The following is a 54471-nucleotide window of genomic DNA, read 5'->3' on the forward strand; positions in this document are numbered from 1 at the left end:
GCGGTCGAAGGGCGCGAACGGCGTGTTCAGCGTGAAGGTGACCTCGTCCTCGCCGGTCGCCACGACCGACTCGACCGCCGAGAGGTAGCCGCCGAGGTTCGACGCCGGATCGCTCATGGCCGTCTCGTAGGTGAAGACCACGTCCTCGGCCGTGACGTCGGTGCCGTCCTGCCAGGCGGCGTCGTCGCGCAGGGTGAAGACCCAGCTGGTCAGCGAGTCGTCGTGGGTCCAGCCCGAGGCGAGCCGCGGCGAGACGCTGCCGTCGGCGTCCACCTGGGCGAGCTGGTCGAAGACGTTGTAGAAGATGTTCAGCGCCGGCAGCTGGGTGTCGTAGAGCGGATCGAGCGAGGACGGCTCGCCGGTCAGCGCGACGGTGATGCTCGTCGTGTCGGCGGCCGAGGCGGAGCCGTCGTCGAAGCTCGCGCAGCCGCCGAGGGCGAGCGTCGCGGCGCCGACGAGCGCGACGGCGCCGACTGCGCGACGGCCGCGGCGGGATAGGCAGAGGCGGCGGGAGGAGGAAGGGGTCACGGGGAGGCCTTTCGGGAGGGGGAAGCGGGGGAAGCGGGGGAAGAGGGGGAGCGAGCGCTCAGCGGCGCGGGCGCGCGCCCTGGGAGACGAACTGGATCCCGCCGATGACGAAGAGGATCATCAGCGCGGGCAGGAGGGTGAGCGCGGCGTCGGTCTGCAGGTACTTCTGGCCCTCGTTGATCATCAGACCGAGGCTCGGCGTGGGCGGCTGGATGCCCAGGCCGAGGAAGCTCAGCGACGACTCGATGGTGATCACGACGCCGATCTCGAACGCCGCGAGGATCAGCACCTGCGGCAGCACGTTCGGCAGCAGGTGCTTGCGCACGATCCACCAGCCGCTGCCGCCCGCGGCCGTCACCGACGAGACGAACTCCCGCTCGCGCAGCGACACCGTGAGCGAGCGGGTCACCCGTCCGTAGCCGACCCAGTTGGTCAGGCCCAGGAGGGTCACCAGCAGCAGCGGGCTCGAGCCGAGCGCCGCGACGAGCACGATCAGCAGCAGCACGACGGGGATCGCCAGCTGCACGTCGCCGACGGCCATCAGGAAACCGTCGAGGCGGCCGCGCCGCCAGCCGGCCAGCAGCCCGACCGAGAGACCGACGGCCGCGCTGATCGCGACGGCCCCGAGCGCGACCAGCAGCGAGACACGCGTCGCGACGGCCAGGCGGCTGAGGGTGTCGCGGCCGAGCGCGTCGGTCCCGAGCAGGTGCGCCGGGTCGGCGAACGGGGCGGCGAGGCTGCCCGCGAGGTCCTGCGAGTACGGGTCGAAGGCGGGGAGGAAGGGCACCACGATCACGACGAGCGCCACGACGGCGAGCATCACGACGGCGACGGCGACCGAGGGCCCCGGCAGGCGGGCGGCGGCGAGCTGCCACCGGGTGCGGGTGCGGATGATCTCGGTGGTCACGACAGTGCTCCCTTCACGACGGCGCGGTTCGCGACGACGCCGCTGACGGCGGCGCCGTTCACGACAGCCGCACTCTCGGGTCGAGCACGGCGTAGAGCAGATCGACGACCAGATTGATCACGATGAAGAGCAGGGCGATGACGACGACCCCCGCCTGGACGATCGGATAGTCGCGCTGGGTGACCCCCTGCACGATCAGGCGGCCGAGGCCCGGCCAGTTGAAGACCGTCTCGAGCACGACCAGCCCGCCGACGAGCACGCCGAGGTTGATGCCGGCGACCGTGATGATCGGCAGCATCGCGTTCGGGAGCATGTGCCGCAGCACGATCCGAGACCGGGGCACCCCCTTCGCCCTCGCCGTGCGGACGAAGTCGAGCGAGCGGCTCTCGTCGAAGGAGGCGTTGAAGAGGCGGAGGTAGAGCGCCACCTCGAAGGTCGCGATGGTGATCACCGGAATGACGTAGCTGGCGTAGGAGGTGCGGCCGAGGGCGGGCAGCAGCCCGAGCCCGACCGAGAAGACCAGGATCATCAGGATCCCGAACAGGTACGGCGGGATCGCCTGCCGCAGCGTCGCCGCCCAGAGCATCACCGTGCGCAGTCGGCGGTCGCCCGTGACCTCGGCGAGCACGGCGAGCCCGGTCGCCAGCACGATCCCGATCACGAACGAGGAGATCGCGAGCTCGAGCGTCGCCGGCAGCCGGTCGAGCACCAGGGCGAGGGCGGGCTGCCCCTGCCGGATCGACTCGCCCAGATCACCGCGCACCACGTCGCCGAGGAAGCCGAGGTACTGCGCGAGCAGCGGCCGGTCGAGTCCGAGGGCCCGCCGCACGTCCGCGACGTCCTCGGCGGTCGCCTGGTCGGGCAGCATCAGCCGCACCGGGTCGCCGGTCATCCGGGCCAGGACGAACGCGAACGTCAGCACCGCGAGCACCGTCACGACCGCCCGGAGCGCGCGCCGGCCGAGGAAGCGCACCATGCCGTCACCCCCTGTCCTCCTGCTCAGCCCGGACGGATCGCCGGTGAGTCAGGAGCGTAGGAGCCGCTCCGGTCCGCGCTGATTGCGGGGGCGTGAAGCTTGGATTGCGCGACCGCCGCCCGCGCCACTGCAAGGATCGGCGCCCTGTCCGCCACTCGCCGGTCCCCACCCGCGAGATGCCACTTGTGCACGCGACACGCCGGTGGAAGCGAGCACAAGTGGCATCTCACGGAGGGGGAGGAGTGGCGGAATGCGGGGCGGATCGGCGTCGGTGCGCGGATCGGGATCGGGTCGACCGGCGCAATCGGGATTCAACAATCGGCTGTCAGGATCGTGCCTCGACGGCGGGTCTCCGCCCTGCCCGCTCCCTCCGGAAGGACACCCGCGCCATGACCCTCGAGACCTACTCGCCGGACCCGCAGCTGCTCCGGCAGGCCTTCTCGCACTTCCCCTCCGGCGTCGCCGCCTTCGCCGCGGAGGTGGACGGCACGCTCGAGGGCATGGTCGCCTCCTCGTTCAGCGTCGGCGTCTCGATGGACCCGCCGCTGGTGATGTTCGCCATCCAGAACTCGTCGACCACCTGGCCGGTGCTGCGCGGGGCGGGCCGCATCGGCGTCTCGGTGATGGGAGCCGGCCACAGTGTCGCCGCGCGCCAGCTCGCCTCCCGCAACAAGGCCGGCCGCTTCGAGGGCCTCGAGATCGAGCGGAGCGAGGCCGGTGCCGTCTTCGTGCACGGCTCACCGCTCTGGCTCGAGTGCTCGATCCACGGCGAGATCCCCGCCGGCGACCACCACGTGGTCCTCCTCGAGGTGACGGCGCTGCACAACGACGCGACGATCGAGCCGCTGGTCTTCCACGGCTCCGCCTTCCGGCACCTGCGCTCGGTCGCCTGACCAGGGCCGGGAGCGGTCGGGCTCAGACGCCCCAGTTCGGGAAGGGTGCGCGCAGGCTCGAGACGGTGACGGAGTCCTCCGCGATCGCACCCACCGTGTTCGTCAGCTCGTAGTCCCCGTCGGCGCCGACGACCGTGGTGTCGAGGAGGAAGCTGCTGAGCGAGCCGTCGGTCGTGCTCTCCGGGTGCTCGGCAGCCACCTCGGCCGCGGCGTCGCCGACCGCGACTCCGCCCAGCGTGCTGATCGCGACGCCGTCGACGGCGGGCGCGGTCGCCTCGACCAGGACGTCCGGCTCGGGGTAGGTGAGCTCCGGCCCGCCCGCGTCGTAGACCTCGGTGTCCCGGAGGACGAAGCCCGGCCAGGTGTAGGCGCGGCTGCGGTAGCCCTCGTACGGGACGTCGTCGGACTCGGTCGGCTCGCTGCCGAACGCCTCGGTGAGCGCCGCGACCGCGCCGGTGCCGTCGCGGTACGCCCAGCTGCCCAGCTGCGTTCCGGAGGCGTCCACCAGCGAGAACGAGGTCGGCCCGATCAGCAGGCTCGCGGCGGCCGCGGGCGTCGCGGTCGGCGCGGGGGTCGCGGTGGGGGCCGGCGTTGCGGTGACGGTCGCGGTGGCGGTCACCGTCGCGGCCGGCTGCGCGACGGGCTCGTCGGAGGAGACGCAGCCGCTCAAGACCGTCCCGACGCCGAGGGCGAGGGCGGTGCCGGCGACGGCGGTGCGCAGGAGCGAGCGGGACGGGATGGGCATGGCGTACCCCCGGAGAAGCGGACGACGGGGGTCGCGGATCGTCCCCCACCGCCCATCCTTCCGCGCGGGAGCCGGCGACCGGGTAACGATCTGCTCTCCTGCGCCGGAGCTAGCAGGCGACGGTGTCCGAGAGCGGCTGCGCGTCCGCGTCGACACGCTCGAACTCGACGCGCTGGATGCGGTTCACCGCGACCACGCTGTACTGCTCGGGCCCGCGCGCGACCGGCAGGAACTGCCGCGTCTCCAGGTCGTGGGCGAGCTTGTGGCGATCACCGTGGAACGTGCAGGCGTGCGCCCTCTGCTCGGGATCGTCGACCAGGTAGAGCACCAGCTGGAGAACGGGCATCGCTTCCCTTCGGGATGACGTGAACGGAGCCTGCGCCCAGCGTGCCAGGACCGGTCACACCCCTGCGCCCGTTCTCAGCGATCCGCGGACCCCCCTTCTGCGGGAACCGTCCCTTCTGCGGGAACCGTCGGGACGGTCGCCCGCCTGGGTCGGCTCGTCAACGGCGGCCGAGGATCTCAGGGTCGAGCGGAGAGGGCGGACGGCACCCTGCTCCGCTCATGGATCCAGTTGCGCAGCTCGGGATCGATGAAGCCGGTCACGTCGATGAGATCGTCGTACCGCGCCGGAAGGTCCAGCGACCAGATCCGGTGGTGGTGCCCGATGCGATTGCGGAGCCCGCGCAGTCGAGCGACCGGTTCGCGAACTGTCGCTTGACTCCGATTCGGCGCGGAGGGGAAGGCAGCAGCGAGGTCGGGCCACAGCGCGATGCGAGCCTTCGACACCATCTGGTGCCAGAACCCGAAGGACACCTCGGAGATGACCTGGCCTGGGTCGATGGGCTTGCCATTGCGTCGAACGCGACCGATGGCGATGCTGACATCGGTGTAGGGCTGGCGGTGGAGTCCGGGTCCGCGTGCGTCTCGCCCGAGCTCCCGCGCATCGTCGAAGATCCAGTGGCCGATGCGATCTCTTCGGCGGTGAAGGAGGGCCATCCGTGCATCGATCGCGTTGCGCAGCGCGACCTCGAGGTGCCCCAGCGATTCCCAGAACGCGGCCGAGGTGGTCACGTTCCACTCGTACAGTGCACGAGCCCGATCGAGATCCCCCTCGGTCTCGGCCAGGTAGTGCCGGAGTCTGGCGGAGGAGAAGTGCTGCTCGTAGAAGGGCCACTCGCTCGCGTTGACCGGGATCACCTCGCCCTCTAAACTCCTACCGAACACCCCGGAGCCGTCCCTGTAGCTCTCGTCCGAGAGCCGATCACACGACCGGGGTTCTGCCGTTAACGGGGCCGTGTCGTTAACGGGGCCGTGTCGTCGACGAGGCCGTGTCGTCGACGAGGCCGTGTCGTCGACGGGACTCCCGTCGAGAGATCCTGCCAGCGGGGTGGTGGGCTCCTCGGCGCAGGCGCGCGACGTCGGGCTCACGCCGTCGCACGGAGCCGCACCGTGGGCAGCGCGGCCAGTGCGCCGACCGCCGCCGCGCAGGCCGCCGCCGAGAGGGCGAAGACCAGCGGCAGGGCGAGCGCGTACGCTTCCGCCTCGGCCGCGCCGGCCGAGACGAGCGCCGTGAGTCGAGCGGACAGCGCCGCGCCGTAGCCCACCAGCCCGACGGTGCCGCCGAGGGTGAAGAAGAAGACGATCGCGGCGCTCAGCGAGCCGGTCCGGCCGGCGGGCGCGACGGTCTGCGCCGCGAGCACGAGGTTCTGCAGCGTGATGCCGAGGCCGGCCGAGAGCAGCAGTGCCCCGGTGAGCGCGAGCGGCAGCGGGGCGAGCGGCGCGAGCGCGAGGGCGACGTTGCCGAGCAGCATCGCGCCCGCGGCCAGCAGCAGCACGCCCTTCACCCGGCCGCTGCGCGTGACGGCGCGGCCGGCGGTGAACGACGCGATCACGGCGCCGACCGCCATCGGAGCGAGCAGCAGACCGGCGGGCGCGGGATCCATCCCGAGCCCGAGCTGCAGGTACTGGGTGATGAAGACCGAGCCGCCGAAGAGCGTCGAGCCGAGCAGGAAGGCGGCGACCGCGCAGACCAGGGGGACCCGCGCCACGAGCAGTCGCAGCGGGATGATCGGAGCGGCCACCCGCAGCTCGACGAGCACGAGCGCGACCAGCGCGAGCGCGCCGAAGCCGCCGAAGCCCAGCAGCGCGACCGCCCTCGAGCCCCCGCCGCCCGCTCCCTCGCCCAGCAGCGTCAGCGCGATCAGCGCCGCGGGAACTCCGGTCGCGATCAGCAGCGCACCCGCGTAGTCCGTGCGTCCGCCGCGCGGCGCGACCGGCAGCCGCACGTGCAGCGAGGCGGTCAGCACCACGAACGAGGCGACGGCCAGGGGCAGGGCCACCACGAAGCACCAGCGCCAGCCGAGCGCTTGCACGACGACCCCGCCGACGATCGGGCCGAGGATGGTCGCCGAGGTCTGCAGGGCCTGGAGCGACCCGTTCACCCGGCCGCGCTCGCGCAGCGGCACCAGCAGGGCGACGGCGGCCATCGACACCGCGGCGGTCCCGCCCAGGCCGACGCCCTGCAGCGCCCGCGCGGCGAGCAGCACCGCCGTCGAGGGGGCGAGCGCGGCGAGGACCGAGCCGGCGACGAAGACGCCGATCGCGGCCTGGAGGATCCGCTTCGGCGCGACGAGATCCGCGAGCCGGCCCCAGAGCGGAGTGGTCGCGGTGTTGCCGAGGATCGTCGCCGCGACCAGCCACGTGGAGAGCCCGGCCGCGCCCTCCAGCGAGCGCATCACGGTGGGGACGCTCGTGGCGACGATGGTCGCGGAGAGCCCGGCGACGAACTGCGAGAGCATCAGGCCGGTCAGCGGCCAGCGGACGCCGCCCGTCACGACCTCACGCCGTCACGCCGGCACCGGAGCGCCCACCGCGGCGAGCACGGCCGCGGTGAACTCCCGCGGCGCCCGCGCCGGGAACTGCCCGCTCACCGGCATCTCGACGACCCTGGTCCCGGGCATCCGGCTGAACTCGATCGGCACGTCGAGCGTCATCCGCGCCCACGGCGGCTGCAGCACGGTGAGCTCGACGCCCGCCTCGACCAGCGCCAGGTTGTCCGCCCAGGTCTTCGCGCGGCCGCGGAACACCGCCGGGTAGATCGAGTTGTAGCGCTCGAGGTTGCCGAGGGTGTCCGCGACGCAGCCGGCCAGCGCGCGCGGGTCGTCGGTGCCGTAGAGGCCGACGTTCTTGTCCCAGAGGTAGCGCAGCACGGCGCCGTCGGCCGTGACCGGCAGCTCGGGCGCCCAGTTCTGCGCCCAGTGCTCCATCGCCGCGGGCTCCGGCTCCTCGAGGGCGTAGAGCACAGCCCGCCGCACCCGGCCGGTGCCGAGCAGCGCGATCGCGATCGCCGTCGCGAGCGAGCTGCCCGTCTTCATCCCGACGGGGACGAACTCGCCGACCCCCAGCGCGTCCAGGCCCTGCACCAGGATCCGGGCGTACTCGGCGAGCGGCTGGTCGGCGGGCGCCGAGTCGCTCTGGCCGAAGCCGGGGGTGTCGAAGGCGATCGTCGTCGCGTGCGCGCCGAGTGCGTCCAGCACCGGCTCGTAGACGGCGGAGGTGCGCGGCGACTCGTGCAGCAGCACGATCGCCGGTCCGCCCGAGCCGCTCCTGCGGTAGTGCAGCTGACCCCAGTCGGTGTCGACGTATCCGCGCATGGTGGTTCTCCTCGGAACAGAAATGGGAAGCAAGGACGGGGGCTTCAGAACTCGAGCAGGTTGTCGCGCAGCTGGTCGAACGAGTACTCGCGCCGGGTCAGCCCGCGGCGCTGCAGCTCGGGCACCAGGCCGTCGCAGATCTCGGCGATGAAGCGCCGGGTGACGCCGCTGGTCGAGATCAGGAAGCCGTCGCCGCCGGCGACGCGCATCATCTCCTCGAGCTGGTCGGCGACCGATTCGGGGGTGCCGGCGATCACCGGGCCATTGCCGACCCCGCGCGAGACGACCGCCTCGCGGAGCGTCCGCGTCGCGTTGCGGGTGACGAAGTCGGTGAGCTGCTGCGTGCCGTTGGTGCGCAGATCGAGCGAGCCGAGCGGCACGTCCAGCGGCACCTGCGCGAAGTCGATGTCGGTGGACTTCGCCATCGCGGCCAGGTGCACCTCGATGTTCTCGGCGATGTCGTCGCGGCGCAGGCGCACCCGCTCCTGCGCCTCCGCCTCGGTCGACCCGACGATCGGCCCGACCCCGAAGAGCACCTTGATGTCGTCCGGGTCGCGCCCGAAGGAGAGCGCCGCGGCGCGCACCTTGTCGCGGTAGGACTTCATGCCCTCGGCCGTCGCGTGGATCGCGACGATGGTGTCGGCGTACTTCGCCGCGAAGGCGATGCCGCGGGGCGAGCCGCCGGCCTGCGAGATCACCGGACGGCCCTGCGGCAGCGGGCCGGTGTTCAGCGGTCCGCGGGTCGAGTAGTGGCTGCCGCGGTAGTCCGCCCGGCGGACCTTGGTGTGGTCGGCCCAGTAGCCGGTGGCGGGATCGGCGACCACGGCGTCCGGCTCCCAGGTGTCCCAGAGTGCGATCGCGGCCTTCAGGAAGTCCTCGGCGACGTCGTAGCGCGAGTCGTGCTCGCCCATGCCGTCGAAGCCGTAGTTCTGCAGCGCGCGGTCGGAGGTGCCGGTCACCACGTTCACGCCCATCCGCCCGCCCGAGATCTGGTCGATCGAGGCCGACAGCCGGGCCAGCATGTAGGGGTGGTAGGCGAAGGTGCCGGCCGTCGCGATGATCCCGAGCTTCTCGGTGGCCTGCGCGAGCAGGGTCGCGGTGACCATCGGATCCTGCCGCGGGGTCTGGAAGGCGTGCTTGAGGTAGAGCTCCATCGAGTCGCCGTAGCGGTCGCCGACGAAGGTGTTGTCCTCGATCAGCACGTAGTCGAAGCGCGCCCGCTCCATCGCCCGCGCGAGGTCGACGAAGATCTCGGCCTGCTGCCACTGCGTGCCGATCGCGCCGGAGAACTCCTGCCCCCAGGCGGGGACCGAGGTGCCGTTGAGGAACCAGCCGAGGTGGAACGGCGCGACCATCAGAACGCCGCCAGGTTCGCCTTGAAGGTGGGCTCGTCGTACGAGGTGCGGATCAAGCCGCGGCGGCGCAGGGCCGGCGCGAGTCCGCTCGCGATCTCGTCGATGTAGCGGCGCGAGTGCGTGCGCACCGGCTCGCCGCGCACCAGGAACCCGTCGCCGCCGACCGCGTCGACGACCTCCTCCATCTGCTCGGCGACCGAGTCGGGTGTGCCGACGAGCTTCACCGACTCCGAGGACTGGCCGGTGAGCGCCTCGCGGATCGTCTTGCCCGCCGCGCGCTTCTTGAACGCCGCGAGCCCCGACTGGTGGCCGTTGGTCGACACGTCGTCGGGCAGCGGCTGGTCGAGGTCGAACTGCTTGAAGTCGACCTCGGTGGTGATCGACATGATGCCCAGCAGGGTCTCGATCTGGTCCTGGCTCAGCTCGTAGCGGCGGCGGGCGAGCTCCTCGGCGTCCGCCTGCGTCTCGCCGAGGACCGGCTGGATGATGTACATCACCTTCACGTCGTCCGGGTTCCGGCCGTGCCCGGCGGCGCGGGCGCGGATGTCGTCGCGGTACTCCTTCATCCCGTCCACACCGCTGGGCTGCGAGAGCAGCACGTTGGAGTGCTTGGCGGCGAAGTCGCGGCCGGCGGGGGAGCCGCCCGCCTGGCAGAGCACCGGGTGGCCCTGCGGGCCGGCCGGCAGGTTGAGCGGGCCGCGGACCTTGAAGTACTTGCCCTCGTGGTGGATGGGGTGGACCTTGGTGTGGTCCGCGAGCACGCCGGTCTCGCGGTCGGCGACGATCGCGCCGGGCTCCCACGAGTCCCAGAGCGCCTTGACGACCGTGACGTACTCCTCGGCCATCGCGTAGCGCTCGTCGTGCGGCAGCAGGTGGTCGAGGCCGTAGTTCTGCCCGGCGAGGTCCTCGGAGGAGGTGACCACGTTCCAGCCGACGCGGCCGCGGGTGAGGTGGTCCATCGTCGCCATCGTGCGGGCGAGGATGAAGGGCGGGTAGAAGCTGGTCGACATCGTCGCGATGAAGCCCATCTTCGAGGTGTGCTGCGCGAGCACCGGCAGCAGCGGCACCGGGTCGCCCTTGGGCGAGTGCAGGCCGTGCTTGAGGTCGTTCTCGGTCGAGCCGCCGTAGGTGTCCGAGACGAGCGTCGAGTCCTCGAACATCATGAAGTCGAAGCCGGCCCGCTCGAGCTGGCGCGCCATGTCGATGTAGTAGTCGCCGTTCAGCCACGTCATCGGGGTGTCGGCGGCCCACGGGCTCTTCCACGCGGGCGTCTTGAACGGGGTGAACCAGGCGAGGTGGAACGGTGTGACCATCGGGCGGTCTCCTTCGAGGTCGTGCGGAGCGGGAGGCGTGCAGCCATTCCAGCGGTCGCGCATTTCGCCGGGAGCGCGGCGCGGTGCCGATCTGATTGCGCAGGGGCGCCGCGGACGGATCGGGCGCTGACCGGGGTTTCTCCTCCCGTGATCAGATCAATTCGCCGGGCGTGTGACGCCTGCCGTGCTCGGCTGGTCGTGCCCCGCAGCGCTATCCGCCGCCGCTATCGCCTCGTCAGCTGCGCGATCCGGAAATCAGCGCGGACGGCGTCCGCCGTCTCCTCGGGCAGCCCCGACTCCTCCGCGTATTCGTGCCAGTTCCGAAGGGCCGCCGCGACGTCGGCGATGATGCCGCTCGCGTCGCGGACCGAGTGCGCCGTGGCGAAGTCGGTCAGGGCTCGCCTGTCGACCGCGTGGAACTCGCCGTGGACTCCCATGAGGTGGGCACTGGTCCACTTCGAATCGACAGCGTGCGCGTGGGTGATGTCGTAGGCAGGACTCAACGACCATCGTCCGTCCGGGGACATCAGGAAGGAGTGGTTCTTGGTGTGATCGTCGTAGTTCGCGGCCATCCAGTTGAAGACCAGACGCCGGAATGCCTGGCCGCGCGCGCCGTCTCCGAGTCGGAGCGCGTCGATCGCCTGGAACAGCTGGGCGTAGTCGTGAGTGCCGATCTGGTTGTAATCGAGGATGCCGAGGGCGCAGAGCGTCTGTGTGTGCAGCCTGCTCCCGTCGAGCGGACGATCGAAGCGCCGCGTCATGAAGTGCGCCCGACCGTTCTCCTCGAGCAGCCGTGTCTGCGTCATGTCGATCCCCGAGGCCCGGGCCATCAGCGAGTAGGCGTACTCGATCCGCCCGTAGTCCCCGCTCGTACCGAGGGCGCTGTCGACGCCGACGCCGTCGAACTTCAGCAGCCAGCCCTCGCAGCCTGCCATCGGCCTCTGCCCGGGCCGGAGTTCGCCTGTCCCCGGGTGGACGTTGACGACGGCCTTGGCTCGTGCGCCACCTGCGCTCGTTCCGACCAGCAGGATCTGCTGGAGAGCAGTCGCTGTCTCGATGTCGTCGCCGAGTGTGCCCGCGACGACGTCCCGGGCGACACCGACGAGATCGCTGACCACGAGCGCCGTCGGCGAGGGTTCGGCAGGGCCGCGGTCGGGGCGGAATTCGAGCGCGCCCATGGCTCGAGATCCGGTGTACACGAGCCGGTCGAGCGGCGTCGCCTCGTCGCTCCGCGCTCCCTCCCGGGCGAACTCCGCGTCGATGATCGCGTTGCCGAAGCGGTCCGGAAGTGAGTCGGCGATGGCGGGCGGGAGGTGGTGCCAGGTGTCCGGGTTGAGTCCGGGGAAGCGGAACGGACCGCGCTTGGCGAGGGGGAGGTGCAGGGGTGAGAGCTCGAGACCGGTGGCGCGCCACTCCGGTGCGTACTCGAACTCGTAGTCACGCGATCGCCGACCGGCGGCGAGCGCTCCGACGGTCCTGCCCCACGCACGGACCTCGACGACCTGAGCGGGCACGAAGGGCATCAGAGCCGCCGGGAGCGCGGTACCCGCCGCGGCTTCGAGGGCTGGCGTCGCGCCAACCGCAGCTGCTCCATCGGTCCCGGCTCGCCGATGCCCTCGTCGAGCGATTCCAGCCAGTCCTCGCGGTCCAGCGCGCGCACGGTCTTGATCAGCGTCGAGAGGGAGGAGCCACGCCCCGCCTCGAGGTTGCCGAGCGAGCGCGGAGCGATGTCGGCGAGGCGAGCGAGAGTCGCCTGATCCAGGAGGCGATCGATCCGGGCGTCGCGGATGGATTCTCCCAGGGAGACCAGCCACTCATCCGTCGTTCTGCTAACCGGCACTTTTCTACCTCCTGAGGTCATATTAGACCTCTATCGGCAGAAAAATGCCGGATGCGCGGCGTCGGGCGCTCAGACGGCGGCGGCGGCCTGCTCGGTGGACCAGGCGGCCGCCGCCGCGAGCTCGTCGGGGTCGACGGGCGCGGCCGCGGCGCCGCCGGGCTGGGCGGCGAGCCACTCCGAGGTCGCGACCGGCACCGGGTGCTTGTAGTCGCTCGTCACGGTCGTGTAGAGCGAGCCGCCGAGGCGGGCGACCGGCCGGTACTTCGCCACGTCGATCCGCCCGCGCTCGTCGAGGACCGAGTCGTCCGCGTGCACGGCGAGCACCTGGCCGAAGACCACATGAGCGTCGTAGACCTCGGTCTCGCGCAGCAGCACGCACTCGAGCGCGACCTTCGCCATCGCCAGGCGCTTCGGCGCGATCCGCACCGAGTCGACGAGCTCCAGGCCCAGCAGCGCCGCCTCGTCGACGGACGGCGGGGTGATCGCCGCCGTCGCGGTCTGCACCTCGGCCTGGCCCTCGGTGACCAGGTTGACCACGAACTCGCCGGTGGCGCGGATGTTCTCGTGCGAGTCCTTCTCCCCGGTGAACGAGATCATCAGCGTCGGCGGGTCCATCGTCACGAGGGTGAAGTACGAGAACGGGGCGAGGTTGCCGACGCCGTCCGCGCTCTCGGTGCCGATCCAGGCGATCGGCCGCGGCACCACCGCGTTCTTGACCATCCAGGTGAAGTCGTGGCTGCTGCCGGTGTCGTCGGCGAGGTACATGCGGGCTCCTCTTCTCTGCTCGTCTCTCGGATCGGCCGAGGCCTACTGCCAGCTCGCCTCGCGCCAGTCGACGTGGCCGTCGGCGCGCGGGGTCCAGTCCAGGCCGGGGGCGACCCCGTAGGTGCCGACGGTGTAGTCGATGTTGGCGAGGTGGGTCCGCTCGGCGTTCAGCGCCCAGATCTCGGCGATGACGGCGTTGCGGGCGTCGACGTCGACCGTCGCGTTGGCCTCGACGATCAGCGCGTCGACGTCCGGGTCGGAGAAGATCGCGTAGCCGGTCGGGCCGTAGAGGTAGTTCAGCGTGGTGGAGGCGTCCATCATCGACGGCGAGAACTGGGTGATGTACATCCCCGGGTGCGACTTCGACGAGGTCAGCAGCACGTAGGAGGAGTACTCCACGCCCTCCAGCTCGACCGTGATGCCCACCTCCGCGAGCTGCGAGGCGAGGGCCTGCGCGACCTCGGCCGAGTTGGGCACGTTGCCGCCGGTCGGGTACTGGAAGGTGATCGCGCTGCCGTCGTAGCCGGAGGACGCGACGAGCTCCTCCGCCGCCTCCGGGTCGTAGGCGAGATCGGGCAGCTCGGCGTCGAAGCCGTTGACGTTCGGAGCGACGGAGGACGCGTTCGCGACCGTCGCGTAGCCGTCGTGGATCGTCTCGATGATCGTCTCGCGGTCGATCGCGAGGCTGATGGCGCTGCGCAGATCGGCGTCCGCGAGCGGCCCGCCGGAGGTCTCGTTGAAGCCGACGTAGACGAGCTGGTTCGACTGGCCCTCGGCCACGGTGTAGCCCGAGCCCTCGACCGAGGCGACCTGCGCCGGGGTGATCGCGGTGAGGTCGATGTCGCCGGAGAGCAGGCCGTTCAGCCGCGCGTCGGCGTCGGCGATCGGCTCGACGGTGACGTTCGCGATCGCCGGCTCGCCGCCCCAGTAGTCAGGGTTCGCGGCGAGCACGGTCGAGACGCCCGGAGTCCAGCTCTCGAAGGTGTACGGGCCGGAGCCGATCGGCGCCTCGGCGAAGCCGGCCGAGCCGACCGAGGTGTAGTACTCCTCCGGCACGATCGAGATGTAGTAGACCCGGCGGGTGAAGGCGGCGTCGCCGGCGGTCAGCTCGAAGGTGAGGTGGGTGTCGTCGACCACCGTCATGCTCGCGATGTTGTTCGTGTAGATCTTGTTCAGCGAATCCGGGGCGTCGATGACCGCCTGGAAGCTGAAGCGCACGTCCTCGGCGGTGACCGGGGTGCCGTCGCTGAAGGTCGCGTCGTCGCGGAGGGTGAACGTCCAGGTCTTCGCGTCCTCGCTCGCGGTCCACTCCGTCGCGAGGCGCGGCTGGAGGGCGCCCTCGCCGTCGACGCTGGTGAGCTGGTCGTAGACGGCGTGGAAGATGTTCGTCGAGTAGAGGCCGTTGTCGATCACGGGGTCGGCGTTCGCGAGGTCGCTGGGCTGGGCCACGACGATCGAGTCCTTCGCCGCGCCGGCGTCGCTCGAGGAGGCCGGGCCGCTGCAGGCGCTGAGCAGCAGGGCGAGCGCGGCGGCGGGGGCCGCGGCGGCGGCGAGCCGGCGGCGGGCGCTGCGGGGCCGGAGGAGTGCGGACCGGGTGCTTCGGGGCATGGGGGAGTGCCTTTCGTCGGAGGGCTGCGGTCCTGCGGGAGCGCAGACGCGCAGTGCGGCGGTGCGGACGGTTCTTCGGTGCTGGCTGGTGCGTCAGGCGGCGGCGGGCAGGGAGCGCCGTCGGCGGGTCGGGTCGGGCACGGGGGCGGACGCGAGCAGCGAGCGGGTGTAGGCGTGCTGCGGATCGTCGAAGACCGCGGCGGTCGGCCCGGTCTCGACGAGCAGGCCGCGGTGCATCACCGCGACGTCGTCCGCGAGCGCCCGGACGACCGACAGGTCGTGCGAGACGAAGAGGTAGGCCAGCCCGAGCTCGGACTGCAGCTCCGTGAGCAGCGCCATCACCTGCGCCTGGATCGAGACGTCGAGCGCCGAGGTCGGCTCGTCGAGCACGAGCACGTCGGGCTTGAGCGCCAGGGCGCGGGCGATGCCCACCCGCTGGCGCTGGCCGCCGGAGAAGTCGGCCGGCCGCCGCGACGCCGATTCGCGGGTCAGCCCCACCTGCTCGAGCACCTCGGCGACGCGGGCGGCCGAGTAGACCCGGTTGATCCGCAGCGGCTCGGCGACGATCTCGTGCACGGTCAGCCGCGGATCCAGCGACGAGTACGGATCCTGGAAGACGGCCTGGATCGAGGCCCGCAGCGGTCGGCGGGCCCGGTCGCTCAGCTCGGAGACGACGGTGCCGCGGTAGGAGACCGAGCCGGAGGTCGGCTTCTGCATGCCCAGGATCGTGCGCACGAGGGTCGACTTCCCGCAGCCGGACTCGCCGACCAGCCCGAGCGTGCGGCCCGCCTCGAGGCGGAAGGAGACGCCGTCGACCGCGCGGAACGGCTCGGCCGAGCGGCCCCAGGCGCCGCGCTGCGGGAAGTGCACGCGGACGTCCGACACCTCGACGACTGCCTCGGCGTGCGGGTGCTCCACGGCGTGCACGACCGGCTCGACGGCGCGCGCCTCGCGGCCGGTGACCGGCAGGATGCTCGCGAGCAGCCGCTTGGTGTAGTCGTCCTGCGGGTCGCGGAAGACGTCGAGGGTCGTGCCGCTCTCCACGATCCGGCCCTGGTGCATCACCAGCACCCGGTCGGCGTTCTCGGCGACCAGGCCGAGGTCGTGGGTGACCAGGACGAGCGAGGAGCTCAGCCGCTCGCGCACCTCCTGCAGCACGCTCATCACCTGCGCCTGCACGGTCACGTCGAGCGCCGTCGTCGGCTCGTCGGCGATCAGCATCCCCGGCTCGTGGGCGATCGCCATCGCGATCATCACCCGCTGGCGCTGGCCGCCCGAGAGCTCGTGAGGGTAGGCGCGCAGCCGGCGCTCCGGGTCGGGCAGGTGGACCAGCTCGAGCAGGCGGAGCGCCTTGTCGCGGACCTGCGCGCGGGTCAGGCCCTTCTCGTGCAGTGTGATCATCTCGGCGATCTGCGTGCCGATCCGCATCACCGGGTTCAGCGAGGTCATCGGGTCCTGGAAGATCATCGACAGTGAGCGTCCGCGGATCGAGCGCAGCGCCGCCTGGTCGATCGAGCGCAGGTCGACGCCGCCGAGCAGGATCTCGCCGCCGGCGACCCGGACGCCCCGGGGCAGCAGGCCCATGGTCGAGAGCATCGTCATCGACTTGCCCGAGCCGGACTCGCCGACGATCGCGACCACCTCGCCGGGCAGCACGTCGAAGCCGATGCCGTCGACCAGGCGGACGGGGGCCTCCTTCGGGCCGGCCTCGATCACGAGGTCGCGGACGCTGAGGACGGGGGCGCCGGGGAGGGTGCTGGTCATGGTCTACTCCGCCTTCTGCGACTGGACGCCGGTGAGGCGCTGGCTCATGAACTGGAGCCCGGCCACGAGCATGAAGAGCATCAGGCCGGGGAGGATCGTGATCATCGGGCTGTCGCGGAGGTAGGTCTGGCCCTCCTCGATCATCCCGCCCCAGCTCGGGGTGGGCGCCTGGATGCCCAGGCCCAGGAACGACAGCGCCGCCTCCAGCAGCACGATCACGCCGAGGTCGAACGGCACCAGCACCGCGAGGGCCGGGATCACGTTCGGCACGAGGTGCTTGCGCAGGATCCAGCCGTGCGTCGCGCCGTGGGTCTTCGGAGCCCAGATGAACTCGCGCTCGCGCAGCGACCAGGCCGTGGCGCGGGCGACGCGGGCGTAGCCGACCCAGTTGGCGACGCCGATCACCACGATCAGCGTCAGCACGCTCGGGCCGATCGCCGAGACGATCGCGATCAGCAGCAGCATGATCGGGATGGCGAGCTGGATGTCCGAGAGCGCCGAGATGACGTTGTCGAGCCTCCCGCCGAAGTAGCCCGCGATCAGCCCGAGCGTCACCCCGATCAGCAGGTTGAGCGCCACGGCCGGCACCGCGATCGAGAGCGAGACGCGACCGGCGACGGCCAGGCGGGAGAGCATGTCGCGGCCCAGCGCATCGGTGCCCAGCAGGTGCGCCGGATCGGCGAGCGGCAGGAGGAAGCGGGCGCGCAGATCCTGCGTGTCCGGGTCGAAGAACGGCAGCAGCGGCACCAGCACGATGGTCAGCACCACGATCACGACCAGTCCGGTCGCGACGAAGAACGAGGCGCTGAGCGGTGCGCGGCCGCCGGTGCCGGGCTGCGGCCGCCGGAACAGCCGGCGCACCCGCTGGATCGCGAGGATCTGGGTCGGCGTGACGGTGGTCGCGGGGGTCGTGACGGGCCTCGTGTCGGGCCTGCTGGCGGGGGCGGGGCTCACTGGAGTCTCACTCTCGGGTCGAGGGCGGCGTAGACGAGATCGACGAGGACGTTGACGACCACGAAGAAGAGCGCGATGACGAGGATCGCCGACTGCACCACGGTGTAGTCGCGGTTCGAGATCGACTGCATCAGCAGCTGCCCGACGCCCGGCCAGTTGAAGACCAGCTCCACGACGACCGTGCCGCCCAGCAGCGCGCCGAGGTTGAGCCCGGCGACGGTGATCACGGGCAGCAGCGCGTTGGGCAGCATGTGCCGGAGGATCACGACGCTGCGCCGCTGGCCCTTGGCGTAGGCGGTGCGGACGTAGTCCATCCGGTACTGCTCGGCGAAGCCGGTGTCGAGCAGGCGGATGTAGAGCGCGAGCTCGAGGGTCGCGATGGTCACCGCGGGCAGGACGATCGACAGCGGCGAGTTGTTGCCGAGCGCCGGCAGCAGCCCGAGGCTCACCGCGAACACCATCACCAGCAGGATGCCGAACCAGAAGGACGGGATCGCCTGGCGGGCGCTGGCGAACCAGAGCACCGCGTTGCGCAGCCGCGACGAGTCGGACAGTTGCAGGATCAGCACCACGACGAAGGCGAGCACGAGCCCCAGCACGAAGCTGGTCAGTGCGAGCTGGAGCGTCGCGGGGAGGCGCTGCAGGACCAGCTCGAGCGAGGGCGTGCCCTGGCGCAGCGAGTCGCCGAAATCGCCGGTGAGGGCGCCGGCGAGGAAGCCGGTGTACTGGAACAGCAGCGGCTGGTCGAAGCCGAGCGAGGCCGAGAGCCGCGCGACGTCCGCCTGGGACGCCTCCGGGCCCAGCAGCAGCGCGGCCGGGTTCCCGGAGAGGCGGACGAGGAAGAAGGCGACCGTCACGACTCCGAAGACCGTGACGAGGCCCTGCACGAGGCGGCGCGAGACGAAGCGGAGCATGCGGTCTCCTTTCCGGGAGGGGTGATCACGGGGTCGACCTCAGTACAGCGGGCCGGTATTTCGGCACGGCGTCGTCACCGTCAACACTGCATTGCGCGTCGGTCCGGCGCGAGGGAAACGGCGGCTGACCGGCACTTCTCCGGAGGAGGGCCGTCAATTCGCCGGTGACGGCGCGGCGGTGAAGCGCATCGCCGCCACCTCCGGGTCCTCGGCCCAGAGCGCCACGCGGTCGCCGCGGTAGTGGCCGTAGGCGAGGAACTGCGGCACCCCGGCGGCGTCGCGCACGAGGGTCTCGCGGGTGAGGATCGCCGCGCCCTCCTTCAGGCCCAGGATGCGGGCGGTGCGCTCGTCGGCGTTGACCGCCTCCACGGTGGCCTCGACCTGGTTGCCGGGGGAGGAGCGGACGGTGTCGATGAACACGCGGACGGCCTCGTCCAGCGCCTCCCGGTCCGAGCGCGGTCCCGTCGCGTCGGCGATCGGGTGATAGCCGACGATGATGCCCGCCGGCACGCCCTCGATCGAGACCAGCTGCTCGGCCATCACCACCCGGTCGCCGTCGAGCTCGAGGCGCTCGCGGATGTGCCGGTGCGCGATCACCTCGCTGACGTCGGTCACCTCGCAGACCATCTCGAGGCCGCCCGGGTGCTGCACCGAGTCGGCGCCCATCGCCCAGCCGCCGGTGGGCAGCAGCGAGAGCAGCGGCAGCTCCCAGATGCTGCCGACGACGTTGGTGCCGATCCGCTGTCGGCGGCGGATCAGGCCCTCGGAGCCGAGCTGCTGCAGGGCGCTGCGGATGGAGTTGCGGCTCATCATCATCGACATCACGAGGTCGTGCTCCTCGACGAGGTCCTTCTCGGTGATCAGGCCGCGGCGGATGCTCGCGCGCAGCAGCGCGTGCGCCCGGCGCGGGCTGCTCTGCAGGAGCTCGCGGATGCGGCGCTGGCTGCCCTCGCGAGCGCGTCCCAGGGCCTCTGCGAGCTCGAAGTCGTCGTCCACGGCGTGCCTCCTCAGGGGGCCGGAGTGCCCCGAATTCCCAACGTAGGTCGGCTTTCGCACGGGCCGTCACGCGGGGGTTAAACCTGGGTTACAAGCGCGGGACCGAGGAGGCGGCGGCCAAGAGGTCCTGCGTGGTCGGGTACGCCCAGCGGAGGTAGGCCACCGGGATCCGGCTGCGCTCGGCGACCAGCTCGTGCGTCGCCTCCCGCTCGGCGCCGCTCTCGAGCAGCTCGCCGACCGAGCGCGCCAGGGCGGCGAGCCGGAGCGACTCGCGCTCCGCCTGCCGGCGCTGAAGATCGCGGGAGTCGAGGACCCGCCGCGCGCGCACAGGGAGCCGGCGGCCGCGGTGCGGGGGAGCCGACTCGCGCTCCCGCGCCCAGGTCCGGGTCGCCGCGACGTCGCGCCGCAGCTGCTCGACCAGCGCCTCGGCCCCGCGGTAGCGGCGCTGCGGCCGGAGCTTGGCGTGCAGCTCCACCCGGATCGCGTGCCCGTAGAGATCGCCGGCGTAGTCGAGCAGGTGCGCCTCGAGCAGGCGCTCGCCGTCGCGGCCGTAGAAGCTCGTGCGGCGGCCGACCGAGACGGCGGCGAGGTGCGTCGAGCCGTCCGTCTCGTCGATCACGGTGCCGGCGTAGACGCCGTCGGAGAGGCCGCCGACGTCCAGCGGGAGGTTCGCCGTCGGGAAGCCGAGCAGGCGGCCGCGCTGGTCGCCGGGGACGACGACGCCGGTGACGACGATCGGGGAGTCGGGGTGCGCTGCGCTCATGCCGTCAGTCAAGCGGCCGCCGGTTTCACCGCGATGACCCCCGCGTTCCCGTCCGATTGCGCTGGCCGCACCCTCGCCGTTCCGGGCGGAGGAGCCCATTGCGCGGTGCCGCGAGATGCCACTTGTGCACGCGACACGCCGTGGAAAGCGTGCACAAGTGGCATCTCGCGGGGGAGGAGGACGTCAGTCGAGGCCGAGGCTCCCGAAGTAGGCGGCGAGGAGGACGCCCATGGCGCCCGCGCCGACGATCGCGGCGCGCCTCGACCTGCGGCGTGGCAGGGCGGCCAGCCCGGCGACGAGATTCGCCGCGCTCCAGCCCGCGTTCACGAGCGGCGACGACAGCCCGCGCCCCGGCGGCGTGGCGAACGGCGAGGGGAACCTCCGCCCCTGCAGCGCCGCGACACCGTGCGGCACCGCGTTGACGAGCAGCACCCCGGCGAGGGCGCTCCTGGCGATCCGGCCTGCGCGATCGGTGCTGGTCACGACGACTCCTCCTTCAGACGGTCCCCGAAGCCTCCCCCGTCCCCCTCCGCGAGATGCCACTTGTGCACGCGACACGCCGTGGGAAGCATGCACAAGTGGCATCTCGCGGGACAGCGTCAGGCCGGCGCGTGCACCAGGGCCGAGATGCGGCGCTTGCACGCGTTGAACTCGGGCGCCGTCACGTCGCGCTCGCCGGGCAGGTCGACCGTCACGATCTCGCTGATGTGCCCGGGCACGCCGTGCGAGGCGCCGCCGGTCATCACCACGACGCGGTCGGCGAGGTAGACCGCCTCCTCGATCGAGTGCGTCACGAACAGCACGGTGGTGCCCGTCTCGCGGTGGATCCGCTTCAGCTCCACCTGCAGATCGGAGCGGGTCAGCGCGTCGAGCGCACCGAACGGCTCGTCCATCAGCAGCAGCGACGGCTCGTTCGCCAGCACCCGCGCGATCGCGACCCGCTGCTGCATGCCGCCGGACAGCTCGCCCGGGAAGCGGTCGGCGAAGCGGGTGAGCCCCACCGCCTCGATGAAGCGGTCGGTCACCTCCGCGGCCGCGGCCTTCGGCAGCTTCTTCCGCCGCGGACCGTACGCCACGTTCTCGCGCACGCTCAGCCACGGGAAGAGCCCGTAGTCCTGGAACACGACGCCGCGGTCGGGGCCCGGCGCCGAGACGGCGCGGCCGCCGACCTCGACGACGCCCTCGGTCGCCTCCTCGAAGCCGGCGAGGATGCGCAGCAGCGTCGACTTGCCGCAGCCGCTCGCGCCGACCACGGCGACGAACTCGCCCGAGCGGACGTCGAGCGAGACGTCGGCCATGGCGAGCACGCCGCCGCCGGCGGTGTCGTAGCGCTTCGCCAGATCGAGCACGTGGACGTCCGCGGTGCGGGCGGGGGCGGATCCCGGAGCGGCGGGGCCGGGAGCAGCAGCGGAGAGCGTCATCGGGTCCTCACTTGACGAGCGGCCGGCGGCCGAAGAGCACGCGGAACAGGAGCAGGAGCAGCCGGTCGGAGGCGAAGCCCGCGATCGCGATGCAGATCATCCCGACCACGATCAGGTCGGTGCGCACCACGTCGCGCGCGAGGAAGATCGTCGAGCCGAGGCCCGTGCTCACGCCCGTCGTCTCGCTGAGCACCAGCACGACCCAGGCGAGGCCGAGGCCGATGCGCATGCCGTTCACGATCGCGGCGGCGGAGGCCGGCAGCACTACCCGGACGAGCACTCCCGCCCGCGAGGTGCCCAGCATCCGCGCCGCCTCGATCAGCCGCGGCGGCACCTGGCGCGCCCCGCTGATCGTGCCGAGCACGATCGGGAAGAACGCCGACAGCGTGATCAGGAAGATCGACGCCTGATCGCCGTAGCCGATCAGCAGCGCGACCAGCGGCACCCAGGCCGTCGCCGGCACCGGGCGGAACAGGTTGATGAACGGATCGAACAGCGAGTTGATCGCGTAGTACCGGCCCATCAGCACCCCGAGCGGCACCGCGAGCACCGTCGCGAGCGCGAAGCCGCCGAAGACGCGGCCGGCGCTCGCCGCCAGGTCGGTCCAGAGCAGCCCGCTGAACGCGTCGTTCCGCAAGCCCGCGACGGCGTAGTCGATCAGCGAGACCAGCACGTCGCCCGGGTAGGGCAGGAACGCCATCCGGATGCCGAACGGCAGCTCCCACTCGCCCGCCCGCCCGAACTGCCAGAGCAGCAGGAAGAGGATCGGGACGGGCAGGCCCAGCAGGAAGGTCGTCCAGCCGCTGCGCCCGGGGCGGCGCCGGCGCCGGACGGTCGACAGCCGCTCGGTGGCGGTCGCCGCCTCGGCGGGGCGGGTCGTGGTGGTCATCGGCCGACCGCTCAGGCCGCCGGCGCGAACGTCGTGTCGACGACGTCCTCGATCGCGGGCGCGGAGTCGATGAAGCCGAGCTCCTGCATCTGCGTCGCGAGCGCGCCGAGCTGGCCCTGGTACTCCTCGCTGAGGTCGGAGCGGAGCCAGAAGTTCTCCAGCGCCGACTCGAGCACCTCCTGGTCGCCGCCGAATTCGGCGATCATGTCCGGCAGCCACTCGTCGACGCTCTCGGCCATGTAGGCGGTCGTCGCGGCGTGGGTGTCGACGACCTTCTGCACGACCTCCGGCTGCTCCTCGATCATCGCGCCGGTGGTGACCAGGCCGATGTTCACCCGGCCGATCGGCGTCGCGTACGGGTCGGCGATCTCGGTGCCGCCGGCCGCCTCCGCGATCGAGACGCCGATCTCCACGCCGAAGAACGCGTCGATCGAGCCGCTGGTGAACGCGGACGCCATCTCGGGTACCGGGATCGTGATCAGCTCGAGGTCGTCGTCGGTGATCTCGGCCTGGTCGAGGTAGTAGCGCAGCGCGACCTCCTGGGCGCTGCCCTGGATGTAGCCGACCTTCTTGCCGGCCAGGTCCTCGACGGAGGAGATGCCCTCGCCGCCGAGGAAGCCCGAGCCGCCGTCCGCGGCGGACGCGACGATCTTCAGGTCCCGGTCCTGCGCGATCGAGGCGATCGTCGGGGTGACGCCCGAGATCGCGAAGTCGATCGTCCCGGCGACCAGCGCGTCGCTGAGCGCGGGCGTGGTGTCGAGGGTGATCACCTCGAACTCGACGCCCTCCTCGGCGAACTGCTCGTAGAGGAACGGCTGGTAGAAGTGCGGCTGGCCTCGGAGGGTGCCGACGGTGACGGTGACCGTGTCGCCGCCGGAGTCCGAGGCGGCGTCGCTCGCTCCGGAGCACGCGACGAGCGAGAGGGTGGCGGCGAGCGCCGCGCCGAGGGCGAGGGCGCGGCGGGAGGTGCGGGTGGACGGCCGGGACAGGGGCATGCGGGCTCCATCGGTGAGGGGTGTCCCCCCACTCAAGCGCCCTCAGATGCTGTGCGATTTCTGAGAAGTTTCCGACGTGTAAATCCCTCGATCCCCCTCGCGAGATGCCACTTGAGTACGCGACACGCCGAGGAAAGCGTGCACAAGTGGCATCTCGCGGGAGGAAAGGACGCCCCTACGCCGCGAGGAAGCGGTCCGCCGTGCGGAGCGCGAGCGCGACCGTCAGCAGCGCCGGGTTCGCGATGACCGCGCTCGGGAAGACCGAGTTGTCGCAGACGAACAGGTTCGGCACGTCGAAGCTGCGGCCGTCGCCGTCGACGACCGCGTCGCCCGGGTCGGTGCCCATCCGGCAGGTGCCGAGCGTGTGCGCCGTGCGCGCGATCACCCGGGTGCTGCGCGCCCCCGCCGCCTCGACGATCGCGGTCATCGTCCGGATCGCGTGCTGGTCGATCGACTCCTCGTTCGAGCCCGGCGAGAAGGTGATCCGCGCCTTCGGCACCCCGTGCTCGTCGAGCTCGTCGGTCAGCACGAGCCGGTTGTCGTCCGAGGGCAGGCACTCCGCATTGATGCCGACGCCGGCCATGAAGCGGTAGTCGTCGAGCGCCTGCATCAGCGACGGCCCCCACAGCCCGCCGCCGCGGACGAACGACGTCGCCTGGGTGAGCGGCATCGTGCCGAGGCTCTGGATCAGGTAGCCGCCGGCGAAGTCCGCGTCGGCCGGGCGCACGGTGTCCTCGGTGATCACGGAGGAGGGGTAGCCGCGGTAGCCCCGCATCTCCTCGTCGAAGGTGCCCCAGACCTGGGTGGCGCCGTGCGCGAGGAAGTTGCGGCCGACCAGCCCGCTGCTGTTCGCGACGCCGGTGTGCAGCAGAAGCCGCGGCGTCTCGACCCCGCCCGCGCAGAGGAAGAGGGCGGAGCAGCGCTGCCGGTGCTCGACCCCGTCCGCGGTGTAGAGCACGGCGCTGACCTTCCCGGCCGCGTCGAGCTCGATCCCGTGCACGAAGGACTCCGCGCGGATCTCGGCGCCGTCGCGCACCGCGAGCGGCAGGTACGAGGTGTCCATGCTCCCCTTGGCGCCGGTGCGGCAGCCCTGGTGGCACTGACCGCAGTTGCGGCAGGAGGCGCGCTCGCCGTGCGCCTCCTGGTCGCGCCCGGCGCTGAGGACGGCGGCCGGTGCGTCGGTGGCGCGGATCCCGAGGGCCGCGCAGCCGCGCAGCATCATCTCGGCCGAGGCGTTGCGGTCCACCGGCGCCTGCAGGTAGCGGCGCGAGGGGTCCCACGGGTAGTCGGCCGGCCCGGAGACGCCGATGGTCGCCTCCGCCCGCTCCAGGTAGGGCACGAGCTCGGCGTGCGTCACGGGCCAGTCGCGGCCGAGGCCCGACTCGGTCCGGAGGAGCAGGTCGCGCGGGTCGGGGCGCGGGGTGAAGGCGCCCCAGTGCAGGGTCGAGCCGCCCACGCCGCGACCGCTGTTGTTCGGGCCGAAGGCGGTGGGCGTGCTCCCGCCGCTGAGGCGCTCCTCCATCCAGTTGATCTCGGTCGCCTCGGTCTCGTCCGCGGTGAAGGTCAGCGGATCGAAGTGCGGTCCGGCCTCCAGTGCGACGACCCGGAGGCCGCGCGCGGCGAGGGTCGCCAGGATCGGGGCGCCCCCGGCGCCGGTTCCGATCACGACGGCGTCGACGACCTCGTCGGGGGAGTAGCGGCGCATGCCGGTGGTGTTCATCGGGGGTTCCTCGTGCTCGGCTGCAGGGTCGCAGGTTCCCAGGTGTCGTGCGCGTCGGCGCCGAGGGCGGTGAAGCCCAGGAGCGGGAGGACGTCGCCGCCCGTGGCGTAGCCGTCGAAGCCGATGCGCGCGAGGCTCGCGGGGTGCGCGAGCCACTGCCGGACCAGGTCGTTGCGGCAGTCCTCGAACCAGGCCTTCGCCTGCTCCGCGCTGAACGCGCCGAGCGGCTCGGTGCCGAGCGCCTCGAGCCGCGCGTCCTGCTCCTCGGGGGAGAGGTCGTCGACTCCGGCGAGCGCGTCGAGGCCGAGGCGGTAGGCCTCGGGGTCGCTCGGCAGGTCGGCGTTGCGCCAGCCGTCGCCGCGGCCGGCCGCGAGCTGGGCGTCGACGCGGGCGGCGAGGTCGATCCGGCCGGGGGCGGCGCTGTCTCCGCTGTCCTGCGGGACCACCCGGTCCGCGACGGCGCGCAGCGTCGTCAGCTGGGCGGGAGTGAGCGCCTTCGGCGCGTACGTCGGGTCGTCGGCGAGCAGGCGCTCGGCGAAGAGGGCGCGGATCCGGGAGGTGGTGCGGCTGGAGCGGATCGTGTCCGCGACGTCGGCGGGCACGGCCGGTCCGGTGCCGGCCTCGTCGGTCCAGAAGGCGCGGATCGCCGCGGCGACCTCGACCGGCCGCTCGATCGGCAGCAGGTGTCCGGCGCCGGGCAGCTCGAGGAGGCGGGCGCGCGGGTAGCTGCGGGCGTTGGTCGCGCGCTGGCCGTCGGCGCCGAGGTCGCCGTCCTCGCCGCCCGCGATCAGCAGCGCGGGCAGGGCGGAGAGCAGATCGGCGACGTCCGTGCGGTCCTCGCGGCTGCCGGTCTCCAGCCAGTCGCGCCAGGCGGCGGGGGAGGAGCGGAGCAGATCGGCGAGCGCCTGCCGGTCCTCGGCGGCGGGGAGGGCGCCGCCGATGTTCTGCTCGAGGAAGGTGCGCGCGTGCTCCTCGTCGAGGGGGCCGTCGGCGACCCAGCCGAGCATCTCGCTCCGCTTCTCCTCGGGCATCGGCTCGGGCGAGAGCGGCGAGCCGGCCAGCAGCACGACGCCGGCGAGCCCGAAGAGTCCGGAGCGGCCCGACAGCGTGCGCGCGGCCACCAGCGAGGCGACCTTGCCGCCCATGCTGTGCCCGACGAACAGCCAGCGCGAGGCGCCGTGCTCCCGGATCGTGCGGATCACCGCGGTCGTCATCGCGTCGAGGGAGGTGTCGCCGGCGTCGCGCGCGTCGCCGTAGCCGGGCAGATCGATCGCCACCACCTCCGCCGCGTCGGCGAGCTCGCGGGCGAGCGGATCGAAGAGGCGGCCGCTGAGGCCGAGCCCGTGCAGGGCGAAGATCGTCGGCCGGCTCGCGGTCGTGGGCATGCAGGTCCTGTCGCATCGAGGAGGCGCCCGAGCGGCTGCGTCCAGCCTCCATGCGACCACAGCGCGGGAACCCGCGTTGCCACTTGCGGCAGGCCCGCGTTCATGCCAGGCGCATGCTGTTCGAGTAGCCCGCGCAGCGGGCGTATCGAGATCGACCAGCGTCGGAAGGTGAGTCTGCAGGCCCGCCCTGCTGAGGACGTCGGGTCTCGATACGCCCCTGCGGGGCTACTCGACCAGCATGACGGTGTGCGCCGAGAGGGCGCGCCTGCGAGGGGTCACCAGGTGCTTGCGGAGGCGTTCATGCTGATCGAGTAGCCCGCGGAGCGGGCGTATCGAGATCGACCAGCGTCAGAAGGCGAGTCTGCAGGCCCGCCCTGCTGAGGACGTCGGGTCTCGATACGCCCCTGCGGGGCTGCTCGACCAGCATGACGGCGTGCGCGCAGAGGGCGCGCCTGCGAGGGGTCACCGGGTGCGTGCGGGGGCGTTCATGCTGATCGAGTAGCCGGCGCAGTCGGCGTATCGAGATCGACCGGCGTCGGAAGGCGAGTCTGCAGACCCGCCCTGCTGAAAGGGGCGGGTCTCGATACGCCCCTCCGGGGCTACTCGACCAGCATGATCCCGTCCTCGCGCTCACGCGCTCTCGCCGAGCGGGAACACCAGCAGCGTCGACGTGGCCGTCGCGACCAGGCGCCCCTGCGCGTCCGTCACCCTCGCCTCCGCGAACGCCACGCGGCGGCCCGGCTTCACGACCGTGCCGACGGCGAGCAGCTCGCCGCTGTCCTGGTGCAGCCCGCGGAGGTAGCTGACGGTGAGGTCGAGCGAGGTGTAGCCGACGCCGATCGGCAGCGTCGACTGCACCGCGCAGCCCGCCGCCGAGTCGAGCACCGTGCAGACGAAGCCGCCGTGCACCCGCCCGATCGGGTTGTAGTGCGATTCGTCCGGCGAGCAGCGGAACTCCACCCGGCCCTCGTCGACCGCGCCGAGCTCCATGTTCATCAGCGTGATGATCGGCGGCGGCGGGATCGTCCCGTCCTTCATCGCCCGCAGGTAGTCCAGCCCGCTCATCCGCATCGCCGCAGCCGCGCCCGCCATCGGATCGTGCCAGGTCACCGTCTTGCTGCGCAGCTCGTCCATGCCCACTCCCTCGTGAATACTCCGGCGGCGACCACCGGCCGCGCTCGCACCCTACGCGCGTCGGTCCTCGGCGCGTCGGCGCAGCGTCTCGAGGAGGGCGGCCGGGGTCTCCGGGTCGCTGAGGCTGATCGCGAACTCGCTGCCGTGGGTGGTCGTCACCACGAGCCCCGGGCCGGCGCGGAGGATGAGGGCCGAGCGGCCCGGGGACATCCGGTAGCCCCAGCCGCCCCACTCCGACGGGCGAAGCGCCGCGGTGGTCACCGAGGCCATCGACGCCAGCGGGATCCGCCGCAGCGGGATGCCGAGCACCCGGGACGCGACGCGCAGCCCGCGGCGGTCGGCCGTGACGCGCAGCCGGGTGAAGCCGAGCATCACGACGGCGCTCGCCCCGAGCACGATCGCCATCGCGATCGCCGGTCCCGTGTCGCCCGTCGCGAGCAGCCCCGGGACGGCGGCCGCCGCGATGAGCAGCAGCACCACTCCCGTGACGGCGAACACCCGGCCGGTGACGGTGTGCGACCAGGCGCCGGTCTCCTCGGCGCCGAGCGGGAGCCGGTCGGCGGCGACCCGCGGCGCGTGCCGGGTGGGCGGCGCGATCAGCGCCGGCACCACGGCGAACAGCCCGCCGCCGAGGAGCGCGAGAAGCCAGGCGCCGAGCACGGCCTCCTCCGCCGACCCCGCGGCCAGCGTCGTGCCGACCGAGGTCGCCCAGCCGCCGGCACCGAGACCGGCGACCAGCCCGAGTCCGCCGAGCAGGAGGCGCGGGGCGCGGCCGAACACCGCGGCGACGAGTCCGGCGACGGCGGGGATGCCCGCCAGCAGCAGTGCCAGCCGGAGGAGGACCGCGACCGGCTGCGACTCGTCCGCGGCGCCGGTGCTCGACCAGTGCGAGGCGAGCACGGGCGGAAGCCGATCGCCGAGGACGGCCCGGGAGACGAGGATCGCCGCGGCGGGGAGCAGCAGCGACGCGGCGGCGACGAGCGTGCGCGGGCTGCGGTCGGTGGTGGTGCCGGTGGTGGTCACGGTGCGGTCCTCTCGAGAAGGCGGATGACATCGGCGCGGCTGATGCCGCTGCGGCGGGCCTCGGCGGCGAGCTGCTCGACGAGGGCGGTGACGCGCACGAGGCCGGGGCCGGCCGACTCCGCGATCCACGCGCCGCGGCCCCGTCGCATCTGCAGGATCCCGTCGTCGCGGAGCGCGGCGTAGGCGCGCAGCACGGTGTGCATGTTGATGCCGAGGGAGTCGGCCAGCTCGCGCGCCGGCGGCAGGCGGTCGCCCGCCGAGAGCTCGCCCGCCGCCACGGCGGCCCGGACCTGCGCCTCGAGCTGATCGGCCAGCGAGCGCGGCGAGGAGTGGTCGACGCGCAGCAACATGTTCGCAATATTAGTAGAACAATGCGCGAGGAGTCGAGCGCGCTAGCGTGGAGGGTCCAGCACGGGAAAGGGGACCCCGATGACGACTCCGGTCACCGGTGCGCCGTCCGCGGCCCGACGCGCGGCCACCCTGCGCCTCGCCGGCCTCTTCGTCGCGGCCGCCGGACTGCTGAACGTCGTGTTCCTCGTCGCCCCGACCGGCTCCGGCTCCCTGCTCGCGGCGCGCGCCGTCGTCCTCCTCGGTGCGGGGCTGCTCGCGGCCGCCGCCTCGGTCCTCGCGCGCGGTGCCGACTCGAAGGGCGGGCTGGTCGGCCCGACCGGAGCGACGGCGCTGATCGTCTTCGCGGTCCTGATCGTGCTGCGGCCGATCGTGAACTGGTCCTCGCCGAGCACGACCGGCTCGACCGCGACACCGGAGATGATCACTGCCGCGACGCTCGTGCTGGTCCTCGCCGTGCTCGCCTTCGCCGCGGGAGTGGTGGGGCTCGTCGCGCTCGCGCGCTCGCACACGGTCCCGCGGCGGGTGATCGTGACCGCCGCCGTCGCGGTGGCCGTCAACGCGGTCGGCGGGTACGCCGTGTCGGCCCCGCTCCTGGTCACCGCGACGCCGTCGCAGGAGCTGCTGCTCGGCCTCTCGCTCGCCGCCTCGATCGCCGGAGCGCTGTCGATCCTCGCGACGGGAATCGTCTGGCTGCTGGCGGCCCGCTCGATCGCCCGCGCGGGCTGATCGGCGCGCCGCCCCGCTGGGCGGCAGCGCTCGGGACGCCTCCGCTCGGGACGACCTTTCTCAGGACGACAGCGCGAGCGACACCGCCAGCACCACCATCACGACCGCGACCGCGCCGTCGAGCACCCGCCAGGCCGTCCGGCTGCGGAACAGCGGGCGCAGCGCCCGCGCCCCGAAGCCCAGCGCGGTGAACCACAGCACGCTGCCCAGCGCCGCCCCCGCGCCGAACCACCAGCGCTCGTCGCCGTGCGTGTTCGCGACGGAGCCGAGCAGCACCACCGTGTCGAGGTACACGTGCGGATTGAGCAGCGTCAGGGCGAGGCAGGTGCCGATCGCCGTCCGCAGCGAGGTGGAGGCACCGGCCGGGTCGCCCTCGAGCATCCCCGGGCGCAGGGCCCGCCGCGCGGCGAGCACCGCGTAGGCGAGCAGGAAGACGATCCCGCCCCAGCGGATGACCACCAGCAGCCACGGCGCCGACTCGAGCACCGCACCGATCCCGGCGATGCCGAGGATGATCAGCGCGGCGTCCGCGAGCGCGCAGATCGCGACGACGGCGAGCACGTGCTCGCGGCGGAGCCCCTGCCGCAGCACGAAGGCGTTCTGCGCGCCGATGGCGATGATGAGCGAGAGGCCGAAGCCGAGGCCGGACACGGCGGCGAGGAGGGGGGACACGACTCCGACGCTAGGGGCGACCACGCCTGTAGACCAGCTCACGCTCCTTCAGTACCGTAAGCGCAACTGATGGGGAACCCGATGCTGACCGACGATCTCGACCTCGCCCGCCTCCGCGCCCTCGCCGCCGCAGTGCGCTTCGGCTCCTTCGACGCCGCCGCGCGCGAGCTGCACGTCACGCCCTCGGCGCTCAGCCAGCGGATCAAGGCGCTCGAGTCGGCGGCCGGGCGGGTGCTGCTGGTCCGCTCGCGTCCCGTCGTCGCCACCGAGGCGGGCGCGGGTCTGCTCCGCCTGGCCCGCCAGATCGAGCTGCTCACCGAGGACGCCGTCCGCGCGCTCGACGGCGGTGCGCGCGAGGGCCGCGGACCGGTGACGGTGCCGATGGCGGTGAACGCGGACTCGCTCGCGACCTGGGTCCTGCCCGCGCTCGCGACCGTCCCCGAGGTCGTCGTCGAGCTGCACCGCGAGGACCAGGAGCACACCACCGCGTTCCTGCGCGACGGCACCGTGCTCGCCGCGGTGACGGCCGAGGCGGAGGCGGTGCTCGGCTGCACCGTCGCCCCGCTCGGCGTGATGCGCTACCGGGCGATGGCCGCCCCCGCCTTCGCCGAGCGCTGGTTCCCGGAGGGGCCGGACGCGGCGGCGCTCGCCGTCGCCCCCGTCGTCGTCTTCGACGAGAAGGACCGCCTGCAGGCCCGGTTCCTCGCCGCGGCCGGGGTCGAGGCCCGCCCGCCGCAGCACCGCGTGCCCGGCTCGGCCGACTTCGAGCAGGCCGTGCGCCTGGGCCTCGGCTGGGGCATGCTCCCCGAGCTGCAGGCCCCCGTCGGTACGCCGGGCCTCGTCCCCCTCGGCGGCGCCCCCGTCGACGTCCCCCTCTACTGGCAGCAGTGGGCGCTGCGCACCCCGAGCCTCGACGCCGTCGCCGCCGCCGTCACCACCGCCGCCCACGCGACCCTGCGCGTCTGATCCCCGCCGCGAGATGCCACTTGTGCACGCGACACGCCGTGGAAAGCGTGCACAAGTGGCATCTCGCGGAGCCCGTCAGACGGCGAAGACGTCGCGGAGGGTGACCGTCTCGAGGGAGCGGGCGCGGAGGAGGTCGACCAGCTGCGCGTAGACCGTCGTGACCGGGTCGAAGTTCGCGTGCCCGATCACGATGCGCTGCGGCCGGAACCACTGGTCCGCGAAGCCGAGCAGCTGCTCCGGCGTGATCCGCCCCGAGTCCGAGAGCGAGCCGTACCAGAGCGTCGTCGCCGTGTAGCCGACGGCCGCCGCGGCCGCCCGGCTGCGCGCGTCGGTGTAGCCGAACGGCGGGCGGTAGAACGGCGCCGCCTCCACCCCGTAGGTGGTGCGGATGAAGTCGCCGTTGCGGCCGAGCTCCTCCTGGATCCCGTCGTCCGAGAGCGAGGTCAGGTCGGCGTGCGACCAGGTGTGGTTCGCGAGCTGCACCTGCCCGCTCGCGACGAGCGGCGCGAGTGCCGGCGCGTTCACGGTCCAGGAGTCGTACTTCCCGTTGAGGAAGAAGGTGAGCCGGGTGCCGGTGTCCTTCGCGAACTGCGCGTAGGCGGCGACGACGTCGGTGTCGGCGCCGTCGTCGACCGTCCACGCCATCAGGCTCCCGTCGCCGGGCAGCTCGGTGATCGTGCCCTCCGGGAGCGGGAAGCGCGCGCGGATCGGCGCGGGCGCCGCCGTCGCGGTCGGCACGGGGCGCGGCGGGGGAGCGGGGGTGGGAGTGGGAGTCGTGGTCGCGGCCACCGGCGTCGCGGTCGGCGTGAGCCGGGCGGTGCTCGTGCACCCGGCCAGGCCGGCGGCGGCGGAGGCGATCCCCAGCAGCAGCGCACGGCGCCGCAGTGCATCCGGCCTCGAGCCGTTCATGATTCCCCCCGCGGCGACCCGGACCCCCCGGTGCACCGGAGCGACCGTAGCACCGGCGAGTCTTGCAGGGTGCGCGCGTGTCGCCTAAGCTACTCGGGTTGCGTGCATCTGCACGCTCTTGCGCGCTGCCCTCCGGGCGGGACCCCGGTCCTCCTCGACAGGCGGGCGGTGCGCCGACAAGTGACCTTGGGTGGGTCGGGCGAGGCCTCGTGCCGCGCGTGGCCCACGGTACCCACACATGGAGGAAACCATGGCAGCAGTCTGCCAGGTGACCGGAGCCGTTCCCGGCTTCGGACACGCCATCTCGCACTCGCACCGGCGCACCAAGCGCCGCTTCGACCCGAACGTGCAGAAGAAGACGTACTACGTCCCGTCCCTGCGCCGTAACGTCACGCTGACGCTGTCGGCCAAGGGCATCAAGGTCATCGACGCCCGTGGCATCGAGTCCGTCGTGAAGGATGTTCTCGCTCGTGGGGTGAAGATCTAATGGCCAAGCAGCAGGACGTCCGTCCGATCATCAAGCTCCGCTCGACGGCCGGAACCGGTTACACCTACGTGACCAAGAAGAACCGCCGCAACGACCCCGACCGTCTCGTGCTCAAGAAGTACGACCCCGTAGTGCGCAAGCACGTCGACTTCCGCGAGGAGCGCTAAGTATGGCCAAGAAGAGCAAGATCGCCCGCAATGAGCAGCGCAAGGTGGTCGTCGACCGCTACGCCGCCAAGCGCCTCGAGCTGAAGAAGGCCCTCGTCGACCCCGCCGGGACCGACGAGTCCCGCGAGGCCGCCCGCACGGGCCTCCAGAAGCTCCCCCGCAACGCCTCGCCCGTCCGCGTCCGCTCGCGCGACGCCGTCGACGGCCGCCCCCGCGGCAACCTCTCGAAGTTCGGCATCTCGCGTGTCCGCTTCCGTGACATGGCCCACCGCGGCGAGCTGCCCGGCATCACGAAGAGCAGCTGGTAGCGAACCGCTGCACTCCTCCCGAAAGCCCGGAGACCTCACGGTCGCCGGGCTTTCGGCGTTCCCCGCCCCCCAGCATGCTGATCGAGTAGCCCGCGGAGCGGGCGTATCGAGATCCACCGTGATCGGGCAGGAGGCCTGCAGACCGCCCTCTCGGTGACGATGGGTCTCGACACGCCCCTGCGGGGCTACTCGACCAGCATGGAGTGACCGCACTGGCGCCGGTGGTCCCGCCCACCATGCTGATCGAGTAGCCCGCGCAGCGGGCGTATCGAGATCCGGCTGCCGGGCGCCGCGTAAAATGGCGGGCATGACAAGCAGCCTTCCGACCGTCGCCGAGATCGCGGCGCTCATCGACCACGCGATCCTCAAGCCCGAGCTGACCCGCACCGAGGTCGACGCGCAGCTCGACGAGGCGCGCGCGGCCGGCGTCTTCAGCGTCTGCGTGCGCCCCTCCGACATCGCGCACGCCGTCCGCCGGCTCGAGGGCTCGGGCGTCCTCGTCGGGACGGTCATCGGCTTCCCGCACGGCACGACCTCGACCGCGGCGAAGGTCGCGGAGTCGACGCAGGCCCTCGCCGACGGCGCCGTCGAGCTCGACATGGTCGTCAACATCGGCCGCCTGCGCAGCGGCCTCCTGGAGGACGTCGAGGCCGACATCCGCGCGGTCGTCGAGGCCGCCGAGGGCCACGTCGTCAAGGTCATCCTCGAGACCAGCTACCTCGACGACGAGCAGATCGTCGCCGGCAGCGAGGCCGCCGAGCGCGCGGGCGCCGACTTCGTCAAGACCGCGACCGGCTTCGGCGGCGGCGGCGCGAACGAGCACGACCTGCGCCTGATGCGCGGCGCCGTCTCCGACGCCGTCCAGGTCAAGGCCTCGGGAGGCGTCCGCGACCTCGACACGCTCCTCGCCTTCCGCGAGCTCGGCGTCACCCGCTTCGGCACCAGCGGCTCGGCGACCATCCTCGGCGACCTCACCGCCCGTCAGTCCGGCGACTCCTCCGCCGCCCGCGTCGACACCGCGTCGTACTGAGCGCCGTGCGCGGGGGAGGGCCGTCCGGTCGGCGCGCGGCGGCGGAGGGCGGGTCCCTCGACGTCGTCGCGAAGGCGCTGAAGGAGCGGGTCTACGCCGCCTTCACCGGCCTCGCCGTCGTGATGATCTACGCCGTCGACGAGCAGGCCGACTCCGCGCACGCCCTGCGCAGCCTCGTCATCGCGATCGTCGGCATCTCGGCCGCCGGCTTCGTCGCCGACGTGATCGCGCACCAGGTCGCCCACGCCGCGACACCCACCGCGGCCGAGGCGCGCGTCATGCTCCGGATCGCGGGCGGCGCGCTCGCCTCCGCGTCGCTCCCCGTCCTGGTGCTGATCGCCTCGGCGCTCGGCTGGATCGACGACGTGGTCGCGCTGCGGATCGGCGTCGGCGTCTACGTCGCGACCCTCGCCGGCATCGCCCTGATCGCGATCGTCCGGGCCGGCCTCGGCGTCGGGCAGAGCATCATCGGCCTGCTCGGCCTCGTCGGACTGGGAGCCGCCGTCGTCGGCGTGCTCGCCCTGTCGCACTGAGGGGCGGGCGATCGTGACCGGCACCCGCACCCGCGTCGAGCTCGGCCGCCGGGAGGACCTCGGCGCCGACTGCGCCAACTGCTTCGGCCTCTGCTGCGTGGCCCTCGCCTTCACCCGCTCCGCGGACTTCCCCGTCGACAAGCCGGCCGGCGAGCCGTGCGCGAACCTCGACACCGAGGACGCCTGCACGATCCACCGGCGGCTGCGCCCCGAGGGCTTCGCCGGCTGCACCGTCTTCGACTGCTTCGGCGCCGGCCAGAAGGTCTCGATGCAGACGTTCGGCGGCGTCTCCTGGCGCAGCGACGCGGAGGTGCGCGCGCGGATGTTCGCGGTCTTCCCGCTGATGCGCCGCCTGCACGAGCTGCTCTGGTACCTCGACGTGGCCCTCGGCCTGCGCGGGGTCGACGCCGCCCTGCGGGACGCGGTGCGCGTCCGCTTCGACGCGGTGCACGCCCTGACGCTCGCCGACGCCGACGCGATCCTCGCGGCCGACGTCGACGCGGAGTACGGCGCCGCCCGTCCTCTGCTGATCGCGGCGAGCGCGGCCGCGCGGAACGACGGGCCACAGCGGCGGAGGCACGGCCGACTGCGCCTGCAGCCGGGCGCCGACCTCGTGGCGGCCGCCCTCGCGGGAGCCGATCTGCGGGGCGCCGACCTGCGCGGCTCCCTGCTGATCGCCGCGGACCTCCGGGGCGCGGATCTCCGCGGCTGCGACGTCCTCGGCGCCGATCTGCGGGATGCGGAGGTGGCGGGGGCCGATCTCTCGACGGCGATCTACCTCACGCAGGCGCAGGTCAGCAGCACGCGCGGCGACGCGCGGACGGCGCTGCCGCCGGACTTCGAGCGCCCGTCGCACTGGGCGGCGAGCACCGGATCGTGAGCGCTGGGCCCGAGCGCCGGAGGGTCAGCCCTCGACGGTGCCGGCGGCCGAGCCGTCGTCGTCGAGGCCGAGGCCGCCGAGGACCTCGCGGTGGAGCAGGTGCGACCCGTTCCAGTTCTCGATCACGCACTGCGGGAAGGCCTCGAGGTCGAGGGCGTCCAGCCAGCTGGCGGCGGCTTCGCGTGCCCAGGACTCGGTGGAGTAGACGCCGAGGATCTCGGTCTCGTCCGCGAACGGCCCGGTGGTCGAGAGCACGTAGTGACCGACGCTCATGGCTGCTCCTTCATCGTCGCGCAGTGGCGCGCGATGACAAGCCTGTCACAAACACGCTCTTGCGGAGAGCCGATGTCGGCGGCTAGGAGATGCTGTCGCGAAGTCGCGCATTCAGGGCCGCGAGGGCGGCGGCGATCTCGGACTCGTCGGCGCCGGGCAGGACCGCTCCGCCCTGCGCGAGGCTGTGCCGGAGGGAGTCGAGCTCGGGGGTGCCGAGGCGGCCGGCGGAGGTGAGCACCTCGAGGGTGGTGAGGACTCCGATGAGCGCGACGGCGTCGTCGACGTCGAGGGGTCGGGCGCAGTTGTTCTCCATGCGCATCTCCAGGGGTTCGGTGCCGCGCGGGGGACGCGGTCGGGGCGGGTGGGGCGGGCGAGGGGGCGCTGAAGGCTTCGGGGCCGGACGCACCGAGACGCCCCGCGGCCGGATCGACCGCGGGGCGTCAGGGGTGGTGCGGGGTGATCAGGCGACGCGCGGCTCGGCCTCGGGGGCGTCGTCCTCGGGGATGTACACGTCCTGGACGGTGACGTTGATCTCGGCGACGTCCATGCCGACGATCTCGCGGATCGCGCGGCCGACGGCGGAGCGCACGCCCTCTGCGACGTCCTGGAGCGCGGCCGGGTACTCGGCGACGATCGTGACGTCGGCGGCGACCTGGCGCTCGCCGACCTCGACCTTGACGCCCTGGGCGCGGTCGTCGTTGCCGAGCGCACCGCGGATGGCGCCGAGGGCGCGGGCGGCGCCGTTGCCGAGGGCGTGCACGCCGGGCACCTCGCGGGCCGCGATGCCGGCCACCTTCGCGATGACGCCGTCGTCGATGACCGTGCGTCCGGTCCCGTTCGTCGTCGTGGTGTTCGCGGTGCTCTCGGCCATGATCTCCTCTTTCGTCTCGGTGCCCGGTCGGTCGATCGGGCGGTTCAGAGGTAGGACGGAGCGTGCACGGCGAACGTCACGGTGGAGTCCCCGCTGCCCAGGGGACTGCCAGGGTCGGGAGGGAGCGGGCCTCATCGCGCCGTCTGCTGGGCCAGGAACGCGAGGGTCCGCTCCAGCGCCTCGCGCGCCTCCGGCAGCTCGAGGTGGAACTGGTACTCGTGGCCGAGCTCGCTCTCGTGCCCGTCGCCCCAGAGCAGCGCCGTGACCGGGACGCCGAGCGAGCGCAGCTGCGCCGCGAACGGGCGCGACTGCTGCGCGGTGAGCGGGTCGGCGTTGCCGCCGCTGAGGAACGTCGGCGGGAACCGCGGCGTGACGTGCTCGATCGTCGACATCCACCGGGCGGCGTCGGAGGTCCACCAGGCCCGCCGGCCGGTGTACGCCCAGAGGGCGGCGCGCAGCCCGCGGCCGGCGAGGCCGGTGGCGCGGGCGAGGGCGGCGAGGTCGAAGACCCCGCAGTGCAGGATCACCGCCCGCACGGCGTCGACGGGCAGGGTCGTCGTGAGCCCGGCCGCGCGGGCGTAGGAGGGGTTCGTGATCGCGGTGGCGAGCTGGCTCGCGAGCTGCGCGCCCGCGGAGTCGCCGGCCAGGACGAGGCGGTCCCGGGCGATCCCGAGGCGGCCGGCGCTGCGGCGCAGGTGCTCGAGTGCGGCGAGGAGCTGCCGCGGCGCGGTCGGGTGCACCGCCTCGGGCCCGCGGCTGTAGTCGAGCGAGACGACGGTGTAGCCGGCGTCGGCGAGCAGGCGCAGGTAGGGGTCCACGTCGCGCCGGTGGCCGGAGACCCAGCCGCCGCCGTGGATCCAGACCACGGTCGGGCGCGAGCCGGCGCCCGCGGAGCGGAGGACGTCGGCCGTCGTGGCCGGAGCGTCCGGACGCGCCGGGATCGGCTCGGCGACCCGCTGGATCCCCTCCGGAGCGAACGGCAGCATCGCCGCGGCCGTCCGCCGCGCCTCCCGCTCGAAGACCGCGCGGACCGCCAGGGCGGCCGGCCAGGACGCGGCCCGGATCGGCGTCGCGCGCACGGTGCCCCTCCTCGCGTCGATCGCGCCGCCCCCACCGGCGGCGCATCACGAAGGGTACGCACCGCATGTTTCCGCCGTGCGACGGCGCAGGTGGCAGGCTGGGCGGGTGACGGACGAGACGAGCGCGCAGGCCGCCCCGGAGACGGCGGCGAGCGCGCCGGCGACCCGCCCGAAGGCCCTCCGCGCGAGGGCGATGCTCGTGCTGGCGCTGATCGGCGCGATCGGCGGGGTGCTCTCGGGCGCGTTCGGCGTCGGCGGCGGCATCGTGATGGTGCCGATGCTGATCGCCTGGGCCGGGATGGACCAGCGCCGCGCCTCCGCGACCTCGCTGCTGGCGATCGCCCCCACGGCCGTGGCGGGGGCCTTCGGCTACGCGCTCGGCGGGCAGGTCGCCTGGATCCCCGCCGCCGTGATCGCCGCGGCCGCGATGATCGGCGCGGTCCTCGGCTCCTGGCTGCTCGCGCGCCTGCCGCTCGGCGTGCTCCGCTGGCTGTTCGTCGCCCTGCTGGTGGCCGCGGCGGTGCGGATGGCGGTGTTCGGCTCGAACGAGACCGGCGACGTCGCCGAGGGCTGGGGCGTCTGGCCGGGCTTCGGCGGGCTGGGCCTCGCGATGGGAGTGGCCTCGGGGCTCTTCGGGATCGGCGGCGGCGCGATCGCCGTGCCCGTGCTCGTCGGCGCGTTCGGGCTCGCCGATCTGCTCGCCAAGGGCACCTCGCTCGCCGCGATGATCCCGACGGCGATCAGCGGCTCGATCGCGAACGCGCGCCGCGGGCTGCTCGACGTCCGGGCCGGGCTAGTGGTCGGCCTCTGCGCGACGGGGTTCTCCTTCGCCGGCGTCGCGCTGTCGTTCCTGCTGCCCGCGCGCATCTCGGGCGTGCTGTTCGCCGCGCTGCTGCTCCTGGCGGCGCTGCAGCTCGCACTGAAGGGGCGGCGGAAGCGGTCCTGATCCGGGACCCGCATCGGTCACCTCTTGACACTGTCTTGATGTAAGTGTTTGATCAGTCACATGACGACCACGACCCCCCGCTCCACCGCAGAAGCTCAGCGCGAGCGGATCACCGCCGCGGCCGTGCACGTCTTCGCCCGCACCGGCTACTCCGCGACCCCGATCACCGAGGTCGCGGCCGAGGCGGGGGTCTCGCCGGCCTACGTCTTCCGGCTCTTCCCCGGCAAGCTCGGCGTCTTCGTCGCCGCGGTCGACCGCTGCTACGAGCTGGTGGCGTCGACGCTCGCCGCGGCGGGGGAGGCCTCGGTCTCGTCGGACCCGGCCGACCGGCTCGAGGCGATGACCCGCGCCTACATCGATCTGATCGCCGACCGCGACCTGATCATGCTGCAATCGCAGGCGCAGAGCGCGAGCGGGGTGCCGGAGATCCGCGAGGCCGTCCGCCGCGGCGTCTCGACGGTCGTCCGCACGGTGAGCGTCGTCTCCGGCGCCGACGGCCCGGCCGTGCAGCGCTTCATCGCCTACGGCCAGCTCTGCCACCTGATCGTGCAGACCGACCTCGGCGGCGTCGACTCCGAGTGGGCGCGCATCGTCTCCGCAGGCATCCGGCACCTCGACTGACCCGGCGCGCGCATGCCGGCCGACGCCCTGCTGGCCGACGTCCTGCTGGCCGACGCCCTGCTGGCCGACGCGTGCTGACCGACTCATGCTGGCCATCACACTGCTAGCCGACGCCTGCTGGTCGACGCATGCTGGTCGAGTAGCCCCGCAGGGGCGTATCGAGACCCACCGTCGTCAGCAGGGCGGGTCTGCAGAATCATCCTCCGACGCCGGCGGATCTCGATACGCCCGCTGCGCGGGCTACTCGATCACCATGTATCTCCCCACATCGACATCGTGATCTCTTCGACTCAAACAAAGTGACTGTCCAGTCACTAACACCCACCCCTAAGGAGCCCCCCCATGACCACCGCCCTCCCGCTCACCACCACCCGCGTCGTCCTCCCCGGGCTCGTCGAGCCGTCCGGACTCCTCCTCGAGCAGGCCGCCGTCGAGCCGCCTGCGGCCGGCGAGCTGCTCGTCGCCGTCGAGGCCACCGGCATCTCCTTCGCCGAGCAGTCCATGCGCCGCGGCCGCTACTTCGCCCAGCCCGCGTTCCCCTTCACTCCCGGCTACGACCTCGTCGGCCGGGTGCTCGCCGTCGGACCCGGCGGCGACGTGTCCCTCGAGGGCCGCCGGGTCGCCGCCCTCACCAAGACCGGCGGCTGGACCGGCCACGCTCGAGTCGCCGTGCGCGACTGCGTCCTCGTCCCCGAGGGCGTCGCGCCCGAGGACGCCGAGGCCGTGGTGGTGAACGGAGTGACGGCCTGGCAGATGCTGCACCGCTCGGCCCGGCTCTCCCGCGGCCACACGATCCTCCTGTTCGGGGCGAACGGCGGCGTCGGCGGCCTCGTGCACCGGCTCGCCTCGCTCGAGGGCATCCGGGTGATCGGCGCCGCCTCGCCGCGGCACCACGACGCCCTCCGCGCGGCGGGCGTCGAGCCGGTCGACTACGCCGACCCGGAGCTCGCCGCCCGCGTCCGCGAGCTCGCGCCGGGCGGCGTGCAGGCCGTCTTCGACAACATCGGCGGGGAGACCACCCGCCTGGCCTGGTCGCTGCTCGCGCCCGGCGGCACCCTCGTCGCCTACGCGATCGTCAGCGCGAGCACCGGCAGCATCTGGCCGCCGTTCCTGAAGCAGCTCGCCCGCGTGCAGGCGTACCAGCTGGCGCCGAACGGGAAGCGCGCCGTCTTCTACGACCTCTGGTCCGGGCACTCGCTCCGTCCCGCCCGGTTCCGCGCGCGGCTCGAGGAGGACCTGGGCCGCGTGCTCGCGCTGCTCGCGGACGGCTCGCTCACGGCCAACATCGCCGCGCGCTTCCCGCTGACCGGAATCGTGGCGGCGATGGAGCTCGCGGAGTCGCGGACGCTCGACGGCAAGGTGATCCTGCTGCCCTGATCGCCGCGGCCGGGCAGTCGGCCCTCGAGAGCGTGGAAAAATGGGAGGCGATGTCCTCCCGAGCCGAATGAGCGCCGCCACCTACCTGACCGCCTCGATCCCGCTGCGCCTCGCGAGCGCGGGCATGGTCGTCGCACTGCCCGTCCTCGCCGTCGAGCGCCTCGACGACGTCGCCCTCGGCGGGCTCCTGACCGGCGCCGCCCTGTTCCCGAGCGTGATCGCGGCTCCGCTCGTCGGCACCGTCCTCGACCGGGTGCGCGCACCGCGCCGGCTGCTGGTCGGCGCGGCGCTGGCCACCGCCGCCTCGTTCGCGCTCGCGTCCTTCCTCGGCGACGTGCCGACGGCGCTGATCGCGCTGCTCCTGGTGATCGCGGGCCTGGCGACCCCGGTCTACATGGGCGGCATGTCGAGCTTCGTGACCAGCGCGATCGCCGACCCGCGCCGCGCCTACGCCCAGGACTCGCTGTCCTACACCGTCGCCTCGATCGGCGGCCCCGCGATCGCCGGGCTGGTGATCGCCGTCGCGTCGGCCCGCTTCGCCATGCTCGCGATGGCCGTCCTCGCGCTCGTCGGCGTCCTCGGCTCGCTCGCCCTGCGGATGGAGGCGCGGCCGACCCCCACCGTCGGCGTCCGGCGCACGATCGCGGCCGGTGTCACCCACCTCGTCCGGCACCGGCCGATCGCGATCGTGACCCTCTCCGGGACGATCAGCCAGATCGGCGGCGGCGCGGCCGGCGTCGCGGCGATCGGGCTGTCGCTCGAGCGGGTGGGCAGCACGGACGCGGCAGCCGGGCTGCTCACGGCGTTCGCCGTGGGCGGGCTGCTCGGTGCGATCGCGGTCGCCGTCCGGCGCTGGACGCACCGCCCGCCGGCCTGGGTGATGGGCGCGGGCTTCGCCGCGACCGGTGTCGCCCTGCTCGCCGCCGCGCCCGACCTCGGGATCGTCGTGGCCCTCGTCGCGTTCGCGGTCGCCGGAGTCTTCACCGCGCCCGCGAACGCCGCGATGCTGCTGCTGCGCGATCAGGAGAGCCCTGCGGCCGTCCGCTCCCAGGTCTTCACCATCGGCGCGGGCCTGCGCGCCGCCGCCGCCGCGGTCGGCGCCGCCCTCGCCGGAGCCGCGTCCTCTCTCGACGCCGGCTGGCTCGTCCTCGGCATCGCCGCCGTCTGGATCGCCTCTGGCCTGCTCCTCACCCTCTTCCCCCGCCCCGCGGACACGCGCTGATCCCCTCCGCGAGATGCCACTTATGAGCGCGACACGCCGTGAAAAGCGTGCACAAGTGGCATCTCGCGGGGAGGGTCAGAGGGTCAGGCGGCGGCGCCCGAGAGGGTGCCGGTGCTGGGGCCCGCGGGGTCGGTGATCAGGCAGTTGATGACGCGGTCGCCGCCGTCCCAGCTCTCCTGGGTCGGGTAGTAGTAGCTGAAGTCGTACTGCGACTCCTCGTAGCTGAGGCCGACGAAGCCCTCGAACGCGGCCTGGCACTCGGAGTCGGCCTGCTCGGTGGTCGCCGTCTCGCCGGGGTACTCGTCCGCGTCGGCCATCGTGATGTTCTGGAAGACCTCGTAGCTGTGCGCGTCGGAGCACGGCACGGTCGGGACGTCGGTGACCTCGGTCGCGGTCTCGCTCAGCTCGTCGTTCAGGCAGTCGCCGACGCGGAGCTGGAAGACGTCGGTCGTGCCGCCGTCGACGATCTCGCCGGAGGTGTCGTCCCGGGTCTCGCCGCCCATCATGCTGTTGATCCCCGAGCAGCCGGTGAGGCCGAGGGCGAGGGCCGCGGCGGCGGCGAGGACGAGGGCGGAACGGCGGCGGTTCATCGGAGGCTCCAGACGGCGGTGACGGGGTCGGCTCCAGGGTAGGGGCGGCGGGGCCCGCCGGGGCACCCCCTGTGCGGTGCGGTCCGCTACTCCGATCGTCGCCGCCCGGCAAGGCCCCGCGAGGGGCAGGCGAAGTCCAGCCGGGTGGAGTCGAATGGGGGCATGGCTCAGAAGACCGTCGCAGACCAGCTCATCGCCCAGCTCATCGACGCCCGGGTCGCCCGGATCTACGGGATCGTCGGGGACTCGCTCAATCCGATCGTCGACGCGGTGCGCCGCAGCGGCGGCTCGGCGAAGGGCGGGATCGACTGGATCCACGTCCGCAACGAGGAGGCCGCCGCCTTCGCGGCCGGCGCGGAGGCGCAGATCACCGGGAAGCTGGCGGTCTGCGCCGGGAGCTGCGGCCCCGGCAACCTGCACCTGATCAACGGCCTGTACGACGCGCACCGCTCGGGTGCTCCCGTGCTCGCCATCGCGAGCCACATCCCGAGCGGCGAGATCGGCTCCGGCTACTTCCAGGAGACGCACCCCGACCGCCTCTTCGTCGAGTGCTCGCACTACCGCGAGCTGGTCTCGACGGCGGCGCAGGCCCCGCGGGTCGTCAACGCGGCGATGCGCAGTGCCGTCGCCCTCCGAGGCGTGGCCGTGGTGACCCTCCCGGGCGACGTCGCCGAGTTCGAGGCGGAGGGCGACTTCCCGTCCTTCGTGCTTCCGGAGCGGCCGGCCCTCGTGCCCGCCGCGGCCGACGTCCGCGCGCTCGCGCAGGCGATCGACGAGGCGAAGACGGTCGCGATCTTCGCCGGCGCGGGCGTGCGGGACGCGCACGACGAGGTCGTCGCGTTCGCCGAGCTGATCGGAGCGCCGATCGGGCACAGCCTGCGCGGCAAGGAGTGGATCCAGTACGACAACCCCTACGACGTCGGCATGACCGGGCTGCTCGGCTACGGCGCCGCCCACGCGGGCATGCACGACGCCGACCTGCTGATCCTGCTCGGGACCGACTTCCCCTACGAGCAGTTCCTGCCGGACGCGTCGAAGGTCGTCATCGCGCAGGTCGACAGCGACGCCTCCAAGCTCGGCCGCCGGGTGAGCGTCGCGCACCCGGTGCACGGCGACGTCGCCACGACCCTGGACGCGCTGACCCCGCTGGTGAAGCGGAAGGACCACCGCTTCCTCGACCGGATGCTGAAGAAGCACGAGAAGCTCGTCACCGGCGTGGTCGGCAAGTACACCGAGGTCGCCACGAAGCGGCCGATCCACCCCGAGCTGGTCGCGTCGACGCTCGACTCCCTGCTCGCCGACGATGCGATCGTCACCGCCGACACCGGCATGGGCAACGTCTGGCAGGCGCGCTACATCACGCCGAACGGGCGCCGACGCCTGCTCGGCTCGTACTCGCACGGCTCGATGGCGAACGCGCTGCCGCACGCCGTGGGCGCCCAGATGGCGCAGCCCGGCCGCCAGGTCGTCTCGCTGAGCGGCGACGGCGGGCTCTCGATGCTGATGGGCGAGCTGGTCACGGTCGCGGCGTACAAGCTGCCGGTGACGATCGTCGTCTTCAACAACTCGACGCTCGGGCTGGTGAAGGTCGAGATGCTGGTCGACGGCTTCCCGGACTTCGCGGTGGACGTGCCGATGGTCGACTACGCGCAGGTCGCGACGGCGGTCGGCATCCGGGGGATCCGGGTCGAGGACCCGCGCGAGGTGGAGTCCGCGCTGCGCGAGGCGCTCGCCGACCCGGGGCCCGTGCTCGTGGACGTGGTCACCGATCCGCTCGCGCTCTCGCTGCCGCCGACGGTCACCGGTGCCCAGGTGAAGGGCTTCGCGCTGGCGATGTCGAAGATGGTGATGAACGGCGGCGCGGGCGAGGCGATCGCGCTGGCCCGCTCCAACGTGAAGCACGCGCTGCCGTGATCGACGCTCCTGCGATCGACCGCGCCGCGCTCGCGACCGGCACCTGGTTCGTGCGCGGCTCGAGCCTGCCGCTCTGGCGGGGGCGCGAGGGGGTGGCGATCACCTACGCGCCCCTGCCCGGCGGCGAGGTCGGCGACGTGGTCAGCTGGCGAGGCCGCCGCTCGACGCGCTACGTGGTCGGGATCGACGCCCCCGACCCCGCGGATCCCGACGGCTTCCGTTGGCGCGGCGTCGAGCCGCTGACGCTGCTGGCCCGCAGCCGCTGGTCCTTCGTCGCGGCCGATGCCGAGGCGGGCTGGGCGCTGACCCGCTTCGCCCGCACGCCGTTCACCCCGGCGGGAGTCGACGTGTACGTCCGCGAGGCGCGCCCGGCCGCCGGTGTCCTGGCCGCCGCCCTCGCGGCCTGCGCCGCGGACCCGCGCACGGCGCCGCTGCGCCCCCGGATGTTCGAGGTCGCGCCCTGACGGCCCGAGCCCGGACGGTGGTGGATCTAGATACGCCCGCTGCGCGTGCTACTCGATCAGCATGAACGGGGCTGCACGGCCCGGCCGACCAGCATGGACGGGCCTGCACGGCCCGGCCGACAAGCATGAACGGGCCTGCGCGGCCCGGCGGATCAGCATGGAAGGCGCCGCACAGGCGCCTCATGCTGGTCGAGTAGCCCCGCAGGGGCGTATCGAGACCCGCCGTTCCCAGCAGGGCTGGTCTGCAGACCCGTGCTCCTGACGGTGGTGGATCTCGATACGCCCGCTGCGCGGGCTACTCGATCGACATGAGCGCGGGCGCCCGCTCCGACACATGCTGGTCGAGTAGCCCCGGAGGGGCGTATCGAGACCCGCGCGCTCAGAGGCTCTCGCCGACCGCGATCGACTGAGCCTCGACCGCGGCGCTCTCGGCGCCGTGCGCGTCCGCGCGCGCCAGCGTCCGCCGCCCGAGGAACACGATCAGCGAGGCGATCAGCACCGCGCCCGCCGCCGCGTACATCGGGAAGGCCGGCGAGATCGCCGCGGCCAGCGCTGAGGCGGCGGGCGGGGCGATCGCGCCGCCGAGGAAGCGCACGCCCGAGTAGGAGGACGAGGCCACGGAGCGCGGCAGGTCGGTCGCCTCCATCACGCACTCGGTCAGCACGGTGTTGACGACGCCCAGCAGCAGGCCGCCGACGATGATGCAGACGATCAGGCCGACCCGCGAGGAGATCAGCAGTCCGCCGGCGACGAGGTCGAGCGCGAGCAGCACCAGCACCGAGCGGAGCACGACGGTGCGCGGCAGCCGCGCGGTCAGCAGCGGAGCGACGAAGACCGAGGTGATCGCGACGCCGAGGCCCCAGCCGAAGAAGGTGAAGCCGAGCCCCATCTCGTCGAGCCCGAGCGGGTACGGCGTGTAGGCCAGCAGCACGAAGAAGCCGATGTTGTAGAACAGTGCGGCACCGGCGAGGGTGCGGATCGCGGGCACGGCCAGCGCCTTGAACGGCGCGGAGAGCGGCGTCGGGGTGGGCCGCGGGCCGTCCTCGCGCAGCAGCGTCGCGATGGCGATGAAGCCGACGGCCATCAGCACGGCCGTGCCGAAGAACGGTCCGCGCCAGGAGACCGAGCCGAGCAGGCCGCCGAGCAGCGGGCCGATCGCGATGCCGACGCCGAGCGCGGCCTCGTAGAGCACGATCGCCGCGGAGGAGCCTCCGCTGGCCGCGCCGACGATCGTCGAGAGCGCGGTCGAGATGAAGAGCGCGTTGCCGAAGCCCCAGCCGGCGCGGAAGCCGATGACGCCCTCGACGCTGCCGGCCGTGCCGGCCAGCGCGGCGAAGACCACGATCAGCACCAGGCCGATCATCAGCGTCTTCTTCGCGCCGATGCGGCTGGAGAGCCAGCTGGTGAAGAACATCACGACGCCGGTGATCACGAGGTAGCTGGTGAACAGCAGCGAGGTCTCGGTCGGCGTCGCCTCGAGGCTCTCGGCGATGGCCGGGAGGATCGGGTCGACGAGGCCGATGCCCATGAAGGCGATGACGGCGGCGAAGGCGACGGCCCAGACGGCGAGCGGCTGCCGGAGGATCGAGCCGCCCGCGGCGGGGGAGTGGGGAGTGGACACGGAGGGGCCTTTCGGGGGAGGGGTCGTGCGGGGTGGGGGAGTCAGGAGGCGGGGCCGCCGGCGACGCGCAGGACGCGCTCCTCGACGAGGGCCGCGGCGCGCTCGAGGGCGCGGCGGTCGTCGTCGTCGAGGTCGTCGAACAGCGGGGCGAGGGCGGTGTCGAGGCGGAGGCGGTGCTCGGCGAGCGCCGCGGCTCCCGCCTCGGTGCCCTCGATCAGCCAGGCGCGGCCGTCGCTCTCGTCGTGCACGCGGCGGATCCAGCCGGCCTCGTCGAGGCGCGCGATGATGCCGGTCATCGTCGGCTGGGTGACCCGGACGCGCTCGGCGAGCTCGCCGAGGCGGATCGGGGAGGCGGTGCGCAGCTCGGCGAGCGTCGACCAGACGGCGCCGGACTGCGCGCCGAGCCCGGTGGCGCCGCTGGAGCGGCCGGCGTACCGCGCGAGCGCGGTGGCGGCGAAGGCGAGGCGGACGGGAGCGGAGGGTTCGAGCACGTCCTTGAATATAGCACGCCTATGTATTTCTCGGAAGGAGGCGTTCGAACGACGCCTACTGCCCTTCTCGGCAGCGGATGTGCCAGAATTGTTCGCAATCCCTCGTCGAAAGCGGGGATCACCGACGGAAAGAGTTGTCATGCACAGCGTGGTGGAGTCCAGCGCGACCGCCCTCGAATCCGATCTCGACTGCGACGTGGTCGTGATCGGCGCCGGCGCCACCGGCCTGACCGCCGCCCTCCGGCTGCAGGAGCAGGGCCGCCGTGTCGTCGTCCTCGAGGCGCGCGAGCGGGTCGGCGGCCGCCTCGAGACCCGCGTGGTCGACGGCCAGATGCTCGAGCTCGGCGGCCAGTGGGTCTCGCCGGATCAGACCGCCCTGCTCGAGACGCTCGACGAGCTCGGCCTCGACACCTACTCCCGCTACCGCGAGGGCGAGAGCGTCTACATCGGCCCCGACGGCGGAGCCCGGCGCTTCACCGGCGACATCTTCCCCGGCGGCGCGAGCACCGAGGCCGAGATCGAGCGCCTGATCGGGATCCTCGACGGCCTCGTCGCCGAGACCGACCCGTCCGCTCCGTGGTCGCATCCGCGGGCGCACGACTACGACCGGATCAGCTTCAGCGCCTGGCTGGAGGCGCAGAGCGACGACGCCGAGGCCCGCGCGAACATCGCGCTCTTCATCGCCGACGCCATGCTCACCAAGCCCGCGCACTCCTTCTCGCTGCTGCAGGCCCTGCTGATGGCGGCGAGCGCGGGCAGCTTCGGCAACCTCGTCGACGCCGACTTCATCCTCGACAAGCGCGTCCTCGGCGGCCTCCAGCAGGTCCCGGAGCGGCTCGCCGAGCGCGTGGGCGCCGAGCGCGTCCTGCTCGGCCGGCCGGTCCGCTCCGTCGAGTACGGCGACGACGGCGTGATCGTCCGCGCCGACGGCGTCACCGTGCGGGCCCGCCGCGCGATCGTCGCCGTGCCGCCGAACCTCGTCAACCGGATCACCTTCGACCCCCCGCTGCCCCGGCTCCGTCAGCAGGCGCTCCAGCACCAGTCCCTCGGCCTCGTGATCAAGGTGCACGCGACCTACGCGACCCCGTTCTGGCGCGCCGACGGCCTCTCCGGCACCGCGTTCAGCCCGCACGCCCTCGTGCACGAGGCCTACGACAACTCCAACGCGGGGGAGGAGCGCGGCACCCTCGTCGGCTTCGTCTCGGATGAGAAGGCCGACCGCGTGCTGGCCCTGCCGGAGGCCGAGCGGAAGGCCGCGATCCTCGACTCGCTCGCCGCCTACTACGGCCCGGCCGCGCTCGACCCCGTCGTCTACTACGAGAGCGACTGGGCGTCGGAGGAGTGGACACAGGGCGCGTACGCCGCGAGCTTCGACCTCGGCGGGCTGACCCGCTACGGCGCGCTGCAGCTCGAGCCGGTGGGGCCGCTCCGCTTCGGCTCCAGTGACCTCGCGGCCGAGGGCTACCAGCACGTCGACGGCGCGATCCGCGTCGGCCGGCGCCTGGCGCAGGAGATCCTCGACGAGGACGCCGCCGACGCCGAGACACAGCACGACACCGCCGACGCGACCGCGCCGGCCCGCGACCGTGAAGGAGCACTCCCCGCATGAGCAGCAGCAGCTACGCCGTCATCGACCCGGCCTCGGGCGAGACGCTGAGCGAGTACCCCGGCATCACCGACGCGGAGCTCGCCGACGCGATCGCCTCGGCCCACGACGCGTACTCCACCTGGTCGCGCACCGTCCCGGTCGCCACCCGCGCCGCCCTCATCGCCCGGGTCGCCGACCTGCACGTCGAGCGGGCCGACGCCCTCGCCGAGATCATCGTCCGCGAGATGGGCAAGCCGCTCGACCAGGCGCAGGGCGAGGTCGGCTTCGCGGCCGACATCTACCGCTACTACGCCGAGAACGGCGAGGAGTTCCTGAAGGACGAGCCGATCGCGCTGGCCGACGGCACCGGCTCCGCGTTCGTCCGCCGATCGGGCCTGGGCGTGCTGCTGGGCATCATGCCCTGGAACTTCCCCTACTACCAGGTCGCCCGCTTCGCCGGCCCGAACGTGGTGAACGGCAACACGATCCTGCTCAAGCACGCCCCGCAGTGCCCGGAGTCGGCCGCCGCGATCGCCGACATCTTCCGCACCGCCGCCGAGGAGCTCGGCGCCCCCGCCGGCGTCTACGTCAACCTCTACGCGAGCAACGACCAGGCGGCGACCGTCATCGCCGACCCGCGGGTGCAGGGCGTCTCCGTCACCGGCTCCGAGCGCGCGGGAGCGGCCGTCGCCGAGATCGCCGGCCGCAACCTCAAGAAGGTCGTGCTCGAGCTGGGCGGCTCCGACCCGTTCGTGCTGCTCTCCACCGACGACCTCGACAAGGCCGTCGAGGACGCGGTCGCCGCCCGCCTGGACAACAACGGCCAGTCCTGCAACGCCGCCAAGCGCTTCATCGTGATCGACGGGCTCTACGACGCCTTCGCCGAGAAGTTCACCGCGGCCTTCACCGCCGCCCGGCCCGCGGATCCCTTCGCCGAGGGGACCCTGCTCGGCCCGCTCTCCTCCGCCGCCGCGACCGAGCGCCTCGAGCAGCAGCTCGCCGTCGCCCTCGAGCAGGGCGCGACCGTCCGCGCGAGCGGCGAGGTGACCGGCAACTTCTTCCCGCCGGCCGTCCTCGAGGACGTCACCCCCGAGATGAACGCCTACCGCGAGGAGTTCTTCGGCCCCGTCGCCGCGCTCTACCGCGTGCACGACGAGGACGAGGCGATCGCGCTCGCCAACGACACCCCGTACGGCCTGGGCTCCTACCTCTACACGACCGACTCGGAGCAGGCCCTCCGCCTGGCCGACCGCATCGACGCCGGCATGGTCTGGATCAACCTCGTCCTCGGCGACGCGGCCGAGCTCCCCTTCGGCGGCGTCAAGCGCTCCGGCACCGGCCGCGAGATGGGCCGCAGCGCCCTCGAGGAGTTCGTCAACAAGAAGCTGATCCGCATCGCCTAGGCCTAGGTCGCGGGGTGGGGCCGGGCCAGTGCGACGGCGACGTTGCGCTCCACGGTCTCTTTCAGAAGCGTCGCCTGATCGTCGTCGAGAGTCGTCCACGCGGAGTCGTTCCTCGCCGCGACGCCGCGCGCCACCTCTTCCACGAGAGTGACGACATCCTCCTCGTCGATCCCCGAGGTCCTCGCGAGCTTCCGCCAGTGGTTCTGCGTCACCGCCTGCGGGAACCGCGCGCCGGCGATGCGCATCGCCAGCTCCTGATCGAACGCCGGGTACAGGCCGGTCGGAACCGCGTCGTAGATCGGGGCGAGGCTGACAGTCTCGGGCCGGAGGAGGACGGAGTAGTTCTTGGCATGTGCGTCAGCGTTGCCGATGAGGATGTTGAAGGCCAGCTGCCGGAGGAAGGCGCGCACCACCCCGCCGGTCGCGTCGACCGACCGGAGCTTCTCCACGATCTGCGCGGCCGTCACGGAGTACTTCCGTGCGACGTCGACGCCCAGCGCCTGGGCGAGATCCTCGGCGTGGATCCGTCGCGCGAAGACGCTCTCGTCGTCGAGGACCCGGTCGAAGCGCTCCACGACGAAGGCCGTCTGATCCTTCATGTGCAGGACAGCCGCCCGGGGAGCAGGAAGGCCGACGTCCGCAGCCAGCGTCAGCGCGGCCGCTTCCGCCCCCTCGAGACCGAGGTGCTCGAAGCGTGCGGGCTTGACGATGTGGGTCGACGGCACCGCGGCGTTCGACCAGTACCAGTTCCGGTCCACTCGAGCCAGGGCGAACTTCCCCTGCGTTCCCGCCAGGGAGAAGCGCGCGGGAGTCTGTCGTGGCACCCAGGCGTCCGGATCGAGCTTGATGCTGTTGATGCGATCGGCCACGTCCCCATCGAGAGCGGGGTTCAGCTGTGCCGGTCCCGTCGGCGGTGCCTCGCCGTCCGGGAGGAGCACCAGGCCGCCGGCGACGTCACCGCCGACCGTGCGCAGGAGCTCGAACGTCCCCGTGCTCGAGACCCCGTACGCCTGTGCCATCCGGCGTCGCGTGTGCTCCTGGTCGGGCAGCAGGTTGTCGAGGAACCTCGCCGCCGCCGTGCGCGTCGTCGTGCCCTCGCGCGGCAGCGAGAGAGAGATCGGCGTCGACGGTGCGTCGTCGGAGTAGCTGAAGCCGATCGTGCCGTCGGCGTCCCGGGTGAACCGCCCGGCATGTCTGCCTTCGAGCCACGCGTCGAGTCGCTCCGTCATCGCAGCACCAGATCGGGAAGCGCGGTCGGCTCGACGCCCAGGATGTCCAGCACTCGTCGCGCGGTCGAGGGCCGCGACACCGGCAGCCCGCGTTCGAGGCGTCGGACGTCGGAGACCTCCACCTCCGAGGCTCGCGCGAGGTCGTCGATGGAGAGTCCCATGATGCGTCGTTCCGAGCTCACGGTATCCGCCAGGTCTTCCAGGCGTCGCAGGTACTCGCGTCGCGGTCGGTGCAGAGCCTCCCGCACGTAGTCGGCATCACCGTGGAGCGCGTGCTGCACGAGATTGGTGCCGAAGTCGACGAGCCCGGACTCCACCTCGCCACCCCACCAGTCCGCCAGCAATCCGGCGGGGTCCTGCGACGCGCGGAGCCGGCGGATGCGCGCGGCGGTCCTGGCGCGCTCCTGCCCCTCGAGACCCGACAGGGTCCGCTCGTGCAGGGCGTGCGCCAGCGACTGCCGCGACCTGACGGAGAGCGGACGGCGCGAACGTGCGTTGGGCACCTCCGTCACCTCCCACCGGCGGCCGACCTTCGTCGCATCGATCCGGCCGGCGGCGATCAGCGCCACCACGCGGCGCGGAGTCACCCCGAGTCGCTCGGCGGCGTGCTTGACGTCCATGACACAACAGTACCGCTCGGCTGTCCGGAAGCATCGTGGCCGCCTGAAGGCGGGTAAGCTCGCCCGTCATGCGCGTCTTCGGCTGTCCGCACTGCGAGGCGCGGGTGGAGTTCGAGGACGCGCGGTGCCTGCGCTGCGGCACGGCGCTCGCGTACGACGTCGACGCGGACGAGCTCGTCGAGGCGGAGGGGCGCGCACTCTGCGTGTACCGCGGCACGATCGACTGCAGCTGGCTCGCGGCGGAGGGCACCGGCGGCGCCTGCGCCTCCTGCGCGCTGACGAGCGCCCGGCCGCCGGTGTACGACGCGGCGACGCTGAGCCAGCTGACGGTCGCCGAGTTCGCCAAGCGGCGGCTGCTGCGCCAGCTGCGGCACCTCGACCTGCCGGTGCACCGCGGTCGGCGGCTCTCGTTCGAGCTGCTCTCCTCCGCGCAGGGCTCCGTCACGACCGGGCACGCCGACGGCGTGATCACCGTCGACCTCGCCGAGGGGAACGACGCGCACCGCGAGGCGCTCAAGGCGCGGCTCGGCGAGCCGTACCGGACGATGCTCGGCCACTTCCGGCACGAGATCGGCCACTACTACTGGCAGCTGCTCGTGGACGGCACGCCGCTCCTGCCCGCGTTCCGCGCGCTGTTCGGCGACGAGCGGGCCGACTACGGCGCCGCGCTCGACGCGCACTACGGCGGCGCGTCGACCGAGGACTGGGCCCGCGACCACATCTCGCAGTACGCGACCACGCACCCGTGGGAGGACTTCGCCGAGACCTTCGCGCACTACCTGCACATCGCCGACGCGCTGGAGACGACCGCGACGGTCGGCCTGACCGTCGCCGGCCCCTGGGGCCGCCTCCCGGAGTCGCTGGTCGGCAGTGTGCAGGCGACGGGCGCGCAGCGCGTCGCCGATCTGGAGACGCCCGAGATCCTCGCCCGCTGGCACGGCTTCTCGCTCGCCCTCAACAGCGTGAACCGCTCGATGGGCAAGGACGACCTCTACCCCTTCGTCATCACGCCCGCGATCGCCGAGAAGCTCGCCTGGGTGCACGAGCTGGTGCGCCGCGGCGGCTGATCAGGCCTCGCCGTCGAGCAGCCGGCGCGGCGCCCTCGCGGCCCACGCCTCGCGCAGCAGCTCGCCGAGCTCGTCCGCGCCGATCTTCTCCAGCCGCACGAGCACGCTCGGATGCCCGTCGTAGTGGCTCGTCGTGAAGTACGTCTCCGGGTCGCTCTGCAGCAGCGCCTCGCGCTCGCCGAGGTCGGCCCGCCAGACGAGCAGGACACCCGGCCGCTGGTGCAGGCGGGCGAACATCCTCGGGCCGGCGTAGAAGGCCGGGGTGCCGTAGGCGGTCCGCTCCTCGGTGCCGGGGAGCAGGAGCGCCAGTCGGCGCACGTCGTCGTCGTCGCTCATGCTCCCCAGTGTGCGCCGCTACTTCTTCGTGAGCGAGGACTCCTTGTGGGCGGCCTTCGCGTCGGTCTTGTCGCTCTGCACGATCCAGTAGGGCTCGTCGTCCGAGGCGTTGAACTTCTGCCCCTCGAACTGGAACTCCTTCGTCTTCTTCTCGACCAGCTCGCCGTGGGTCTCGCCCTGCGAGGTGTTCCAGCTGATCTTGTCGCCCTTCTTCACGAGGCGCTTCCTCTCTCTCGTGCCGCACCGGTCGTCCGGGGCAGCGTGATGGTGGTGGTGACGTCGACGATCGCCGGCGTGGCCGGTGCCGACGAGAAGCCGAAGCGGACCGGCGGCGACAGCGGGCCGAGCGCGCCGAGGTCCGCGCCGTCGAGCGAGGCGGTGACCCCGAGGATCGAGCGGATGGCGCGGACGCCGTAGTACTCCCGCCTGCCGTGGCCGGCCGAGCCGGCGGTGCTCACGCCGCGCACCAGCACGGACGCGACCGGGGAGATCGCGGTCAGCCAGGCGGGGTGCTCGGCGAGCGGCCGCGGCACGACCCGCAGCAGGCGGCCCAGCGGAGTGAGCCCGCCGAGCCGCAGCGCGATCGAGAGCGGGCCGGCCGTGGCCTCGATCCCGCCGTCGACGCGGTGCCAGGCGACCGGCGCGAGCCGCACCTCGTCGAACGAGTACGTCGACCCGATGAAGTCCGCGACCTCGTCCGTCGGCGCGATCAGGAGCCTGTGCCCGTCCGCCCGCTCGACCATGGCGTCGGCGAACGCGCCGAACGGCGTGCTCTCCCACAGCCCGAGCACGATCCGGGTGCCGGAGGCCGTGCCGAACCCCGCGATGCGCCCGCTGAAGCGCAGGCGCCGCGAGGTCCGGCCCGGCCCGGTCATCAGGAGGCGGCGGAGCGCAGCAGCGTGAAGGACGCGTCGCGCACGATCAGCGTGGTGACCTCGCCCTCGACGACCTGCTCCGGGTCGCTCGAGGCGGCCAGCTGCCACTCGGCGCCGGGTGCGTCCGGCACCGTGAACTCGACGCCGTTCTCGGCCGAGTTCAGCAGCAGCGCGAAGCTGGCGCTGCCCTCGGAGCGGAAGACGAACGTGATCGAGCGGGCGTCCGGGTTGTCCCAGTCCTCGTCGGCGAATCCGGCGGCGTCCGAGCGCAGGATGTCGACGGTCTCGGGGCCGTCGCCGGGGGCCCGGCG

General features: G+C 72.7%; 61 protein-coding genes (2 of these 61 running past the window's edge). 18 read left to right on the forward strand and 43 right to left on the reverse strand.

The features are described 5' to 3' along the window. The 3 genes in view from EDF17_RS00880 to EDF17_RS00890 are tightly spaced (at most 58 nt apart) and all read right to left on the reverse strand, a layout consistent with a single transcriptional unit that may run on beyond the window. A protein-coding gene (locus EDF17_RS00880; protein ID WP_123444742.1) for an ABC transporter substrate-binding protein crosses the window boundary here: on the reverse strand, positions 1-528 show its start. Its footprint begins 1014 nt before the window's first position; the window shows 528 of its 1542 coding nt (coding positions 1-528); the start codon lies at positions 526-528; the stop codon falls past the left edge of the window. A gap of 58 nt (positions 529-586) precedes the next feature. Next, entirely contained in the window at positions 587-1435 is an 849-nt protein-coding gene (locus EDF17_RS00885; RefSeq protein ID WP_123444743.1) for an ABC transporter permease, read from the reverse strand. A gap of 58 nt (positions 1436-1493) precedes the next feature. After that, complete coding sequence (locus EDF17_RS00890) at positions 1494-2411, reverse strand: ABC transporter permease (RefSeq protein ID WP_123444744.1); 918 nt, start codon at positions 2409-2411, stop codon at positions 1494-1496. Positions 2412-2800: 389 nt separating this feature from the next. Here EDF17_RS00890 and EDF17_RS00895 point away from each other — a divergent pair, with 389 nt between their 5' ends. Then, positions 2801-3304, forward strand: a complete 504-nt coding sequence (locus EDF17_RS00895; RefSeq protein ID WP_123444745.1) for a flavin reductase family protein — start codon at positions 2801-2803, stop codon at positions 3302-3304. Between the two features lie 22 nt (positions 3305-3326). Here EDF17_RS00895 and EDF17_RS19685 read toward each other — a convergent pair whose 3' ends face one another. The 25 genes from EDF17_RS19685 to EDF17_RS01025 all read right to left on the reverse strand — a co-directional run bounded on the left by EDF17_RS19685 (position 3327) and on the right by EDF17_RS01025 (position 28894). Next, positions 3327-4049 (reverse strand): hypothetical protein, encoded by a 723-nt coding sequence (locus EDF17_RS19685; protein ID WP_166649569.1) that lies wholly within the window; start codon positions 4047-4049, stop codon positions 3327-3329. A gap of 109 nt (positions 4050-4158) precedes the next feature. Beyond that, complete coding sequence (locus tag EDF17_RS00905; protein WP_123444746.1) at positions 4159-4395, reverse strand: hypothetical protein; 237 nt, start codon at positions 4393-4395, stop codon at positions 4159-4161. Between the two features lie 176 nt (positions 4396-4571). Then, positions 4572-5249 (reverse strand): hypothetical protein, encoded by a 678-nt coding sequence (locus EDF17_RS00910; protein WP_133671824.1) that lies wholly within the window; start codon positions 5247-5249, stop codon positions 4572-4574. A 227-nt stretch (positions 5250-5476) separates the two neighbouring features. Then, a complete protein-coding gene (locus tag EDF17_RS00915; protein WP_123444748.1) occupies positions 5477-6886 on the reverse strand; it encodes an MFS transporter in 1410 nt (469 codons plus the stop codon). A 12-nt stretch (positions 6887-6898) separates the two neighbouring features. Then, positions 6899-7705 (reverse strand): alpha/beta hydrolase, encoded by an 807-nt coding sequence (locus EDF17_RS00920; protein WP_123444749.1) that lies wholly within the window; start codon positions 7703-7705, stop codon positions 6899-6901. A 44-nt stretch (positions 7706-7749) separates the two neighbouring features. Next, a complete protein-coding gene (locus EDF17_RS00925; RefSeq protein WP_123444750.1) occupies positions 7750-9060 on the reverse strand; it encodes an NtaA/DmoA family FMN-dependent monooxygenase in 1311 nt (436 codons plus the stop codon). Then, positions 9060-10373, reverse strand: a complete 1314-nt coding sequence (locus EDF17_RS00930; RefSeq protein ID WP_123444751.1) for an NtaA/DmoA family FMN-dependent monooxygenase — start codon at positions 10371-10373, stop codon at positions 9060-9062. The genes EDF17_RS00925 and EDF17_RS00930 overlap by 1 nt, the downstream gene beginning before the upstream one ends. Positions 10374-10597: 224 nt before the next feature. After that, positions 10598-11887 (reverse strand): type II toxin-antitoxin system HipA family toxin, encoded by a 1290-nt coding sequence (locus EDF17_RS00935; protein WP_208110556.1) that lies wholly within the window; start codon positions 11885-11887, stop codon positions 10598-10600. Positions 11888-11895: 8 nt separating this feature from the next. Then, positions 11896-12213: a helix-turn-helix transcriptional regulator gene (locus EDF17_RS00940; RefSeq protein WP_123444753.1), complete on the reverse strand. Its 318-nt coding sequence runs from the start codon at positions 12211-12213 to the stop codon at positions 11896-11898. A gap of 69 nt (positions 12214-12282) precedes the next feature. Then, entirely contained in the window at positions 12283-12978 is a 696-nt protein-coding gene (locus tag EDF17_RS00945) for a flavin reductase family protein (RefSeq protein WP_123444754.1), read from the reverse strand. Positions 12979-13020: 42 nt separating this feature from the next. Beyond that, entirely contained in the window at positions 13021-14586 is a 1566-nt protein-coding gene (locus EDF17_RS00950; RefSeq protein ID WP_123444755.1) for an ABC transporter substrate-binding protein, read from the reverse strand. A 93-nt stretch (positions 14587-14679) separates the two neighbouring features. Continuing rightward, on the reverse strand, positions 14680-16350 hold the full coding sequence (locus EDF17_RS00955; RefSeq protein WP_123444756.1) for an ABC transporter ATP-binding protein: 1671 nt from the start codon (positions 16348-16350) through the stop codon (positions 14680-14682). Positions 16351-16353: 3 nt separating this feature from the next. Continuing rightward, a complete protein-coding gene (locus tag EDF17_RS00960; RefSeq protein ID WP_166649570.1) occupies positions 16354-17304 on the reverse strand; it encodes an ABC transporter permease in 951 nt (316 codons plus the stop codon). Next, positions 17301-18218 carry an ABC transporter permease gene (locus tag EDF17_RS00970; protein WP_123444759.1) on the reverse strand — a complete coding sequence of 306 codons (918 nt, stop codon included), beginning with the start codon at positions 18216-18218 and terminating at the stop codon, positions 17301-17303. Before EDF17_RS00970 ends, EDF17_RS00960 begins: the two co-directional genes overlap by 4 nt. Before the next feature lie 153 nt (positions 18219-18371). Next, positions 18372-19214, reverse strand: a complete 843-nt coding sequence (locus EDF17_RS00975; RefSeq protein ID WP_159423585.1) for a GntR family transcriptional regulator — start codon at positions 19212-19214, stop codon at positions 18372-18374. 88 nt (positions 19215-19302) lie between these two features. Further along, positions 19303-19977, reverse strand: coding sequence for a riboflavin kinase (locus EDF17_RS00980; RefSeq protein WP_208110557.1), 675 nt, complete (start codon positions 19975-19977; stop codon positions 19303-19305). A 183-nt stretch (positions 19978-20160) separates the two neighbouring features. Next, positions 20161-20460, reverse strand: a complete 300-nt coding sequence (locus EDF17_RS00985; RefSeq protein ID WP_208110558.1) for a hypothetical protein — start codon at positions 20458-20460, stop codon at positions 20161-20163. Positions 20461-20576: 116 nt separating this feature from the next. Further along, positions 20577-21398, reverse strand: a complete 822-nt coding sequence (locus EDF17_RS00990; RefSeq protein ID WP_123444762.1) for an ABC transporter ATP-binding protein — start codon at positions 21396-21398, stop codon at positions 20577-20579. Between the two features lie 7 nt (positions 21399-21405). Next, a complete protein-coding gene (locus EDF17_RS00995; protein WP_123444763.1) occupies positions 21406-22287 on the reverse strand; it encodes an ABC transporter permease in 882 nt (293 codons plus the stop codon). A gap of 11 nt (positions 22288-22298) precedes the next feature. After that, positions 22299-23282 carry an NrtA/SsuA/CpmA family ABC transporter substrate-binding protein gene (locus EDF17_RS01000; RefSeq protein ID WP_123444764.1) on the reverse strand — a complete coding sequence of 328 codons (984 nt, stop codon included), beginning with the start codon at positions 23280-23282 and terminating at the stop codon, positions 22299-22301. Positions 23283-23457: 175 nt separating this feature from the next. Then, on the reverse strand, positions 23458-25002 hold the full coding sequence (locus EDF17_RS01005; RefSeq protein WP_123444765.1) for a GMC family oxidoreductase: 1545 nt from the start codon (positions 25000-25002) through the stop codon (positions 23458-23460). Beyond that, positions 24999-26387 (reverse strand): alpha/beta hydrolase, encoded by a 1389-nt coding sequence (locus EDF17_RS01010; RefSeq protein ID WP_123444766.1) that lies wholly within the window; start codon positions 26385-26387, stop codon positions 24999-25001. The genes EDF17_RS01005 and EDF17_RS01010 overlap by 4 nt, the downstream gene beginning before the upstream one ends. 630 nt (positions 26388-27017) lie before the next feature. Continuing rightward, positions 27018-27521, reverse strand: a complete 504-nt coding sequence (locus EDF17_RS01015) for a PaaI family thioesterase (protein WP_123444767.1) — start codon at positions 27519-27521, stop codon at positions 27018-27020. Positions 27522-27572: 51 nt separating this feature from the next. Continuing rightward, positions 27573-28544, reverse strand: a complete 972-nt coding sequence (locus tag EDF17_RS01020) for a hypothetical protein (RefSeq protein ID WP_123444768.1) — start codon at positions 28542-28544, stop codon at positions 27573-27575. Beyond that, a complete protein-coding gene (locus tag EDF17_RS01025) occupies positions 28541-28894 on the reverse strand; it encodes a GntR family transcriptional regulator (protein ID WP_123444769.1) in 354 nt (117 codons plus the stop codon). Before EDF17_RS01025 ends, EDF17_RS01020 begins: the two co-directional genes overlap by 4 nt. A gap of 79 nt (positions 28895-28973) precedes the next feature. Between EDF17_RS01025 and EDF17_RS01030 the strand changes: the two genes are divergently transcribed. Further along, positions 28974-29621 (forward strand): hypothetical protein, encoded by a 648-nt coding sequence (locus tag EDF17_RS01030; protein ID WP_123444770.1) that lies wholly within the window; start codon positions 28974-28976, stop codon positions 29619-29621. Positions 29622-29681: 60 nt separating this feature from the next. On the opposite strand, the gene EDF17_RS01035 is transcribed toward EDF17_RS01030, so the two are convergent. Further along, on the reverse strand, positions 29682-30293 hold the full coding sequence (locus EDF17_RS01035; protein WP_243732752.1) for a LysE/ArgO family amino acid transporter: 612 nt from the start codon (positions 30291-30293) through the stop codon (positions 29682-29684). Between the two features lie 81 nt (positions 30294-30374). Between EDF17_RS01035 and EDF17_RS01040 the strand changes: the two genes are divergently transcribed. Next, complete coding sequence (locus tag EDF17_RS01040) at positions 30375-31259, forward strand: ArgP/LysG family DNA-binding transcriptional regulator (protein ID WP_123444772.1); 885 nt, start codon at positions 30375-30377, stop codon at positions 31257-31259. A gap of 75 nt (positions 31260-31334) precedes the next feature. Here EDF17_RS01040 and EDF17_RS01045 read toward each other — a convergent pair whose 3' ends face one another. Then, positions 31335-32168, reverse strand: coding sequence for a polysaccharide deacetylase family protein (locus EDF17_RS01045; protein ID WP_123444773.1), 834 nt, complete (start codon positions 32166-32168; stop codon positions 31335-31337). A gap of 250 nt (positions 32169-32418) precedes the next feature. On the opposite strand from EDF17_RS01045, the gene rpmB reads away from it, so the two are divergent. From rpmB to EDF17_RS01075, 6 genes are all read left to right on the forward strand, one after another. Then, positions 32419-32655 carry a 50S ribosomal protein L28 gene (gene rpmB, locus EDF17_RS01050; RefSeq protein WP_056038148.1) on the forward strand — a complete coding sequence of 79 codons (237 nt, stop codon included), beginning with the start codon at positions 32419-32421 and terminating at the stop codon, positions 32653-32655. Continuing rightward, positions 32655-32822, forward strand: a complete 168-nt coding sequence (gene rpmG / locus EDF17_RS01055; protein WP_027692168.1) for a 50S ribosomal protein L33 — start codon at positions 32655-32657, stop codon at positions 32820-32822. Before rpmB ends, rpmG begins: the two co-directional genes overlap by 1 nt. A 2-nt stretch (positions 32823-32824) precedes the next feature. Further along, positions 32825-33130 carry a 30S ribosomal protein S14 gene (rpsN, locus tag EDF17_RS01060; RefSeq protein WP_123444774.1) on the forward strand — a complete coding sequence of 102 codons (306 nt, stop codon included), beginning with the start codon at positions 32825-32827 and terminating at the stop codon, positions 33128-33130. 307 nt (positions 33131-33437) lie between these two features. Further along, positions 33438-34160 (forward strand): deoxyribose-phosphate aldolase, encoded by a 723-nt coding sequence (gene deoC / locus EDF17_RS01065; protein ID WP_123444775.1) that lies wholly within the window; start codon positions 33438-33440, stop codon positions 34158-34160. A 5-nt stretch (positions 34161-34165) separates the two neighbouring features. Then, positions 34166-34693, forward strand: coding sequence for a hypothetical protein (locus EDF17_RS01070; protein WP_123444776.1), 528 nt, complete (start codon positions 34166-34168; stop codon positions 34691-34693). Positions 34694-34706: 13 nt separating this feature from the next. Beyond that, a complete protein-coding gene (locus EDF17_RS01075) occupies positions 34707-35573 on the forward strand; it encodes a pentapeptide repeat-containing protein (protein ID WP_123444777.1) in 867 nt (288 codons plus the stop codon). A gap of 24 nt (positions 35574-35597) precedes the next feature. Here EDF17_RS01075 and EDF17_RS01080 read toward each other — a convergent pair whose 3' ends face one another. From EDF17_RS01080 to EDF17_RS01095, 4 genes are all read right to left on the reverse strand, one after another. Continuing rightward, positions 35598-35846 carry a hypothetical protein gene (locus EDF17_RS01080; protein WP_123444778.1) on the reverse strand — a complete coding sequence of 83 codons (249 nt, stop codon included), beginning with the start codon at positions 35844-35846 and terminating at the stop codon, positions 35598-35600. 82 nt (positions 35847-35928) lie between these two features. Next, a complete protein-coding gene (locus EDF17_RS01085) occupies positions 35929-36159 on the reverse strand; it encodes a hypothetical protein (RefSeq protein ID WP_123444779.1) in 231 nt (76 codons plus the stop codon). Positions 36160-36306: 147 nt separating this feature from the next. Further along, positions 36307-36717 carry an Asp23/Gls24 family envelope stress response protein gene (locus tag EDF17_RS01090; RefSeq protein ID WP_123444780.1) on the reverse strand — a complete coding sequence of 137 codons (411 nt, stop codon included), beginning with the start codon at positions 36715-36717 and terminating at the stop codon, positions 36307-36309. Between the two features lie 131 nt (positions 36718-36848). Continuing rightward, positions 36849-37796, reverse strand: a complete 948-nt coding sequence (locus tag EDF17_RS01095; protein ID WP_123444781.1) for an alpha/beta hydrolase — start codon at positions 37794-37796, stop codon at positions 36849-36851. A gap of 106 nt (positions 37797-37902) precedes the next feature. On the opposite strand from EDF17_RS01095, the gene EDF17_RS01100 reads away from it, so the two are divergent. The 4 genes from EDF17_RS01100 (at position 37903) to EDF17_RS01115 (ending at position 41962) form a co-directional block, all read left to right on the forward strand. Beyond that, positions 37903-38742, forward strand: a complete 840-nt coding sequence (locus EDF17_RS01100) for a sulfite exporter TauE/SafE family protein (protein ID WP_123444782.1) — start codon at positions 37903-37905, stop codon at positions 38740-38742. A gap of 60 nt (positions 38743-38802) precedes the next feature. Next, positions 38803-39363, forward strand: a complete 561-nt coding sequence (locus tag EDF17_RS01105) for a TetR/AcrR family transcriptional regulator (RefSeq protein ID WP_123444783.1) — start codon at positions 38803-38805, stop codon at positions 39361-39363. Positions 39364-39705: 342 nt separating this feature from the next. Beyond that, complete coding sequence (locus EDF17_RS01110) at positions 39706-40740, forward strand: zinc-binding dehydrogenase (protein ID WP_123444784.1); 1035 nt, start codon at positions 39706-39708, stop codon at positions 40738-40740. Positions 40741-40807: 67 nt separating this feature from the next. Then, a complete protein-coding gene (locus EDF17_RS01115; protein WP_123444785.1) occupies positions 40808-41962 on the forward strand; it encodes an MFS transporter in 1155 nt (384 codons plus the stop codon). An 83-nt stretch (positions 41963-42045) separates the two neighbouring features. Here the strand turns inward: EDF17_RS01115 and EDF17_RS01120 are convergent, their stop codons facing one another. Further along, positions 42046-42552: a septum formation family protein gene (locus tag EDF17_RS01120; RefSeq protein WP_123444786.1), complete on the reverse strand. Its 507-nt coding sequence runs from the start codon at positions 42550-42552 to the stop codon at positions 42046-42048. Between the two features lie 162 nt (positions 42553-42714). Here EDF17_RS01120 and EDF17_RS01125 point away from each other — a divergent pair, with 162 nt between their 5' ends. Together EDF17_RS01125 and EDF17_RS01130 are read left to right on the forward strand one after the other, a co-directional pair. Next, positions 42715-44466 carry a pyruvate dehydrogenase gene (locus EDF17_RS01125; protein ID WP_123444787.1) on the forward strand — a complete coding sequence of 584 codons (1752 nt, stop codon included), beginning with the start codon at positions 42715-42717 and terminating at the stop codon, positions 44464-44466. After that, positions 44463-44930 carry a hypothetical protein gene (locus EDF17_RS01130; RefSeq protein WP_123444788.1) on the forward strand — a complete coding sequence of 156 codons (468 nt, stop codon included), beginning with the start codon at positions 44463-44465 and terminating at the stop codon, positions 44928-44930. The genes EDF17_RS01125 and EDF17_RS01130 overlap by 4 nt, the downstream gene beginning before the upstream one ends. Positions 44931-45309: 379 nt before the next feature. Here EDF17_RS01130 and EDF17_RS01135 read toward each other — a convergent pair whose 3' ends face one another. Together EDF17_RS01135 and EDF17_RS01140 are read right to left on the reverse strand one after the other, a co-directional pair. Further along, the gene (locus EDF17_RS01135) at positions 45310-46551 is read right to left on the reverse strand and encodes an MFS transporter (protein WP_123444789.1); all 1242 of its coding nucleotides are present in this window, start codon (positions 46549-46551) and stop codon (positions 45310-45312) included. Positions 46552-46592: 41 nt separating this feature from the next. Then, entirely contained in the window at positions 46593-47042 is a 450-nt protein-coding gene (locus EDF17_RS01140; protein WP_166649571.1) for a MarR family transcriptional regulator, read from the reverse strand. A 139-nt stretch (positions 47043-47181) separates the two neighbouring features. Here EDF17_RS01140 and EDF17_RS01145 point away from each other — a divergent pair, with 139 nt between their 5' ends. Continuing rightward, a complete protein-coding gene (locus EDF17_RS01145) occupies positions 47182-48651 on the forward strand; it encodes an NAD(P)/FAD-dependent oxidoreductase (RefSeq protein WP_123444791.1) in 1470 nt (489 codons plus the stop codon). Continuing rightward, positions 48648-50033 carry an NAD-dependent succinate-semialdehyde dehydrogenase gene (locus tag EDF17_RS01150; protein ID WP_123444792.1) on the forward strand — a complete coding sequence of 462 codons (1386 nt, stop codon included), beginning with the start codon at positions 48648-48650 and terminating at the stop codon, positions 50031-50033. Before EDF17_RS01145 ends, EDF17_RS01150 begins: the two co-directional genes overlap by 4 nt. Before the next feature lie 2 nt (positions 50034-50035). Here EDF17_RS01150 and EDF17_RS01155 read toward each other — a convergent pair whose 3' ends face one another. Both EDF17_RS01155 and EDF17_RS01160 read right to left on the reverse strand, forming a co-directional pair. After that, the gene (locus EDF17_RS01155) at positions 50036-51262 is read right to left on the reverse strand and encodes a HipA domain-containing protein (protein ID WP_123444793.1); all 1227 of its coding nucleotides are present in this window, start codon (positions 51260-51262) and stop codon (positions 50036-50038) included. Then, on the reverse strand, positions 51259-51882 hold the full coding sequence (locus EDF17_RS01160) for a helix-turn-helix domain-containing protein (RefSeq protein WP_123444794.1): 624 nt from the start codon (positions 51880-51882) through the stop codon (positions 51259-51261). Before EDF17_RS01160 ends, EDF17_RS01155 begins: the two co-directional genes overlap by 4 nt. A 68-nt stretch (positions 51883-51950) precedes the next feature. Between EDF17_RS01160 and EDF17_RS01165 the strand changes: the two genes are divergently transcribed. Continuing rightward, positions 51951-52949 carry a putative zinc-binding metallopeptidase gene (locus tag EDF17_RS01165; protein WP_123444795.1) on the forward strand — a complete coding sequence of 333 codons (999 nt, stop codon included), beginning with the start codon at positions 51951-51953 and terminating at the stop codon, positions 52947-52949. On the opposite strand, the gene EDF17_RS01170 is transcribed toward EDF17_RS01165, so the two are convergent. The 4 genes in view from EDF17_RS01170 to glgX are tightly spaced (at most 18 nt apart) and all read right to left on the reverse strand, a layout consistent with a single transcriptional unit that may run on beyond the window. Further along, positions 52950-53285 carry an MmcQ/YjbR family DNA-binding protein gene (locus tag EDF17_RS01170; RefSeq protein WP_123444796.1) on the reverse strand — a complete coding sequence of 112 codons (336 nt, stop codon included), beginning with the start codon at positions 53283-53285 and terminating at the stop codon, positions 52950-52952. Between the two features lie 18 nt (positions 53286-53303). Then, positions 53304-53501, reverse strand: coding sequence for a DUF2945 domain-containing protein (locus EDF17_RS01175; RefSeq protein ID WP_056866275.1), 198 nt, complete (start codon positions 53499-53501; stop codon positions 53304-53306). After that, positions 53498-54160 carry a hypothetical protein gene (locus EDF17_RS01180; RefSeq protein WP_123444797.1) on the reverse strand — a complete coding sequence of 221 codons (663 nt, stop codon included), beginning with the start codon at positions 54158-54160 and terminating at the stop codon, positions 53498-53500. The genes EDF17_RS01175 and EDF17_RS01180 overlap by 4 nt, the downstream gene beginning before the upstream one ends. Beyond that, positions 54160-54471: the 3' portion of a glycogen debranching protein GlgX gene (gene glgX / locus EDF17_RS01185; protein WP_123444798.1), read on the reverse strand. 1734 nt of this gene lie beyond the right edge of the window; only the last 312 of its 2046 coding nucleotides appear in the window; the start codon falls outside the window, past its right edge — the gene reads right to left on this strand; its stop codon occupies positions 54160-54162. Before glgX ends, EDF17_RS01180 begins: the two co-directional genes overlap by 1 nt.

The sequence above is a fragment of the Rathayibacter sp. PhB1 genome (assembly GCF_004362935.1).
In the GTDB taxonomy this organism is placed as follows: Bacteria; Actinomycetota; Actinomycetes; order Actinomycetales; family Microbacteriaceae; genus Rathayibacter; species Rathayibacter festucae.

Coding starts and splice junctions, on each gene's coding strand:
- EDF17_RS00890 (WP_123444744.1), bottom strand. CDS start 2,411: ATGGTGCGCTTCCTCGGCCGGCGCGCGCTCCGGGCGGTCGTGACGGTG.
- EDF17_RS00895 (WP_123444745.1), top strand. CDS start 2,801: ATGACCCTCGAGACCTACTCGCCGGACCCGCAGCTGCTCCGGCAGGCC.
- EDF17_RS19685 (WP_166649569.1), bottom strand. CDS start 4,049: ATGCCCATCCCGTCCCGCTCGCTCCTGCGCACCGCCGTCGCCGGCACC.
- EDF17_RS00905 (WP_123444746.1), bottom strand. CDS start 4,395: ATGCCCGTTCTCCAGCTGGTGCTCTACCTGGTCGACGATCCCGAGCAG.
- EDF17_RS00920 (WP_123444749.1), bottom strand. CDS start 7,705: ATGCGCGGATACGTCGACACCGACTGGGGTCAGCTGCACTACCGCAGG.
- EDF17_RS00925 (WP_123444750.1), bottom strand. CDS start 9,060: ATGGTCGCGCCGTTCCACCTCGGCTGGTTCCTCAACGGCACCTCGGTC.
- EDF17_RS00930 (WP_123444751.1), bottom strand. CDS start 10,373: ATGGTCACACCGTTCCACCTCGCCTGGTTCACCCCGTTCAAGACGCCC.
- EDF17_RS00945 (WP_123444754.1), bottom strand. CDS start 12,978: ATGTACCTCGCCGACGACACCGGCAGCAGCCACGACTTCACCTGGATG.
- EDF17_RS00950 (WP_123444755.1), bottom strand. CDS start 14,586: ATGCCCCGAAGCACCCGGTCCGCACTCCTCCGGCCCCGCAGCGCCCGC.
- EDF17_RS00955 (WP_123444756.1), bottom strand. CDS start 16,350: ATGACCAGCACCCTCCCCGGCGCCCCCGTCCTCAGCGTCCGCGACCTC.
- EDF17_RS00970 (WP_123444759.1), bottom strand. CDS start 18,218: ATGCTCCGCTTCGTCTCGCGCCGCCTCGTGCAGGGCCTCGTCACGGTC.
- EDF17_RS00980 (WP_208110557.1), bottom strand. CDS start 19,977: ATGAGCGCAGCGCACCCCGACTCCCCGATCGTCGTCACCGGCGTCGTC.
- EDF17_RS00990 (WP_123444762.1), bottom strand. CDS start 21,398: ATGACGCTCTCCGCTGCTGCTCCCGGCCCCGCCGCTCCGGGATCCGCC.
- EDF17_RS00995 (WP_123444763.1), bottom strand. CDS start 22,287: ATGACCACCACGACCCGCCCCGCCGAGGCGGCGACCGCCACCGAGCGG.
- EDF17_RS01000 (WP_123444764.1), bottom strand. CDS start 23,282: ATGCCCCTGTCCCGGCCGTCCACCCGCACCTCCCGCCGCGCCCTCGCC.
- EDF17_RS01005 (WP_123444765.1), bottom strand. CDS start 25,002: ATGAACACCACCGGCATGCGCCGCTACTCCCCCGACGAGGTCGTCGAC.
- EDF17_RS01010 (WP_123444766.1), bottom strand. CDS start 26,387: ATGCCCACGACCGCGAGCCGGCCGACGATCTTCGCCCTGCACGGGCTC.
- EDF17_RS01015 (WP_123444767.1), bottom strand. CDS start 27,521: ATGGACGAGCTGCGCAGCAAGACGGTGACCTGGCACGATCCGATGGCG.
- EDF17_RS01025 (WP_123444769.1), bottom strand. CDS start 28,894: ATGTTGCTGCGCGTCGACCACTCCTCGCCGCGCTCGCTGGCCGATCAG.
- EDF17_RS01030 (WP_123444770.1), top strand. CDS start 28,974: ATGACGACTCCGGTCACCGGTGCGCCGTCCGCGGCCCGACGCGCGGCC.
- EDF17_RS01040 (WP_123444772.1), top strand. CDS start 30,375: ATGCTGACCGACGATCTCGACCTCGCCCGCCTCCGCGCCCTCGCCGCC.
- EDF17_RS01045 (WP_123444773.1), bottom strand. CDS start 32,168: ATGAACGGCTCGAGGCCGGATGCACTGCGGCGCCGTGCGCTGCTGCTG.
- rpmB (WP_056038148.1), top strand. CDS start 32,419: ATGGCAGCAGTCTGCCAGGTGACCGGAGCCGTTCCCGGCTTCGGACAC.
- rpmG (WP_027692168.1), top strand. CDS start 32,655: ATGGCCAAGCAGCAGGACGTCCGTCCGATCATCAAGCTCCGCTCGACG.
- rpsN (WP_123444774.1), top strand. CDS start 32,825: ATGGCCAAGAAGAGCAAGATCGCCCGCAATGAGCAGCGCAAGGTGGTC.
- deoC (WP_123444775.1), top strand. CDS start 33,438: ATGACAAGCAGCCTTCCGACCGTCGCCGAGATCGCGGCGCTCATCGAC.
- EDF17_RS01080 (WP_123444778.1), bottom strand. CDS start 35,846: ATGAGCGTCGGTCACTACGTGCTCTCGACCACCGGGCCGTTCGCGGAC.
- EDF17_RS01085 (WP_123444779.1), bottom strand. CDS start 36,159: ATGGAGAACAACTGCGCCCGACCCCTCGACGTCGACGACGCCGTCGCG.
- EDF17_RS01090 (WP_123444780.1), bottom strand. CDS start 36,717: ATGGCCGAGAGCACCGCGAACACCACGACGACGAACGGGACCGGACGC.
- EDF17_RS01105 (WP_123444783.1), top strand. CDS start 38,803: ATGACGACCACGACCCCCCGCTCCACCGCAGAAGCTCAGCGCGAGCGG.
- EDF17_RS01110 (WP_123444784.1), top strand. CDS start 39,706: ATGACCACCGCCCTCCCGCTCACCACCACCCGCGTCGTCCTCCCCGGG.
- EDF17_RS01115 (WP_123444785.1), top strand. CDS start 40,808: ATGAGCGCCGCCACCTACCTGACCGCCTCGATCCCGCTGCGCCTCGCG.
- EDF17_RS01120 (WP_123444786.1), bottom strand. CDS start 42,552: ATGAACCGCCGCCGTTCCGCCCTCGTCCTCGCCGCCGCCGCGGCCCTC.
- EDF17_RS01125 (WP_123444787.1), top strand. CDS start 42,715: ATGGCTCAGAAGACCGTCGCAGACCAGCTCATCGCCCAGCTCATCGAC.
- EDF17_RS01145 (WP_123444791.1), top strand. CDS start 47,182: ATGCACAGCGTGGTGGAGTCCAGCGCGACCGCCCTCGAATCCGATCTC.
- EDF17_RS01150 (WP_123444792.1), top strand. CDS start 48,648: ATGAGCAGCAGCAGCTACGCCGTCATCGACCCGGCCTCGGGCGAGACG.
- EDF17_RS01155 (WP_123444793.1), bottom strand. CDS start 51,262: ATGACGGAGCGACTCGACGCGTGGCTCGAAGGCAGACATGCCGGGCGG.
- EDF17_RS01160 (WP_123444794.1), bottom strand. CDS start 51,882: ATGGACGTCAAGCACGCCGCCGAGCGACTCGGGGTGACTCCGCGCCGC.
- EDF17_RS01165 (WP_123444795.1), top strand. CDS start 51,951: ATGCGCGTCTTCGGCTGTCCGCACTGCGAGGCGCGGGTGGAGTTCGAG.
- EDF17_RS01170 (WP_123444796.1), bottom strand. CDS start 53,285: ATGAGCGACGACGACGACGTGCGCCGACTGGCGCTCCTGCTCCCCGGC.
- EDF17_RS01180 (WP_123444797.1), bottom strand. CDS start 54,160: ATGACCGGGCCGGGCCGGACCTCGCGGCGCCTGCGCTTCAGCGGGCGC.